The organism is Azospirillum aestuarii (assembly GCF_016632405.1).
GTDB classification, from domain to species: Bacteria; Pseudomonadota; Alphaproteobacteria; order Azospirillales; family Azospirillaceae; genus Azospirillum; species Azospirillum aestuarii.
The window spans coordinates 56,305-113,975 of sequence record NZ_JAEPIV010000016.1 but is presented as its reverse complement, the minus strand read 5'-3'; the positions used below and the strand labels follow the sequence as shown (position 1 = coordinate 113,975).

The window sequence follows — 57,671 nt, the reverse complement described above, 5'->3', positions numbered from 1 at the left end:
GATCTCGTCGAGGTCCTGGATCGTCCAGGCGTTCACCGTGGCGCCAAGGTTGGGCACGAGCTGCAGCAGCCCATCGGCGGACAGCCGGCGCAGCGCCTCGCGCACGGGGGTGCGGCTGACCCCGGTCAGCTCGGCCAGCTCCTGCTCGCGCAGATGGGCGCCCGGCGGCCAGCGGCTGGCCAGGATGCCCTCGCGGATGAAGCGGTAGGCGCGGTCGGCGGCGCGGTTGGAGCCGCCGCTAAAGCCGTTGTCCCATTGGGGCGCCAGAGCCCCGGCGCTGTCCGCCATGCTGACCTCCCTTGCGCTTCTGTCCGGCGCCTGAACTTTTCGGGTTGCGTTGTATACAATGACGCATTATGTTCGTTAGCACAACAAATTAAACGCCCGTTTCCGGTGCGCTCTGTTGGAAGCCACCGGCTGAAGCGGCGACAAGGGAGGGATACAACCGGTGACGACACCCGCACAACGCCTGAAAACGTTGCTGGAGGCTCCCGGCCTTCACCTGATGCCCTGCTGTTTTGACGCGCTGTCGGCGCGGCTGATCGAGCAGGCCGGTTTCCGCGTCAGCCTGATGAGCGGCTTCGCCGTCTCGGCCACCCGGCTGGGGATGCCCGACACCGGGCTGATCTCTTTCGCCGAGATGCTGGACCAGCTCCGCAACGTCTGTCAGGCGGCCCCCGGCCTGCTGGTGATCGGCGACGGCGACACCGGCTACGGCAACGCCATGAACGTACAGCGCACCGTGCGCGACTACGCCCGCGCCGGGGCCGCCGCCGTCCTGATCGAGGATCAGGTCAGCCCCAAGCGCTGCGGCCATACCAAGGGCAAGCAGGTCGTCGGGCGGGCCGAGGCGCGCATGAAGATCCGCGCCGCCGTCGATGCCGCGCGGTCGGGGTCCGATGACATCCTGATCCTGGCGCGGACGGACGCCCGCGCCGTGCACGGCTTCGACGCGGCGCTGGAACGCTGTCAGGATTTCGTGGAGGAGGGCGCCGACATCATCTTCATGGAGGCCCCGCACAATGAGATGGAGATGGCCGCCTTTTGCGCGGGCATCGACCGGCCGGCCATGGCGAACATGGTGCGCGGCGGCCAGACGCCGATGCTGCCGCCGCAGGAACTGGAGGCGCTGGGGTTCAAGCTCGCCGCCTATCCGCTGACCCTGATGTCGGCGGCCATCGACGCCATGCGCACCGCCCTGACCGCGGTGGCGGACGGGCAGGAAAGCCGGGTGGCCCAGGCCGATTTCGAGGCGCTGAAGGACCTTGTCGGCTTCCCCGACTACTACGAGCGCGAACAGGCCTACCGGGCTGCAGAGTGAGGGGAGGCAACGCCATGAACACGCCGCGTTCCATCATCGACAAGATCTGGGATCAGCACGTCGTCGCCGATCTGGGCGACGGGCGGGTGCTGCTCCACATCGACCGCCACATGCTGCACGAGGTCACCAGCCCGCAGGCCTACGCCGGGCTGGCCGCCGCCGGGCGCCGGCTGCGCCGCCCCGACCTGACCTTCGCGACGGCGGACCACATCGTCTCGACCGAGAATGGCCGCACCGACGACACGGTGCCGGGCGGGCCGGAGATGATCCGCGCCCTGCGCGCCAACGCCGAGGCCACCGGCGTCGCGCTGTTCGACCTGGGCGACGTGCGCCAGGGCATCGTGCATGTGATCGCGCCGGAGCTGGGGATCGCCCTGCCGGGCGCCACCCTGGTCTGCGGCGACAGCCACACCAGCACGGTCGGCGCGCTGGGCGCCATGGCCTGGGGCATCGGCACGTCGGAGGTCGAGCATGTCATGGCGACGCAGACGGCCATCCTGCGCCGCCCGCCGACCATGCGCATCACCTTCAGCGGAACCCGTCCGGCGGGTGTGTCGGCCAAGGACATGGTGCTGAAGCTGATCGCCACCATCGGCACAGCGGGGGCGACGGGCTACGGCGTCGAATACGCCGGCCCGGCCATCCGCGCGCTCTCCATGGAAGAGCGGATGACCGTCTGCAACATGTCGGTGGAACTGGGCGCGCGCTTCGGTCTGATCGCCCCCGACGAGGTGACCTTCGCCTATCTCCAGGGGCGGCCCTTCGCCCCGGCGGGCGACCTGTGGGAGCCGGCGGTGGCGGCGTGGCGCGCCCTGGCGAGCGATCCCGGCGCCCGCTTCGACGCCGAGATCGAACTGGACGTCTCCAGCCTCACCCCGCAGGTGTCCTGGGGCACCAGCCCGCAGGATTGCATCGGCGTCGGCGAGACCGTGCCCGATCCGGAGCGCGAGGCCGATCCCAAGCGCCGGCAGGCGATGCGCCGGGCGCTCGACTACATCGGGCTGGAGCCGGGGACGCCGATGCGCGACCTGCCGGTGGACATGGTCTTCATCGGCTCCTGCACCAACAGCCGCATCGAGGATCTGCGGGCCGCCGCCGCCGTGCTGAAGGGACGGCGGGTCGCCGCCGGCCTGCGCGCTCTGGTCGTGCCGGGCTCCGGCCAGGTGCGCCGGCAGGCCGAGGCGGAGGGGCTGGACCGCGTGTTCACCGCCGCCGGCTTCGAATGGCGGGAGCCGGGCTGTTCGATGTGCGCCGGGATGAACGCCGACCGGGTGCCGCCGGGCAAGCGCTGCGTCGCCACCTCGAACCGCAATTTCGAAGGCCGCCAGGGGCCGGGCGCGCGCACCCACCTCGCCAGCCCCGCCACCGCGGCCGCGGCGGCCGTGGCCGGGCGCATCGTCGATGTCCGCAGTCTGGAAGGGGGTGTCTGACATGCCGGAACCCATCAACCGCATCACCGGGATCGCCGCACCACTGCCGCAACCCAACGTGGACACCGACGCGATCATCCCCAAGGCGCATCTGCTGACGATCCACCGCAGCGGGCTGGGCGCCGGACTCTTCTCCGAATGGCGGTTTGACGAAGACGACAAGGAACGGCCGGACTTCGTCTTGAACCAAGCCCCCTGGCGGGAGGCGACGATCCTGTTGGCCGGCGAAAATTTCGGCTGCGGCTCGTCGCGCGAACACGCGGTGTGGAGCCTGATGGACTTCGGCATCCGCTGCGTGATCGCGCCGAGCTTCGCCAGCATCTTCCACGAGAACTGCCAGAAGAACGGTCTGGCCGCGGTGACTCTGGACGAGGCCGCGCTTGCCCATCTCGTCGCCTGTGCCCAGGCAACGCCGGCCGCCGCCATGACGGTGGACATCGATGCCTGCCGCGTCACAGCGTCGGACGGGCGGGAGTTTCCCTTCACGATGGAGACGGCGCGGCGGCAGGCGCTTCTGGAGGGGCTCGACGAGATCGGGGCCAGCCTGCGCCACGACGCCGCCATGGCGGCGTTCGAGGCGCGCGACCGGGCGCAGCGCCCGTGGATTCACGCCCTGCCCACCGCCTGACGGGTCCGGGTCAACGCGCATGGCCGGAAAGGCCAGCGGCACATTGGGAGGAACAGCGATGTCGTTCATAACCACGATGAAGCGCAAGGCGGTCCTGGGAGCGGCGGCCATGGGAGTGGCGCTCGCCACCCTGGTCCCGGCCGTCCCGGCGCAGGCCGAGGAGATCACGGTCACCCACTGGGGCGTTCTGATGTACGGCGCTCCCTACGCCGTCGCCATGGAGAAGGGCTATTACAAGGAGCAGGGGCTGGACATCACCGGCGTCCTGACCTCCAAGGGCGGCGGCACGACCATGCGCAACGTCATGGCGGCGCCGATGCCCTACGGCGAGGTCGCCCTGTCGGCGGCGGTGGCCGCCATCAACCAAGGTCTGGACGTGAAGATCATCCACACCGGCGTCCGCACGGCGGGCGAGATCCTGTGGGTGACCAAGCCGGACTCGCCGGTGAAGACCGCCAAGGACCTGGACGGCAAGAAGGTCGCCTTCACCAGCCCGAAGTCGGTCACCGACATGCTGCTGACCATGGTGAAGGACAAGCACGGCATCACGGTGGACGGCGTGTCGGCGGGCGGCGTCGGCGGCGGCCTGACCATGCTGGAGCAGGGCGGGGTGGCCGCCGCCCCGGTGATGGACCCGATCTGGGCGCGCGTGCAGAACAAGTACCACATGGTCTTCGCGGTCGAGACGGAACTGCCGACCATGGTGCAGACGGTGGGCGTCACCACGTCGGAATTCGCCGCGAAGAACGGCGACAAGCTGAGGAAGCTGATCGAGGCGCGGCGCAAGGGGGTGGACTTCGTCTATGCCAATCCCGAAGAGACCGCCAAGATCATGACCAAATACTACGACATCGACGAGGCGATCGCGCTGCAGGCGCTGAAGAATCTGGCGAGCATCAAATATTGGAGCGCCGGTGATTTCGAGTATGACGGGATGAACAACCTGATCAAGGGGCTGCAGATCATCGGCGAGGTCAAGGGCGAGGTCGACTGGTCGAAGCACGCCGACGCCTCGTTCCTGAAATAACCGCCTTAAAGAAAATCCGCCTGAAGACATCCGATGACCGGGAGGAAGCCCCCGATGAAAGCCAACGTCGTCGCCAAGCGCGACCCGCAAGAGGAGGCGGGGGCTTTCCCCGCCCAGGCCGTCCACGCCGAACTGAAGGGGGTGAGCCGCATCTACGGCGTTCCCGGCCATGGCGGGGTGCACGCGCTGGGTCCCGTCGACCTGACCCTGCGGCAGGGGGAGTTCTTCTCCGTCGTCGGGCCGTCGGGCTGCGGCAAGTCCACCCTGCTCGACGTGCTGTCCGGCCTGTCCGTGCCGACCGAAGGGACGGTGACCTTCGAAGGCAAGCCGGTGGCCGGCAAGGTCCCGGACGGCGTCGGGGTGGTGTTCCAGGAGGACGCCACCTTCCCCTGGCTGACCGTCTGGGACAACATCGCCTTCGGCCTGCGCCGGGCGGGCGTCGATCCGGCGGAGATCGAACGGCGGGTCAACTACGCCGTCGGCTTCGTCGGGCTGAAGGATTTCGCCAAGGCCTATCCCGTGCAGTTGTCGGGCGGCATGCGCCAGCGCGTCTGCATCGCCCGCACGCTGGTGATGCGGCCGCGCCTGATCCTGCTGGACGAGCCGTTCGGTGCGCTCGACGCGCAGACCCGCCTGATCATGGGCGACGAGCTGCTGAAGCTGTGGCGCGAAACCGGGGCCACGGTGATGCTGATCACCCACGCGCTGGACGAGGCGGCCATGCTGTCGGACCGCATCGGCGTGATGTCGGCCCGGCCCGGACGGATCATCGAGGAGATCGAGACGGGCTGGTCGCGCGAGCGCGATTCCCGCATCGCCAGCGAGGACGGTTTCGGCCAGATCACCGCCCGGCTGTGGCGCCTGCTGCGCGAGGAGAGCCTGAAGGCGGCGGGCCTCGCCGGGGGTGGGCCGTGAGCTGGGCGGGCTGGCTCCGCCTGATCGTGGTGAGCGGCGCCGTCCTGCTGCTGGAGGTTCTGTGCCGGGCCGGCGTCATCGCCAAGACGGTCCTGCCGGCGCCCAGCGTCATGGCCGGCGACCTCTACCGCCTTCTCGCCTCTGGCGCGGCCAGCGCCGACATCGGCGAGACGCTGGGCAACGTCGCGATGGCGGTGATCGCCTCGATCCTGCTCGGCTTCGTCGGCGGCGTGGCGATCCACGCGGTGCCGCGGGTGCGCCGTGCGCTCGATCCCTTCCTGGCGACCTACTACGCGGTGCCCTTCTTCATCTTCTACCCGGTGCTGATCGTCATCTTCGGGCTGGGGGCGGCGCCCATCGTGGTGATCGGCACGCTGTTCGGCGTGGTGGCGATGCTGATCAACACGCTGAACGGGCTGGACCGGATTCCGCGCGTCCTGCTGAAGACCGCGCGCGTCCACGGCATGGACCCGGTCCGCACGGCTCTGATGGTCAAGCTGCCCAGCGCGGCGCCCTACCTGTTCACCGGGGCGAAGCTGGCCATCGCCTACTGCTTCATCGGGGTCATCGCGGCGGAGTTCATCATGTCATCCTCGGGCATCGGCTACAGCATCGCCTATGCCTTCAACAACTTCGACAATTCGCGGATGTACGCGCTGATGCTGTTCATCATCGTCCTGGTGACGGTGCTCAACGCGGTGCTCTTCACCTGGGAGCGCCGGATCATGCAGCGGCGGAGGCGCTGACGGCCATGCACAGAAAGACCGATACGCTTCTCGTCATCGTCGCGCTGGTGGCCCTGTGGCAGGTCCTGCACTGGATCGTCGGCAGCGTCGCCCTGACCTCGCCCGCCGACACGCTGGCCCGCGCCGTCGAGCTGCTGGGCTCCGCCACCTTCTGGCCGCACGTCGCGGAGACCGGGGTGGCGCTGCTCTATTCGCTGCTGCTGGCGGTGTTCGGCGGGCTGACCATCGGCATCGCGCTGGGCATCAACCGGCTGGCCGGGGAGGTGGCGGAGCCGATCCTGGTGTCGCTCTATTCGCTTCCCAAGATCACCCTCTACCCGGTGATCCTGCTCGCCTTCGGGCTGGGCCTGTCGGCCAAGGTGGCCTTCGGGACGATCCACGGCATCATCCCGGTGATCATCTTCACGATGAACGCGGTCCGCACCATCCCGCCGGTGATGCTGCGCAGCGCGCGGGTGATGCGCCTGTCGCCGCCCCAGCTCGTCTCCACCATCATCCTGCCCGCCGCCTTGCCGGAACTGGTGTCCGGCCTGCGGGTGGGCTTCTCGCTGACCCTGCTGGGCGTGCTGATCGGCGAGATGTTCGCCTCGCAGCGCGGCCTCGGCTACCTCGTCATGAACGCCATCGGCGGGCACGACGTGCGCACCATGATGGCCGTGGTGCTGATCCTCGCCACCACCGCCGTGCTCATCAGCGCCGGGCTGCTGCACATCGACCGGCGCATGCACCGGCGGGCCTCGTGAAGACTTCCGGAGATTCCAACGACATGACCGCATCCCTCAAACCCAAATCCCTTAAACAACGCCTGTCGCAGCCGGGCCTGATCTCGGCCCCCGGCGTGTTCGACATGATCTCGGCCAAGGTGGCGGACGGCATGGGGTTCGACGCGCTGTACATGACCGGCTACGGCACCGTCGCCAGCCATCTCGGCCTGCCGGACGCCGGGCTCGCCACCTACAGCGACATGGTCGGCCGGGTGCGGGCCATCGCGCGCGGCACCTCGACGCCGCTGATCGCCGACGGCGACACCGGCTATGGCGGCCTGCTGAACGTCGATTTCACCATCCGCGGCTACGAAGAGGCCGGGGCCGCGGCCATCCAGCTCGAAGACCAGGAATTCCCGAAGAAGTGCGGCCACACGCCGGGCCGCCGGGTCATTCCCATGGCCGACATGGTGCGCAAGATCCGCGTCGCCTGCGAGGCGCGCTCGTCGAGCGACTTCCTGATCATCGCCCGCACCGACGCCCGCACGACGCTCGGCCTCGACGAGGCGCTGCGCCGCGCCGACGCCTACGCCGAGGCCGGCGCCGACATCATCTTCGTGGAAAGCCCGGAGAGCGAGGCGGAGATGGAGCGGATCTGCCGAACCATCGGCAAGCCGCTGATCGCCAACATGGTGGAGGGCGGGCGCACGCCGGTGATGACCGGGGCGCAGCTGGAATCGCTGGGCTACCGCATCGCCATCTTCCCGGCCACCGGCTTCCTGGCGATGGCCGCGGCGCTGCGCAGCGCCTACGGCGAAATCCTCGCCAAGGGGTCGAGCGCCGAGTATCGGGGGGAGCTGTATCCCTTCCCCGACTTCACCCGGCTGATGGGCTTCGAGCGCGTCTGGGAGTTCGAGAAGCGCCACCCCGAGACGGAGTAACCGTCCGCCGTCTCAGCTCTGCGGCGTTTTTCCGGGGGCACGGCAGGGGAACTCGATGGTGAATCGCGTTCCCTCGCCGGGCCGGCTGTCCAGATGGATGGTGCCGCCGAGCTGGCCGGTGATCAGGTTGAAGACGATGTGCAGGCCGAGCCCGGTCGAGCCGGTGCCCCGCCGCGTCGTGAAGAAGGGCTCGAACACCTTGCCGTGGTTCTCCGCGGGGATGCCGCAGCCGTCGTCCTGGTAGACCAGCCGCACCCCTTCGTTCTCCAGCGTCTGCGCCGTGATGGCGATCCGGCCCTTCTCGCCGTCCCGGTAGGCGTGGTTGACCGAGTTGGTGATGAGGTTCGTCACGATCTGGGCGATCACGCCGGGGTAGCTGTCCAGCTCGACGCCCTTGGGGCAATCCAGCCGCACCTCATGACCGGGGCGGTGCCAGGTCGGGCGCAGGCTGACCAGAACCTCCTCCAGATAGCCGCGCAGGTCGAACCGGCGGCGGTCGCTGCGCGTCTGGTCCGAGGCGACCTGCTTGAAGCTCTGCACCAGATCGGCGGCGCGGGTGGCGTTGCTGATCATCAGCGTGGCGGCGTCGTGCGCGGCCTGCATGAAGTCCTGAAAGTCGGCCCGGCGCATCTTGCCGGTGTCCGACAGCGTTTCGAGTGCGCTGATCTTCTCGCCGAGATAGGAGGCGCTGGTCATCACGATGCCGATGGGCGTGTTGATCTCGTGCGCCACCCCGGCGACGAGTTGCCCCAGCGAGGCCATCTTCTCCGCCTGGACGAGCTGTTGCTGGGCGGCCTTGAGCTGGGCATGGGCGGCGTGGAGCTGCTCGTGGGCGTCGCGCAGCTCGCTTTCGCGGCTGCGGTCCACCGTCACGTCGACATAGACCTGCACCATGCCGCCGTCCGGCATGGGATTGCTGCGGACCTGGATGACCCGGCCGTCGGCGAACTCGATCTCGCTGGGGCTGCTCATCAGGGGCGAGGGCACCAGCGCCGTCAGGAGCTGGCCGGAGGCGTTCACCGCGGCGCTCAGCTCCCGATACGGAAGGCCGACCCGGCGCAGCGTGTCCGGCAGGCTGAAGAGGGCCATGGCGCGCTCGTTCCAGACGCGCAGCCGCTCCTCGGCGTCGAAGGCCGCCAGACCGTCGTACATGCTGGCCAGGGTGGCGCGCAGCAGCTGCGACTGCTCGGCCACCTCGCGGGTCCGCTCGGCCACCTGGGCCTCCAGCGTGCGGTTCAGCCGCTCCAACCCGTCATAGAGGCGGGCGTTCTCGATGGAGATGGCGATCTGCACCGACAGGAGGTCGAGCAGCTCCAGCCGCTCCGGGCTGAAGATGTTGGCGGCGAGGTTGTTCTCCAGATAGAGGATGCCGACCATCTGGTTGCGGTTGCGCAGGGGCAGGCACAGCACGGAGCGCGGCTGCACCAGCCGCGTGTAGGAGTCGTATTGGAAATCGCCTTCGTTGGCGGCGTCGGCCAGAACGACCGGCTCCCCGGTCTGGATGACCGCATCGACGATACCGCGCACCAGGACCGGCGCCGCGTCGTCGAGGGGGCGGGACTGCAGGACCTCCGCGGCGTCGCCCTCGCTCGTGGCGTCGGCCTCGATCCGCCACGCGCCGTCGGTCGGCAGCAGCAGGCAGCCCCGCGTCGCCCCGGCGTTGGTGATGACCAGCTTCATCAGCGTCCACAGCAGGTCGCCCAGGCGGATGTCCTGCGCCAGCGCCCGCGAGGTGCGGATCACCGTCTCCACATCCACCATGTGGGAGCTGGACCCGGAGGAGGAGCGCCGCCGCGACGAGGCGGTGACCGGGCGTTGCGGCGGGAAACCGTCGTCGACGGGGCTTTGGTCCGCCGCCGTCTCGCCGAACAGCTCGGCCAGCCGGGCGTCCAGCGTCCTGACCTTCGCCAGCGCGTCCCAGCGCCGGTAGGCGTGGCGGGCCTGGAACAGCATCGCCTTCGCCGTGAAGCGGTCGCCACGCGCCAAGGCGGCCTCGCCGGCCCGCTCGCAGGCGAACGCCTCGTCGTGGATGAAGCCCTGTTCGCGGGCGGACTCGGCGGCGGTCTGGTAGTGACGGTGCGCCTTGTCCAGCCGTCCCGTGGCGCGCAGACGCTCGGCCACCACGAGGGCCAGCAGGTGGCGGAAATTGGTCGGCGCGTGGCGGACCGCTCCGCGGAGCCGGCGCTCCAGGCCGAGCGCCGCGGCCCGCGCCCGCAGCCGCTCGGCGGGGCGGAGGCGGTCCCAGGCGGCGAAGTCGATCAGGGCGGCGACCACCCGCATGCGCAGGTTCATCACCATGCCCATGGAGGCGTCGGCGAAGGGACGGCGCTTCGCGATGCAGCGCCGCGCCTCGTCGATCCGGCCGAACAGCAGGTTCAGATAGGCGAGGTGGCTGTGCATCGTGTCCAGGGCAAGGCGGTTGCCGCTGGCAGCCAGGGCCGGGACGTCGCTCGCTTCCGTGACGTGGGGGCCGGCGAAGGCGGTGGGGTCTTCGGACTCGCCCAGAAGATTGGCGATGAGCTGCTGATGGGGCCGCAGCACGCCCGCCGCGGTCTGCTGGTTCAGGCGCCCGATGGCGGCGGCGTGGTTCGCCGCGGTCTGCTGGAGCTGCCGCAGGGGATGGCCGAGAAACAGTCCCTGCGCGATCGCGTTGTTCAGGCAGTAGGCGGCGTACTCGATGTCGCCGGTCTCCAGGCCGATCCGGTGGGCGTCGAGAAGGCCGGACAGCGCCTTCGCCACCGGCTGGTGCCAGACCTCGATGAACAGCTTGACCACGAACAGCGTCTGGGCGCGGCCCTGGTTGGCGTTCAGCCGGTCCAGCACGCGCAGCGCCACCCGCCCGTACATGGCGCCCGCCGGAACGTCGCCGAGCATCGCGCAATGCAGCAGCCCGTAGGTGGCGTAGGTGATGCCGGAGGCCGGCAGGATACCCTCGGTCGCCGACAGCCGGACCATGCGCAGCAGCAGCACCGTGTAGAGGTTGGTGTCGTGCAGATAGGCGCTCGCCAGCACGCGCGAGACGATGCGCCCGATCGTCAACAGACGCGGGTCGGTGAGGGGCGGGCGGTTGACGAGGTCCTCCTCGCCTTTGCCGCGCAGCGCCAGCTTGGTCGTGGCGAGTTCCTTGAGCACATGCCGGGTGTCCGCCCGCTCGGGGATCGGGCTGCCGAGCTGGCCCAGGGCGGTGCGGCAGGCACCGAGCGCCGCCGGCAGGTTCTGCCGCGACACATGCATCTGGATCTGCGTCTCGTAGGCGAGAGCGCGGTCGAGGACGGTGCGGGCGTTGGCTTCGATGGCGTCGGCCAGCGGCGTCGCCGCGGCGGCGTCGCCGTTGACCGCCGCGATCTCCGCCGCTTCGACGTGCAGGCTGAGCGCCAGGTCGTAAAGGCGCGACCAGCCGTCCTCCGGGAGCAGCCCGACCCCCGTGTTGAGGTAGTCGAAGGCCGGCCCCAGCGCCGCCGAGGCCCGCGCCGCCTGCCCGGCCAGGAGGTTGTAGCGGGCCAGCCGCTCCCTCTGCTCCGGGGACAGCAGGGGCAGGGCGCGGTTCAGCTGGTTGGTGATGGCGAACAGCCGGTCCACGGCCCGATCGCTGGAGGCGTCGCCTCCCTGTTCGAGGACGAGGCCGACGGCGAGGTGGCAGGCCAGGGCATCGGCGTCCGGCAGCATGCCGTAGGCGGCCTGCTGCACCCGGTCGTGGACGAAACGGTAGGTGGCACGGGGCGACACGCTGTCCATGTCGGCGTAGCGGTAGGCGTCGCCCACCGGGACCACCAGCCCGCTGCGCAGCGCCGGCCACAGCGCCGCCGCCGTCGCGGACGAGGTCCGCCGGCTCGCGTCGGCCAGCGTGGCGAGATCGAAGGCGCTGCCGATGCAGGCGGCGGTCTGGACGACGGCCAGCGTCTCGGCGGGCAACTCGCGGATGCGGCGGACCACGAAGGTGACGACGTCGTCGACCATCCGTTCCATCCGCTGGGACTCGATGGCCTCCAGGTTCCAGTTCCACACCCCGGCGAGGCCGTCATAGGCGATCAGCCCGCTCTGCTCCAGCGACTCCAGGAACTGTCCCAGGAAGAACGGGTTGCCCAGCGTGTTGGCGATCAGCCGTTCGGCCAGAGGGCGGACGTCGTCGGGGGCCGCGTGCAGCGTGTCGGACAGCAGGGCCACCACCGCGTCGGCGTCGAGCCCGCCGAGAGCCACGTCGCGGACCGGCACGCCGCGCTCGCCGAAGGTCTGGATCGTGTGGCGCAGCGGGTGGAGGGCATCCACCTCGGTGTCGCGCCACGTGCCGACCAGCAGGAAATGGCCGAGGTCCGGGTCGCCGGCCAGCCCTTCCAGGAGCTTCAGCGTGGCGAGGTCGGCCCATTGCAGGTCGTCCAGGAACAGCACCAGAGGGTGCCCCGCCCCGGCGAAGACGCGGACGAAGTTGCGGAAGACGTAGATGAAGCGCTCGTGCGCCTCCACCGGACCCAGCTCCGGCACCGGCGGCTGGGGACCGATCAGCCGCTCGACGTGCGGAATGACGTCGGTGATGACCCGCCCGTTGGGACCGAGCGCGGCGAGAAGGCGGGCGCGCCAGCGCGCCAGCGACTCCGGGCCGGTGGCGAAGGTCTGCCGCACCAGGGTCTTGAAGGCCTCGATGACCGGGGCGTAGGGAATGTCGCGCTTCAGCGGCTCGAACTTGCCGGTGATGAAGAAGCCGTGGCGGGCGATCACCGGCTTGTGCAGTTCCCGGACCAGCGCCGACTTGCCCACACCCGAATAGCCGGAGATCAGCAGCGCTTCGAACCCGCCCGCGGCGGTGCGCCCGAAGGCGTCGAGAAGGACGCGGAACTGCGCGGTGCGGCCGTACAGCTTCTGCGGGATGCGCAGCACCGGGCGGACGTCCCGGCTGGCCAGCGTGAAGGGTTCGACACGGCCATGGCCGCGCCATTCCGCCAGGCAGCGTTCGAGGTCGGCGCGCAGTCCGAAAGCGCTCTGGTAGCGCTCCTCCGGGTTCTTCGCCATCAGCCGCGCCACGATGGCGGCCAGCGGCTCGGGCACCAGCGGGTTGAGCTTGTGCACCGGGACGGGCGTCCGCGCGATGTGGCAATGCACCAGTTCCAGCGGGTCGCCGGACGGGAAGGGGGGCTGGCCGGTCAGGAATTCGTGGAAGGTCGCGCCCAGCGCGTAGAAATCGGCGCGGTAATCCACCGACCGGTTCATCCGCCCGGTCTGCTCCGGCGCCATATAGGCGAGCGTTCCCTCCATGGCGCCGACGTCGGGGTCGCCCGCCTCTTCCCGCGATAATTCCGACGCGATGCCGAAGTCGATCAGGTTGAACTGGCCGGTCGCCGGGTTCCAGATCAGGTTGCCGGGGCTGATGTCCTTGTGGACGACTCCGGCGTCGTGCACGGCGGCCAGCGCGTCCACCGCCTGGAGCGCCATCCGCAGGAAGACCGCGACATCCTCCGTCCGGACGTCCGGAAGGCTGTCCAGGGCTGCGCCGCCGATGTCGCGGAACACCATCATCAGCCCGTTGCCGTGGGGCATGCAGTCCAGCGCCTCCACGACCCCGGCATGGCGCAGCCGGCGGGTGATCGCGAATTCGCGCAGGAACGCCGCCTTCTCCTCGCCGCCGATGTCCGTGCCGGACAGCAGTTTGCAGATAACGGGGAGGCCGTCGTCGCGCCGGACGGCGCGCAGCACGGTGGAGCGCGCGCCCACATGCAGCGTTTCGACAACGCGGAAGCCCGGTAACGTGGCCAAGGTTGCGGTGGGGAGGGCCCCGATCACGACGCTGCATCCTTATGTCGTGTGGCTGCGCCATCAGTTATAGAAGGTCGCACCACCGTGGAGCAAGCGCAGGGCGTACGAGCCGGGGCTTTGCACGATTTTTGCTTGGCGATCGCACGGGTCATAGACCGGCAGCATCGGCAAAACGGCGTAATAGTTCAATCGCGGTACGGCAATTTATGCTAACCTCACCCGCAATTTCTGACGAGTGCCGCGAAATTCCGCGGCGCCGTCACGGGGATGCCGGATCTGCCGGGGGGAGAGCATGGCGAAGACGAGGGTTGCAATTCTGGGTGGTGGCGTCGGCGCCCTCACCACGGCGCATTTCCTGTCCGACACGGACGAGAAGCGCGCGCGCTTCGACGTCACCATCTATCAGATGGGCTGGCGGCTGGGCGGCAAGGGCGCCACCGGGCGCGACCAGTGGAACCGCATCCAGGAACATGGCCTGCATGTCTGGTTCGGCTTCTACAACAACGCCTTCAAGATGCTCCAGGACGTCTTCGACGTCTGGAAGCGCTCGCCGGACAACACCTTCCAGTCCTGGCGGGACGTGCTGAAGCCGCAGCGCTTCACCCCCATCGGCATGGTGCTGGACGGCGGCAAGCCGGCCTATTGGCCGCTGACCTGGCCGGTGCTGGGCGGCGAGCCGGGCTCGGCCAACGTCATGCCGACCCTGCCGCAGGCCATCGCGTCGCTGGTCGGCGTGGTGCGCGACGTGTTCGAAAATTGGGACGAGTTGAGCGGCCTGATCGTCGACGGCAAGCTGGTCCATATCGACGGCCGCACCGTCGCGCCGATGCCTATCCTGCCACCCGACCAGCAGGTTTTGCCGGCACCGCTCGCCACCCGTTTCGCCGAGGCGATCCGCGGTTGGAAGGACCGCGAGGTCCGCCATCTGGCGCAGGCCGAGGCGCTGGTGAAGGGCGCCGCCGTGACCACCGCAAAGGACGCCGCCATCGCCGCCCACCGGCTGATCCGGGCGCTGGCCGACGGGGCGCAAGATGGGCCGGGGCCGGCGGCTCCGCCGGCCGAGCATTTCCACGACCTGATGAAGCTGCTGCGGCTGATCGAGGCCGCGGCGGCCACCCTGCCCAGCAACCATGTGGCCCGCGACCTGCTGGCCTTCGTGATTCCCTTCGCCGTCGGCATCATCGCCGATTTCGCGATCGAGAAGCGCACCGCCGATTCGCTGGACGATCTGGAATTCACCGACTGGCTGATCCGCCACGGCGGCGACGCCGAGGCGTTGAGGACGTGCTGTTCGCTGCGCACCTGCTACGACACCTTCATGCAGTACAAGGACGGCGACTACCGTCAGCCCAACTGGGGTGCCGGCGTCGCGGCGCTGTCCTGCGTGCGCATGTTCGCCACCTGCCGCGAATCGGTGATGTGGAACATGGAAGCGGGCATGGGCGAGGTCATCATCGCGCCCGTCTACCAGACCCTGCTCCAGAACGGCGTGAAGGTGAAGTTCTTCCGCCGCGTCGAGGACATCGGCCTGTCCGACGACCGCGCGCTGGTCGAGACCGTGCGTCTGGCCCGGCAGGTCGATCTGGCCGACGGCGGCGACGACTACCAGCCGCTGATCACCGTGCCGCTGGAGGACAAAAAGTTCCTGCTGGCCTGGCCGCTGGAGCCGCTGTGGGACCAGATCAAGGACGCCGACAAGGTCCAGGCGGCGCTCGCCACCAACAACTCCTCGCTGGAATCGCACTGGTGCGCGTGGGAGCCGGTCGGGACCGAGACGCTGCAGCGCGGCCGCGACTTCGACGTCGCCGTCCTCGGCATCTCCATGGGCGGCTTCAAGTCGATGAATGACCAGCCAACCCTGGCGGCGGAGTTGCAGGCGGCTTCGCCGGCCTTCAACGCGATGACCAGCAACATCGGCATCATCCCGACGCTGTCCATGCAGCTGTGGTGCGGTCCCGATCTCCAGGGGCTGGGCTGGGAGCCGGGGCAGCCGGCCGCCGTCGCCGGGCCGGAGCCCTGGTCGATCTGGGCGGAGATGGGGCAGACGCTGCCCTACGAGTTTCGCCCCGGCGAGACGGGTGCACCGAAATCGGTGCATTACATCTGCGGCGTCTGGCAGACCGGCCTGGTCGCCCGCCCGACCACCGACCTCGCGGTGCCGAAGGCGGCGCTGGACAACGTCACGGACAGCGCGGCGGAGTGGCTGGACGCCTATATGGGCAATTTCTGGCCGAAGGCGACGGTGTCCGGCCATGGCGGCGTCGGCTTCAACTGGAACGTCCTCTACGACCCGTGGAACGGCACCGGGCGGGAGCGGCTGTCCCACCAGATCATCCGCGCCAACGTCGATCCCACCGAAACGCTGCCGGGCAGCGCCGCCGGCTCCACCAAATTCCGGCTGCGCACCGACGAGAGCGGGTTCTACAACCTGTTCCTGGCCGGCTGCTGGGTCCGCACCGGCTTCAACACCTCCTGCATCGAGGCGACGGTGATGTCCGGCATGCAGGCGGCGCGGGCGATCTCCGGGACACCGCTGTTCATCTCCGGTGAGAACTTCCTGAACGGGGCGCTGCTGTGACCGCCCCCCGCTACGTCTCTTTCGCCGGGCACGGCGAGGTGTCGATCGCCGCGCCCGGCGTCTTCACCGACAGCCTCGCCACCGCCTTCGTCGTGCGCAGCAACCCGGTGAACACCCAAGCGCTGGTCGACACGCTGCTCAACGCGGCGCCCGCCGGGGCGGTGCGCTACACGGTGGCCGGTCCGGTGGCGCTGTGCACCTTCCTGTCGGTGGGGCGCTGCACCAGCCCGACCGAGCCGTTCGGCTGGATTCCCTACCGGGAGGCCTCGCTGTGGCTGCCGCTGATCGAGCATCGGCCCGGCCAGTGGCCGCGGCTGGTGCTGTGGATGCCCTACGTTTTCCCGGATGCGACCATTCCGCTGGTCTGCGGGCGGGAAGGCTGGGGCTTCGCCAAGTCGCTGGGCCGCGTCACACTGCCGGAGGAGGGGGCCGAGACGCCGCGCTTCGTCTGCGAGACGACGCTGTTCCGCAGTTTGTCCTCCGACTGCGAGGGGGTGTTCGCGCCCCTGCTGACGGTGGAGGGCGGGCCGTGGACCCCCGGTTCGGCGTGGCAGAGCCTTGAGGATCTCGCCGCCGACCTCGGCGACGCGCTGAAGGCCCTGCTGAGCCCCGGCGGTCTGGTCGAGGGGGTGGAGATCGCCGTCAAGGCGGTGGAATCGCTGCTGGCCGGCACGGTGCCGGTCATCAACCTGAAGCAGTTCCGCGACGCCCCGGACAGCGAGCTGGCCTGCTATCAGGCGCTGATCGATTGCCCGATGCACGTCGACCGCTTCCGCGGCGCCTGGCCGATGCGGGGCGACTGGACGCTGCGGGTGGCCGACTACGCCAGCCATCAGGTCATTTCGGACTTCGGCTTCGCGGCCGGGCCGGATGGCAGCGCCACCGTTCATGTGGATTTCGCCATGCAGATCCACATGGACTTCCGCGCCAACCCCGGTCGGGTGGTCTGGCAGGCGGAGTGAGGGACAGGGCGCCGGCCTCAGGACATGGCCGGCGCCGTTCTTCAGGTACGAAAGGCCGTCAGAACGAGGCGCTGAGGCTCAGCGCCACGATGTCGGTTCCGTTGCAGAACTTTCCCGGATTGACGGCGGAGCCGTTGGGCGGCGTGCCGTTGCTCACGCACTCCTGGAAGCCGTGGGAATAGGCGGCGTCCAGACGCAGCGTCTCGGAGAAGGCGTAGCCGGCGCCGAAACTGGCGTGCTTGGTGATGACCACCGGGATGACCGAGACGATGTCCTGCGCCGGGGCGGTCTTGTCGGCCCAGCGGAAGCCGGCGCGCAGGGTCAGCGCGTCGGTCACTTGATAGGCGCCGCCGACGGCGAAGATGTTGATGTCGCGGTAGCGCTGCGGCAGCGTCTCCCACACCGTGCCGAGGCCCGGCACGTCGACACGGATGTTGTACTGGCGCAGGGCCTGCGCCCAGAAGGCACGCCGGTAGTCGAAGGCGACGGTCAGGTCGGGCCGCAGCCGATGGCTGACGCCGATGCCGAACTCGGCGGGAAGCTGGAAATTCCCCAACGTGTATTTCGCGGGCTGGGTCAGCCTTGAGCCGTCGGGCGCCAGCACGATCACCGAGCCGTCGCCGGTCAGGTTGTTGAGCGCCGTGCGGAACTGGTAGAAGGCGCCGATGGTGGTCTCGGCCTGCGGCTTCCAGGTCAGGCCGAGCCGGCCGCTCACCCCGTCGCCCTCCACTCCGGCGCGGGTGATGGACGGGTCGAAAATGTCGAAATAGACGCCGCCGCCCATCCCGACCATGGCGCTGGCCGCCGGCAGCATCGGCCCCTGTCCGGTCAGCCGCCCGGTGGCGGCCAGCGCGCCGAGCTGGTCGGCCCCTTGAAGAACGCGGAAGCCCAGCCCCGCCCGCACATAGTCGATGGCGCCCGCCACCGTGACCTTCGGCGTCACGTCCCAGGCGGCGGCCAGCGGGACGCGCATGAACATCGCCTCGCTGCTGGTGCGCAGCCCGCTGTCGACGCCGGACGGCAGGCGGGCCATGAAACTGCCCTCGCCGTAATCGGTGCCGAAACCGCCCTGGGCGTAGGCGCCAAGCCCAAGGGCCAGAGTCTCATGCCGCCAGACGAACCCGCCCTGGGGGATGTAGTAGCCTTGGAAGGGGAAGGTGTCCTTGCCGTGCGCCACCTCGCCGGTCCGCGTCTGCGTGGCGCGCAGCCCGGTCGGGGCGGCGACCACCAGCCCGCCCTCCAGATAGGAGGAGGAGCGCTGCGTCAGGGTCGCCGGGTTGAGGATCATCGCGGCGCCGCCGATGTCGGACGCCGCCCCCGTGCCGCCCATGCCCATGGACACGGGCCCGAACCCTTCGAAGGTGTAGACGTCGGTGGCATGGGAGGGAAACGCGGCGGCCAGGGTGGCCGCCGCGGCAAAAGCTGCGATTACGCGCATCGAATCAGGATTCTCAATCGGACGGGGTGAGGTCGATGGTCTGACGGGCGATGGCCTCGGCGGCCTGCTTTCCGGAAAGGACGGCGATCTCGGCGCTGCCCGCGCTGAACCAGGTCCGCGTCCAGTCACCCGCCAGGAAGGCGTTGACGAAGCCGCTGTCGCCCGGCTTCAGCCGGGTCTCCACCGTTGCCGGGAAGCACTGCACGTAGAGTTCCGACGGGTCGAGGTTGTAGCGGTAGTAGGAGGAATAGACCTGGCTCTGGTCGAACACGCCGTCCTTGACCGTGTTGGGCCACAGCACCCCGATGTTGGCGTTCAGCCACTCCGTGGCATCCCGGCGGACGTCCGCGGCCATCCGCTGCGGCAGGCCGCAGGCGTAGGGCGGGGCGCCGGCCGGCCAGCGGGCGGTGCCGCAGAAATACTCCACGGCCTTGACGGTGCCGGGCGGCCAGGATTCGGCGGGGATCAGGTGGCTCATCTCGCCCCAGCTGTCGAGTTCCTCGACATAGCTGGTCATGGCGGTCGGGCCGGCCTTCCAGCCCATCTCCTCGATGCTCGGCGTCATCCAGAGCTGGACCGCCTGGGTCGGCACCGCCGGGGTGACCTCGACCATCTGCTTGAAGCGCAGATTGGCGTCCATCAACTCGGCCGCCGGGTCGGCCAGCGCGGCGGGCGGCATGGCCAGGACGACGAGGTCGAAATCCTTGCCGACCTCCAGCACCGACTCCCCGGCGGTGCAGTGGCAGAACACCGATTCCAGATTGATGCCGGCGTCGCGGATCTTGTCGCCGTCGACGATCTGGCTCCAGTCCGGCTCGGACGGCCAGCAGTAGAGCCATTTCCCGTCGTCGCCGTAGCCGACCTTGACGAACGGGTCATAGGCGCCGTTGACGAGATCGACCTGCCGGTTCAGGCGCACCCGTTCCACCCAGGCGCCGTTCTCCGAGGTTTCCAGCTTGGTCAGGCGGTGGAACAGCTTGATGTCCACCCCGCGCTGCTTCAGCACGAACCAGGCGGGCGTGAAGACGGTGTCGCCCATGCCGGCGTTCATCTTCCACAGCGGCGCGCCCTTGTAGGCGAAGCCCATCAGCAGAAGGATCTCCGCCGCGGCGCCGGCGGCGAAGCGCGCGTTCTCCGGCCCGTCGGTCGCTTCGCCGTTCTTGTAGGAGAAGCACATGTCGTAGAGCAGGCGCACCGGTGCCGACCACGCGAAGGTGTCGGAGATGCCGTTCTTCTGCAGCCATTCGCGGAAGTCTTCGCCGTTGATGCGGTCGAAGCCGTCCTTGCCGTAGGGCAGCACGTCGGCGAAGCAGCCGATGGCGAAGGCGAGGCCGAAATCGGCGAAGCAGGCGAACTCCCAGCCTTCATCCGACAGCTTCAGCAGCGGTTCCAAAACCGTCTGGAGACCCTTCTGGACGAGCTTGAGCAGATCGACGATCAGCCCGTGGTCGAGGGCGCCGTCGCCCGCCTCCTCGATGTAGGCGCGCGCCCTCTCAAGAGCGTCCAGCCCGAGCTTCGCGGTGAGGTGGCCGGGCAGATGGTCGTGCTTGGCGACCAGATTTTGCAGCGCGCCGATCAGGAAGGCGGCGAAGCCGTTCGGGCCGAGCGAGCGCGGATCGCCGGGCGTGCCGGAACGTTCGGGAAAGTTCAGGTTCCAGGAGTGCCAGCGGGTCTTGCCGAAGCGCGGGATGTCCTGCATCAGCGTCACCTGATACAGCGGGCGGAAGGCGTCCTGCCAGGTCTGGAAGGCGTAGTCGGCGGGCTCGTCCCACTCCGCGTAGGCGCCGCGCACCATCCGGAAGGCGTTGTCGTAGAAGCCCAGGAAGATGTGCAGCCCGTGCTCCTCGATGCGCTGGCCCTGCTTGGCGTTGCGGCCGCTGGCCCCCTTGCCGCCCAGCCGCCAGCCGTGGCTGACCAGCGTCACGTCGAACTTTTCGCGCAACGCCTCGGTCGCCGTGAGAGTCAACGCGGCGGACACGCCCCCAAGCCCGCCGCCGAGCACCAGCACACGTGTCTTTCCCATCGCAGCCACCCCGAGCCCCCGGTTGTTTTGCCGGGAGATTGTGCTTGGCATCGCCGGTTGTCGCAATGGGATTAAGACGAATGCGAACATTCCGTCGCCGCACCGGTGCGGATCGGTTACGGAACGCCGCCCGACAGGGCCGGAGGAGTGGCGGGAGCCGCGCTGTCGAGCAGGATGCCAGACCGCCGCTGGGCGAACATCGCGGTGAGCAGGGCGGCCGCCTGGGCGGCGGCGGCGGCGGGGGGGAGGCCGCCGACTCGGACGTTGGAGATACAGTTCCGCTCGCTGTCCACCCGGCCCGGCCGCGGCTCCCAGGTCAGGTAGAGGCCCAGTGAATCGGCGGCGCTCAGCCCCGGCCGCTCGCCGATCAGGACGACGCTCGCCCGCGCCTGGAGCAGCGCGCCGACCGGGTCGCCCAGCGCCACCCGCGCCTGTTCCGCCACCACCACCGGCCCGACCCGCAGCCCGGCCGCCTGGAGTTTCGGGATCAGGGCCTCCAGCACCGCGACAGCGTTGGCCTGCACGGCGGTGCCGCTCAGCCCGTCGCCGACCACCAGCACCACGTCGGGCGCACGGACCGGCTCCGACAGGCGGCGCCGCGACCCCTCCGACAATTGCCGGCCGAGGTCCGGGCGCTTCAGGTAGGCGGCGCGGTCCGGCGCCGCGCTGCTCACCGGCACCGCCGGCCAGCCGCGCTCCTCCAGCGCCGCCAGCAGCGCCGCGGCGTCGAGCGGCGTGTGCACCGCGTCGCGCGCCTGGGCGTGCGCGGCCTGGAAGGCGAGGTGGGCGGCGGTCGGCAGGCCGCTCCCGGCGTGGCCCAGCGCGATCCGCGCGTCGGTGTAGCGGCGCAGATGCGCCCAGCGGTCGGGTTGGGCCGGGGAGGGGAGGGCCACCGGTTCGGACTCCGTCATGGCTGTTCCTCCGGCAGGGGCAAGGCGGGCGGAAGGCAGGACGCGGCGGGGTCGAAGCGCAGGCGCCCGGTGGAATCGGCGATGCCGGCGGCCTGCTGCCACGCCTCGAACTCCGGCGCCGGGCGGCGGCCCAGCACCTGACGCACATAGAGCGCGTCGTGGAAGGAGGTGCTCTGGTAGTTCAGCATGATGTCGTCGGCCCCCGGCACCCCCATGATGAAGGTGCAGCCGGCCACGCCGAGCAGGGTCAGCAGAGCGTCCATGTCGTCCTGGTCGGCCTCCGCGTGGTTGGTGTAGCAGACGTCGCAGCCCATCGGCAGGCCGAGCAGCTTGGCGCAGAAATGGTCCTCCAGCCCGGCGCGGGTGATCTGCTTGCCGTCGTAGAGGTATTCCGGCCCGATGAAGCCGACCACCGTGTTGACCAGAAGCGGGCGGTAGCGGCGGGCGACGGCGTAGCAGCGCGCCTCCACCGTCTGCTGGTCCACCCCCTCATGCGCGCCGGACGACAGCTCGCTGCCCTGGCCGGTCTCGAAATACATCAGGTTGTCGCCGACCGTGCCGCGGTTCAGCGCCCGTCCGGCCTCCCACGCCTCGTCCAGCAGGGCCAGCGCGACGCCGAAGGCACGGTTGGCGGCCTCCGTCCCGGCGATGGACTGGAAGACCAGATCGACCGGCGCCCCGCGCTCCATGGCCCGCAGCGCCGTGGTCACATGGGCGAGCACGCAGGACTGGATCGGCGCGCCGGTGCGCAGGCGAAGCTCCTCCAGCATCTCCAGGAGCGTGGTCATTGCCTCCACGCTGTCGGTCGCCGGGTTGATGCCGATCACCGCGTCGCCGCTGCCGTACATCAGCCCGTCGAGGACGCTGGCGGCAATACCGCGCGGGTCGTCCACCGGGTGGTTGGGCTGCAGGCGGGTGGAGAGGCGTCCCGGCAGTCCGATGGTGTTGCGGAAGCGCGTGACGACGCGGGTCTTGGCGGCGACGGCGATCAGGTCCTGCAGCCGCATGATCTTCGACACCGCCGCGACCATCTCCGGCGTCAGGCCGGGGGCGAGCGCCGTCAGGGCCGCCGCGTCCGCCGCCTCCGAGAGCAGCCAGTCGCGGAAGCCGCCGACCGTCCGATGGGCGACCGGGGCGAAGGCGGCGCCGTCGTGGCTGTCCACGATCAGCCGGGTCACCTCGTCGGCCTCGTAGGGAACGACCGCCTCCGTCAGGAAATGGCGCAGCGGCAGGTCGGCCAGGGCCATCTGCGCGGCCACCCGCTCCGCCGCGCTGGCGGCGATCAGCCCGGCCAGCGCATCGCCCGAGCGCGGCGGCGAGGCGCGGGCGAGCAGCGTCTTCAGATCGGGAAACCCGTACCGCGTCCCGGCCAGAGTGTGGGCGAATGCCATGGCGTCCCCTCTCCCTCTCCTCGGTTCGTCCGCTCAACCCGCCGCCCGCGCGATGTCCCCGCTGTTGAGTGTGGGGGCGCCGACACGTTCCGTCCAGCGCCCCGTCCGGCATCGGCATGCCGACCACGGAAAGATCGGGCCGCGCCCGGACCCCGCATCCGGGGCAAAGAAAACGCTGGACAAATCAAGGAAAATAATCCTTATTGGCGGGAGTCAGTCCTCGAATTGCGCCCGCCCGGCTCCGCCGCGGCGGGCGTCGTCGTTTTGGCCGTGTTTTCCGCCACCGGTGCGGCCCCGCCCGGCCCCGAACGACGCTTGTTCCCGACCCTCCGCAGGAGCGACCATGACCACCACCCTTCGGGCGGCTCCGCCGTCCGCCGCCCTCGATCTGGCCCGCCATTTCGAGGGTTTGTCGCAAACCGCGTACCGCTGCCCTGCCGGTGTCTGGACCATCGGTTACGGCCACACCCAGGCCGTGACCGCGGGCGACGCCATAACCACCGACCAGGCCGAGCGCCTGCTCGCCGCCGACCTCGCCGAGGCGGCCGCGGTGGTGGACGGCGCGGTGACCGTGCCCCTCACCGACGGGCAGCGGGCCGCGCTGATCGATTTCGTCTTCAACGTCGGGCCGGGCCGGCCCAGGAAGGGCAAGGACCCCGGAAAGGACGGCTTCGTCCGCCTGCGCAGCGGAAAGCCCTCGACCCTGCTGCGCAAGCTGAACGCCGGCGACGGCGCCGGTGCCGCGGCCGAGTTCGCCGCATGGGTCTATGGCGGCGGCCGGGTGCTGCCCGGCCTGGTGCGGCGCCGGCGTGCCGAGGAGCTGCTGTTCCGCGGGGCGGACTGGCGCCGCGCGCTCGACGACGGTCCGATGGCGCAGACGGTCGAGCCGGCGTCCTCCTCCGTGCCGGCCGGCGCCGTCCGGGCCGCCGCAGGGACGCTGGCGATCGGCGGCTCGCTCGGCGTCGTGGCGGAGGTGCTGGCGCCGGTGCTGCAGGTGACCCGGCAGGTGCAGGACCTCGCCGAGCAGGCACAGGACGCGGCGGCCCAGGCACAGGGCGTGACCGACCAGATCCACGGCATCGCCCGGTTGCTCGGATGGGCGCCATCGCCGGCGGTTGCGGTCCTGGCCACCGGCCTGGTGGTGACGCTGGCGCTGTTGTGGCGTGCGCGTCGCGCCCGGGGCTGACCGCGGCTTACGGACATCCATCGCCATCGGCGTTCCATTGACAAGGGCACGGAGCGGATTCCGTCGTCGTGCCCTCTGTCACCGATCACGCAACCGCGGAGCGGCTGCAACACGCCGCTCAAGGACATTTTTAACGCTGGCGGCACAATTCAGTGGAGGAAGCAGGCCGTTCCGAGGATAGCATCCTGTCCTCTGCTCGGAGCCTCCGCATGATGCCAACCTCCCTCGACGATCCGCCTGCCATGGTGCGGGGCCGTTGCTTCCGTCGGGCCGTCGTCGCCATCTCCCGACGCGATGCCCTACCGTCCGACGGCACCGGCGGACCGATCGTCGCAGTCGCGCCGCCGGCCCTGCCGCATTTCCACGGTCCCTGACCCAGCGATATCATGCCGCCCAAACCTCCCTCCCTCCCCGCCGGCGCGATCGTCAATCCCATCGCCGATGCGATCCGGTTCCAACGTTCCGGCCAACCCGATGCGGCGGAGGCGCTGCTGCGCAGCCTGCTGTCCATCGACGGTTCCAACGAGGAGGCATGGCTCCGACTGGGGGGCATCGCGCTCGGGGATGGACGGAACCGCCTCGCCGCCCGCTGTTTCGCCCGCGTCATGCTGTTCGCGCCGGAGCGCGCCCAGGCCATGCACAATCTGGCCGAGTCCCTGCGCATGACCGGGCGGAAGGCGCAGGCGACCGTCGCCTTCACGCGGGCGCTGCGGCTGCGCCCGGCCTATCCCAAGGCGCTGGCCGCCTTCGGGCTGATGATGAAGGACACGGGAAACGGGCGCGCGGCACGGCATCTGGCCGCCCGCGCCCTGATCCTCGACCCGGCCTTCGCCACCGGATGGCGCAATCTGGCGACGATGTTCCAGCCGATCAACCAGCCGGACACGGTGGCCCGGCTGCTGCGCCGGGCGGCACTGTCCGACCCGGGCGATTCCGGCCTCAGGGCCGCCTACGGCATCGCCCTGTGCGAGATCAAGGAAACCCGCCGCGCCCTGGACGTGCTGCGCCAGTCTGTCGCGCTGGACCCGGGCCTTGCCCAGGCGATGAACCATCTCGCCTTCGGCCTGATGCACGACGGCGACCTGGAAGGGGCCTTGCGGACCACGGGGCGGGGCCGCCGCATCGACCCCATGGCGGCGGAGGCGGACGCTCAGGATTCCCTGACCTGGATGATGAAGGGCGAGTTCGCGCGCGGTGCCGCCGCCATCCGGCGCGCCCTGATCCTGGAGCCGGGCAGCTCCGGCATCCTGGTCAACGTCGCCCTGCTCCTGCACGCCCGGAATCAGGGCAAGGAGAGCATCCGCTGGAACAAGCGCGCCCTGCGCCTGGACCCGGACAGCACGGTGGCCCGCTTCAACCTGTCGATGACCCTGTTGCAGCGCGGCGATTTCGCCCGTGGCTGGGCGCTGTACGAGGCGCGCTGGTCGATGTGGGGCGCTGGCTACCCGCGTTATGCCCCGGCCTGGGACGGTGGCCCCCTGAACGGGCGGAGCATCCTGCTGACCGCGGAACAGGGGCATGGCGACACCCTGCATTTCGTCCGCTACGCCACCCTGCTGGCCGAGCGCGGCGGGCGCGTGCACCTGCACGTTCAGCCGCTGTTGAAGCGGTTGCTTGCCAACACACCCGGCGTCATGGCGGTTCACGGAATGGACGAGCCGCCGCCGCCCTGCGATCTGTGCGCGCCGTTGCTCAGCCTTCCCCGGCTGGTCGGGACCCGGCTGGACAGCATTCCCAACGCCATGCCCTATCTGCGCGCCAGCGAGAGCGACCGTCCGGCATGGCGGGAGCGTCTGGCCGGGGAGCGGCGGCTGAAGGTCGGCCTCGTCTGGGCGGGCGAGCCGCGCAAGGGGGATCTCAAGGCCAACTCCGTCGACCGTCGGCGCAGCCTGACGCTGGACGCTCTCGCGCCCCTGGCCGCCATTCCGAACATCGCCTTCTACAGCCTGCAGATCGGGGAGGCGGGCGCCCAGGCCAAGGCGCCGCCCACGGGGATGAAGGTCATCGACTGGACCGGCCACATCCGCGACTTCGCCGACACCGCGGCCTTCATCGACGAACTCGATCTCGTGGTGACGGTCGACACCTCGGTCTGCCATCTGGCGGGCGGGCTGGGCAAGCCGGTCTGGGTGCTGTCGCGATTCGACGCCTGCTGGCGCTGGCTGGGCCACCGGGAGGACAGTCCCTGGTACCCGACCATGCGTCTGTTCCACCAGGAGGAACCCGGCGCTTGGGAGGCCCCGGTCGCGCGGCTGGCCGCCGCCTTGGCCAAGCGGGTTTCCGGCGGCGACGATCCCGGACCGGGCGCCGGGCGGACAACGGATCGGGCGCCCGATCCAGCGGGCGCGCTTCGGGGCGATCCCCTCGGGGCGGGGTTGCAGGCGGCGGTCGCCGCCCACCGCTCCGGACGCCTGACGGAGGCCGCCGCCGGCTACCGCCGGGCACTGACCGCCGATCCGGCGAGGGGCGACGCGCTGCACCTCCTCGGGCTGACGAATCTGGCCGGTGGGGACCAGACCGGGGCGGGGCAGTGGATCGACCGCGCCATGTCCGTCGAGCCGGGTCGCGCCACGTTCCGCAACTCGTTGGGTGAGTGCCGCCGCTCCGCCGATCGTACGGAGACCGCCGTCCTGTGCTTCCGGCAGGCCGTCGCGCTCGACCCCGCCTATGCCGAGCCGTGGGTCAACCTCGCCAAACTGTCGGTGGCCGCCGGCCGGCCGGGCGACGGCGACCGGCAGGCCCGGCGCGCGGTGCATCTGTCGCCCCTGTTGCCGGATGCTTGGCGCACCCTTGGCCATGCGGCGCTGGAACGGGGTGAGGCCGTCCTGGCCGAACGGGCCGGCCGCCGGGGGCTGGCGCTCCTCCCCACCGACGGGGAGGCGCTGGGCCACGCCGCGCGATTGGCCGGGCAGCGCGGCGACCGGGATCTGGCCGAACGGCTGCTCGGGCGCGTCCTCCGCCTCGCCCCGGAGGCGGCTCATGCGTGGCGCGAGCGGGCCGATCTGACGTTGAAGGGCGGCGCGCATGCCAAAGCCCTGCCAATGCTGCAACGGGCGCTCGCGCTCGCACCCGATTTTCCGGAGGCGCTCAACAACCTCGGTGGTGCGCTGCTCGGTCTGCGGTGCCGGGAGGACGCGGGACGCCACTACCGCCGGGCCATCCAACTCCGTCCGGGCTATCCCGACCCCTGGAACAACGCCGGCAGCGCCTTGCAGGAGCGCGGCGACACCGCCCTGGCCCTCGACCATTACCGGCGCGCGGTGGCGCTGTCCCCGGCGCATCCGGTGGCCTATGCCAACATGGGCGAAACCATCCGCTCCTCGGCGGCCGGGCTGCCGGATTTCCGGGTGGCGGAGACGCTGTGCCGCCGTGCCCTGGCTTTGGTGCCGGGCCATGGCGCCGCCCTCAACGCGCTGTCGGTTCTGTGCCTGGACCTGCGGCGCCTGGAGGAGGCGGAGGCCGGGTTCCGCACCCTCGTCGAACGGGACCCGGAGAGCGCCCAGGCCCGCTTCAACCTGTCGCTGGTGCTGCTGACCGGCGGCCGGCTGCGGGAAGGGTGGGAGCATTACGAGGAGCGCTGGCGGATCGGCGAGATTCCCGTTCCCAAGGCGCCAGGCCGACTGTGGACCGGCGAACCGCTGGAGGGCCGCAGCGTCCTGCTGCACGCCGAGCAGGGCCATGGCGACACGCTGCAATTCGTGCGCTACGCCCCGCTGGTGGCGGAGCGGGGCGGCCGGGTCCATCTGGCCGTTCACAGCGGTCTGCGGCGTCTGATGGAGCGCATTCCCGGACTGGAGGGCGTGCACGACCTGTATGGCGGGTTGCCGGCAACGGAGTTCCACTGCCCGCTGCTCAGCCTGCCGCGGGCCTTCGGAACGGAGCTTCACAGTGTTCCCGCGGCGGTTCCCTACCTGTCCGCCGATCGGGCGGAGGTGGAGCGGTGGCGCATGCGCCTGCCCGCGGACGGGAGGCTCAAGGTCGGGCTCGTGTGGTCGGGGGACCCGCGCCCGCACAGCCCGAAGGCCAACGCGGTCGACCGGCGGCGCAGCCTGACGCTGGCCGCTCTGGCCCCGCTGGCCGCCGCCGGGGACGCGCTGTTCGTCAGCCTGCAGAAGGGCACCCCCGCCGCCCAGGCCAAGGACCCGCCGCCCGGCATGGAGCTGATCGACCCGATGGCGGCGGTGACGGATTTCGCGGACACGGCGGCGCTGATGCGCTGCCTGGACCTGGTCGTCACCGTGGACACGTCGGTGGCCCATCTGGCGGGTGGGTTGGGCCTGCCGGTCTGGGTGCTGTCGCGGCATTCCGGCTGCTGGCGCTGGCTCGACCGGCGGACGGACAGCCCCTGGTACCCGACGCTCCGTCTGTTCCACCAGCCCGGCCCCGGCGCTTGGGAGCCGGCCGTCGCCCAACTGGCGGAGGCGCTGGCGGAGCGGGTGCGATCCCATGAGGCCCTTCCGGGGTGACCGGGGGAAGGCGGTTTTCACCCCGCCCCCTTGCCGGAGGGCCTCAGGCTTCGGAAAGCGTCCAGAGCGTGCTGGTGGCGGTCGACCGCGCGGGGTCCTTGACGGCTTCGTCCCGGGGAACGATGTCGCCCCGGCTGTTGATGAAATGCGTCGCGGTTTGGACGAGCTGCTCCGGCGACACGCCGTTGGCATGCAACTCATCCCACATCTTCAGGAACTCGGCCGCCGGTTTGCCGATGTAGCCGTCGGTGATGCGGTCGATCAGCTTCTGCTGATCGGCGGTGACGAAGGGCTGGTAGCCGGCCTCGTTCACCGGCAGTGCGATCTGGATGGCCGGATAGGGCTCCTGCGGGCGGCTTCGCACCTCGGCGTCGCGCGCCGCCTGATAGACGTCACGCTCGTTGCGAAGGCGGGCGGTCTCCTCCGTGTCGGGCCGTGTCGGCGATGCCGCACCGGGCAGAGCCGTCGGGAGTGACGGTGGTTGAGGTGGGGGCAAGGCCCCCGCATCGGACAGCAGGCCAGCAAAACCACCGTCCGGCGCTGCCGTGCGCCCGGCGGTCGGTCCGCGTCCCGAAAGGGACGGGGAGGGTGGGATGATGGGAAACGTCCGGCCCGCAGCCTCGGCGCCCGCCCCGGAAATCCGCTCGATGCTCATACTCTCGCCCCGCAGGTTCAGGTTGTGTCGGCGCAAGCAATTCGCATGCCGCCCTTGCGGGTCGGGTGTGCCGGCGGATTTCCCGGTGCGTGGCATCGGCCGGGGTACGATTTTTCCGTGATTCCCGGCAAATCCTGCAGGGTTGGGGCGGTTGCTGCCGCTTGGCGGGCGCCCGGCCCCCGCCCCATTCCGGGCGGGGAGTCCACCGGTCAGCGGAACCGTCCGCCGCCGTCCATGTCGACCACGGAGCCCGACAGGTAGGCGACGCGCGGCGAACTGAGAAGCGTGACGAGGGAGGCGATCTCGGACGGCTCGGCGAGGCGTCCGAACGGAAGATCGCCAAGGGCCTCGGCCCAGCGTTCCTCGTCGTCGAAGCGCGTCTTGGCGCGCTTGCGGTAGACCGCCGCGACCCGGTCGGTGCGCGTCGCCGACGGGTTCACCCCGAAGACGCGGACGTTCCAATCGGTGCTGCGGGCGCCCACCGCCTGGGTGAAGGCGATCAGGGCGGCGTTGCCCGCCGAGCCGCAGGCGTAGTCCCAGCGCGGCGTCATGCCCATCATGCCGATGACGTTGACGATGGTGCCGCCGCCGCGCTCCCGCATCGCCTCGACGAACAGCTTCGTCATGTGGATGTAGCCGAAGACCTTCAGCTGCCACGCCGCTTCCCATTCGGCCATGCCGAGGTCGAGGACGCTGCCGCCGGGGATCGCCCCGGCGTTGTTGACCAGCACGTCGATGCCGGGAAGCGCCGCGGCGAGGCGTTCGCGGGACTCCCCGTCGGCAAGGTCGGCGGCCATCGTCTCGACTGCCACGCCGTGACGCGCGCGGATGCCCGCCGCCGCCGCCTCCAGCGCCGCCGCGTCGCGGGCGACGAGAACGGGCAGGGCCCCTTCGGCGGCGAAGGCCTCGGCGCAGGCGAGCCCGATGCCTTTTGAGCCCCCGGTGACGAGGACCCGCTTGCCGGACAGATTCAGGTCCATCGTTCAGCCCTCCCCCGATTCCGTTGCCGGTTCCGCCGCCGCGTACCAGTCCGCGATTTCCGGACCGGTTGCGAAGGCGACGTGCGGCGAGGCCTGCAACAGGTCCAGCATGGCTTCCAGCTCGTGCAGGCGGTGCGGCACCGCGATCAGGTGCGGATGCAGACCGATGGCCAGAACGCGCGGGTTCTCCGCGCATTCCCGCTCGAACAGGCGCAGGGTGTGGCCGAGCCGGCTCAGCATCTCGCCCGTCGCGTGCTTCTCGATGGCGTAGACGATGGAGTCGTTGATTTCCAGATTGTAGGGCATGGCGAGCAGCGGGCCGTGCGCGGTGCGCATCCAGCTCGGCAGGTCGTCCACCACCCAGTCGAACACATGGTCGATGCCCTGGCGGCGCAGCAGGTCGGGCGTCTGCACCGTCTCGCGCAGGCCGGGGCTCAGCCAGCCGCGCGGGCGCTTGCCGGTGAAGCGCTGGATGCGGTCCAGCGCCGCCTCGATCAGCGCCTCCTCGCCGTCGCCCGCGTGGTTGATCGCCTTCTGGTGCATGCCGTGGCCGATGAACTCCCAGCCGGCGGCGAGCATGGCCTCGGCGGCCTGCGGATAGGCGTCGATGACGCCGGCGTTGAGGCTGGTCGAGGCGGGCACGCCGCGGTCGCGGAACAGCTTCAGGATGCGCGGCAAGCCGCTGCGCATGCCGTAGTCGGCCCAACTGAAATTCGGCACGTCCGGCACCGTCTCCCGCCCGTGGGGCGGGGTGATGATGGTGCGCGGCATCGCCTCGTCGAAGCGCCAGTTCTCCACGTTGACGACCAGATGGGCGATGATCCGCCGCCCCTGGAAGTCCGGCAGCGTCGGCCGAGCGTCGGACAGGCGGTAGCTGATCCGGGGGTTGGTCATGCGTGTTCCTTCTGCGCTTCGCGCATCTCGGCCATGATGGCGGCCTTGTGCCGGATGAAGGCCGGGTCGGTCAGCTGGTCCACCGAGCGGGGCCGCGGCAGGTCCACGGTGATCTCGCGGGTGATCCGCCCCGGCCGGGCCGACATGATGCAGATGCGGTCGGCGAGCAGGATCGCCTCGTCGATGTCGTGCGTCACGAACAGCACCGTGGTGCCGAGCGACTGCCAGACGTCGAGCAGCAACTGCTGCATGCTCATGCGCGTCTGGGCGTCGAGCGCGCCGAACGGCTCGTCCATCAGCAGCGCCTTCGGGTCCATGACCAGGGCGCGGGCGATGCCGACGCGCTGGCGCATGCCGCCGGAGAGCTGCGAGGGCAGGGAGTCGGCGAAGCGTTCCAGCCCGACGATGCGGAGCAGTTCGCGGATCTTCGGCTCGTACTCGGCGCGCGGCCGCTTCTGGACGCTCGGCCCGAAGGCGATGTTCTGCTCCACCGTCAACCAGGGCAGCAGGGCCGCCTCCTGGAAGACGACGGCGCGTTCCGGGCCGGGGCTGTCGACCGTGCCGCCGTTGAAGGTCAGCGCGCCGGAGGTCATGTCCTCGAAGCCGGCGATGAGGTTGAGCAGGGTGGACTTGCCGCAGCCCGAGGGGCCGAGCAGGGCCACGAACTCGCCCTCGCCGATGTCGAGATTGACGCGGTCGAGCGCGACGACCGGCTCCTTGCCGGGGTAGGTCTTCACGACCTCGCGGAAACGTATGGTGCCCATGTGTGTCTCCGTGCTTTAGCGCGAGGCGGATTGGAGCCGGCGCCAGCGCAGGGCCCAGTGCTCGACGGTGACGATCAGGCGGTCGCTCAGCAGGCCCATGGCCCCGATCGACAGCATGTCGGCGATGACCACGTCCATGCGGCCGACGTAATAGGCGTCCCACAGCACGTAGCCGAGCCCCGACTTGACCGCGACCATCTCGGAGACGATCACCGCCGTCCAGGCGATGCCCAGACCGATGCGCAGCCCCGTGAAGATGGCGGGCAGCGCCGCCGGCAGGACCACGCGCCGCAGCACGTCGAACCGGCTGGCCCCCATCATCTCGGCCGCCCGGATCCAGTTGCGGTCGACGTCGCGGGCGCCGTGCGTCGCGTTCACCACGATCGGGTAGAAGCCGCCCAGCGCAATCAGGAAGATCGCGCCCATGTCCTGGATGCCGAACACGGCGATGGAGAAGGGCAGCCACGCGGTGATGGGGATGGGACGGAGAAGCTGGATCGTCGGGTCCACGGTGCCGGACACGGCCCGGCTCCAGCCGATCATGACCCCCGCCGGGATGCCGATGGCCATGGCGAGCACGAAGCCCTGGGCGACCCGCATCGACGAGAACAGCACGTTGCTCAGCCACGTGCCGCTGTAGGGGTTGAGGCCCATGCCCTGGGGTCCGAAGGCCCAGACGACCCAGGCGTCCCAGACCCGGTCGGGCGTCGGCAGGACCCCGCCGGCCAGCGAGCCGCCCGATCCGGCGAGCTGCCACGCCGCGATCACCAGGAAGGGCAGCAGCGCCGCGCGCAGCGCCGCCCCGGTGCGGCCCGCCGGGAACAGGCCCCGGCTCTTCACCTTCGGAGCCGCCGGCACGGGGGCCGCGTCCAGAGCTCTTGCGGGCGCGTCATTCATCTCTCCAGTCCTCCGCCATTCTTGTCGGCCGCCACGCTGTCGGAAGGCCGCCCGCCGAAGCGGGCGGCGGCGTTCCAAATCACTGCGCCTTCTCGACGAAGGAGGCGTCCCAGTACTTCTCGATGTCGCCCGAAACGTCCTTCGGGATGACGCCCAGCTCGTTGAAGGCCTTGGCCTGACGCTTGATCTGGTCGACGGTGGTGACGGAACCAAGCTCGATCACCTTGGACGCCTCGGCGGCGAGCTTGGTGTCGAGGCCGGTCAGCGACGCATAGGCCTTGGTGAACTCGTCCGGCGAGGCGGCGAGCTTCTTCTGCGCCTGCAGATAGGCCCAGACGAACCGCTCCATGGCGGGGCGCTTCTCGGCCATCGACTTGCGGTTGGCGGCCAGCATGCCGAGTTCCGCGCCGACCGACTTGGACTGGCTGTATTCGAGATTCTTGGCGAAGAAGCCGTAGCCCTCCATCACCGGGATGGATTCGAAGGGCTCCCAGGTGACAATGGCGTCGACCTCGCCGCGCTGCAGGGCCTGATCGAAATTAGCGCCGCCGCCCTGGATGTTCACGGCCTGGAAGCTGTTGTAGGGGATGTTCTTCTCGGTCAGCGTCGCGGCGAACTGGAACCACACCGCCGAACCGGGGGCGATGGCGACCTTCTTGCCCTTCAGGTCGTCCCAGCTGTCGAGTTTGACGCCCTTGCGGCCGATCACGTACTTCGGGGAGCTGCCGACGCCCATGATGCCGACCATGTCGGTGGCGCCCTGGGCCAGCGAGATCGCGAGGTCGGCCGGTCCGACCGTGGCCATGTCGAGGGAGCCGGCGAGCAGCGCGGTGCGCGCGTCGGCGTAGCGGGCGAATTCGACCGTCTTCAGCTCGACCCCGAGCTTCTTGAGGTCGTCGGTGATCATCACCACCGGGGCGAGATGGCCCACCTTCTGATAACCCACCGTCAGCTCGACCGGCTTCGGCAGGGGAGCGGGTTCCGCCGCGCGCGCGGCGGGCGACAATGCCAGACATCCGGCGATGACCGCGCCGATGGTGTTGAGACCCAGATGCTTCCAGTTCATGACTTGTCTCCCTGTTTATGGTTCGCCGCCCCGTGGGGCCGATCCTCCGCTCTACACTCCCTTGAACTCGGGTTCTCGTTTTTGCGCGAAGGCGGCACGCCCCTCCGCGTAGTCGGCGCTGGCGAAGCAACGGGCGACGAGCGCGTCCACCGCTTCGGCGTCGGCCGGACCGTCGGTCCGCAGCGCTTCCAGCATGGCCCGTTTCGCCGCGCGCAGCGTCAGCGGCGCGTTTCCGGCAATCAGGCCGAGATAGTCCTCCACCGCGCCGTCGAAGGCGGACGCGGCGGCCACGCGCTGGACGATGCCGAGGCTCGCCGCCTCGTCCGCCGTCACGATGCGCGCGCTGAACAGCAGGTCGGCGGCGGCGGCGGCGCCCATCCGCTGCACGACGAGGCGCACCAGGGGGAAGCCGTAGCCGAGCCCGAGCCGGGCGCCCGGCATGCGGAAGCGCGCGCCGTCGTCGCTGAGCCGCAGGTCACAGCACAGGGCCAGCTCCAGCCCGCCGCCGAAGCAGATGCCGCGGATGGCGGCCACCGTCGGCACCGGGGCTTCGAGAAGCGCCTCGGTCGCGGCGGAGACCGCCTCCTCGTAGGCGGCGGCCTGGGCGGCGTCGGCGCGGACGGTCCCGAACTCGGAAATGTCGGCCCCGGCGGAGAAGGCGCGCTCCCCGGCGCCGCGGACCAGCAGGACGCGGACCTCGGGATCGGCCACGGCGCGGGCGATGCGCTCGGGCAGGGACCGCCACATCTCCAGCGTCATCGCGTTCAGCCGCCGGGGCTGGTCGAGCGTCAGGCGGGCGATCCCGCCGGACACTTCGAGCCCCACCACACCCCCGACCGCGCCCGGTTCCTGATCGGTCATCAGACGATCCCCTGCGCCTTGAGGGCGGCGACGTCCGCCGCCGACAGGCCGATGGCGCCCAGCACCTCCGCCGTGTGCTCGCCCGCGTCGGGGGCGGGCCGCTCGATGCGGGCGGGCGTGCGCGACAGGCCGACCGGCTGCCCGACGAGGCGCATGGCGCCGCGGGCGGGATGCTCGCAGGGCACGGCGATGCCGAGATGCCCGACCTGCGGGTCGGCGAAGACTTCGTCCATGCGGTAGATCGGTCCCGCCGGAACCCCTTCCTCCTCCAGCCGCGCCAGCCAGTCCGCGGTCTTGCGGGTGCGGAACACCTCCTCCAGCAGCGGCTTGAGCGTGGGACGGTTGCGGAAGCGCTGTTCCTGCGTGGCGAACTCGGGGGCGTCGGCGAGATCCTCGCGCTCGATGGCCCGGCAGAAGGACTGCCACTGCCCGTCGCCGCCGACGCCGATGTTCAGGTGGCCGTCGGCCGTCGCCATCACCCCCATGGGGGTCGAATAGGGATGGTCGTTGCCCGCCGGCTGCGGAACCTCGCCCTCCACCAGATAGCGGGCGGCCTGGAAGTCCATCAGGGCGATCTGGGATTCGAGAAGGGAGGTCTGGACCCATTGCCCCTCGCCGGAGCGTTCGCGTTCCGACAGGGCGACCAGGATGCCGATGGCGGCGTAGAGGCCGGAGGCGCTGTCGGCGACCGCGATGCCCGCCCGGACCGGACCCTGGCCGGGAAGGCCGGTCACGCTCATCAGGCCGCCCATGCCCTGGGCGATCTGGTCGAAGCCGGCGCGGTCGCGGTAGGGGCCGGTCTGGCCGTAGCCGGAGATCGAGGCCAGGATGATCCGCGGATTCACCGCCCGCAGCGCGTCATAGCCGATGCCGAGGCGGTCCTTGACGTCGGGCCGGTAGTTCTCGACCACCACGTCGGCCGTGCGCACCAGCTCCAGGAACAGGTCCCGGCCCTGCGGGGTGCGGAGGTTGAGCGACAGCGACCGCTTGTTGCGGTGCAGGTTCAGCATGTCGTAGCCGTGGCGGGGGCCGCTCATCCCCTCGTTGCGGTCGACGCCCGGCGGCGCCTCGACCTTGACGACGTCGGCCCCGAAGTCGGCGAGCACGCGGCAGCAGGTCGGGCCGGCGCGCACGCGCGTGAGATCCAGGACTCGGATGTGCTCAAGAGCTTTTGCGGGTTCGGATCGGGTCATGAGCCACGCTCTGCAAGAGGGCTGGGAAAATCGGTGATGTCGCTGGGCCGCCGGCGGTGCCAGCCGGTCCGCGCCTGCAGCGCCGCGGCGAGCGCCAGCAGCGGGCCGTCCGTTCCCGGACGGCCAACGATCTGGAGCGCCACCGGCAGCCCGCGGTCGTCGAAGCCGGCCGGGACGGCGACCGCCGGCAGGCCGAGGGCGTTGACGAAACGGGTGTAGGCGCTGAGCTGGTAGAGCGTCGCCGCGCGGAAGTCCGGGGAGGCGGGATCGGCCACGGCGACCGGCGGCGTGCGGATCGGCATGACCGGCAGCAGGATGGCTCCGGCCGCGCCGAACAGGCTGTCGAGGATGGGGGCCGTGGCGGCGGACAGCGCCGCCTTCGCAGCGGCGAGGCGGTCCGGCGTGATGTCCCGGCCCTTGGCGAGCCGCCGGGCGAGGGTCGGGTCCCGCGCGGCGAGCGAGAACCCGCCATGCTGGGCCGCCGCTTCGGCCTGGAGGATGAGGAAGAGGGGGTCGGACAGCGCCTCGATGGCGGGCAGGCCCGGCCGCTCCTCCAGTGAGACGCCGCAGGCGGCGATGGCCTCCACGGCCTCGCGGCAGGCCGCCTCGATCGGCGGCTCCGAGGCAGCCAGCGTGTCGGAGAGGATGGCGACGCGGGCCGGCGGTTCGGATGCGAACTCCATATCCGTCGCCAGAACGGGGGCGATGAGCTGGATGTCGCGCGCGCTGCGGGCGAGAAGCCCAATGGTGTCGAGGCTGGGGGCCAGCGTCATCGCCCCGGCGACCGGGACCGCGCCGTAGGTCGGCTTCCAGGCGGTGACGCCGCAGGCCTGCGCGGGGATGCGCAGCGACCCGGCGGTGTCCGACCCCAGCGCGGCGAACACCGCGCCGGCCGCCACCGCGACCGCCGATCCGGAGGAGGACCCACCCGGCACGAACTCGCGGTTCCAGGGGTTGAGCGCCTTGCCCACGCCGGAAGGCTCGTAGGCCAGAGCCGTCATGGTGGTGAAACCGATCCGCCGCGCCCCGGCCCCGTCGAGCCGTTCGAGCACCGCCGCCGCCCGCTCCGGTGCCGGGGCGGCGGCATCTTCCGCCGCACCGGGAAGGCCGCAGCCGGGCGAACGCCCCACGCTGTCGAACATGTCCTTGGCGGCGTAGGGCAGGCCAGCCAGCGGGCCGGTGGCTTCCGCTTCGGCGGTGCCAAGCGCGACGAAGCAGCCGAAGCGGGCCTGAACCTCCGGCGCCCAGGCCGCGCAGGCCGCGGCGGTGTCCGCGCGGGCGGCCGATGGGAGCCCGCTCCAATCCGCGAAACCGCGCGCGGCTCCGTCTGGGTCGTCAGGAACTTCTGGGTTCTGGATGGTCCAGGACATTCGGCCCACTCCCTCATCGCCGGACCTGATGATGAGGGTCTGCACAGTTGCCTAGAAGAACAATTGCGACACACCTGATTTCGAATTTCTCGAAATCATGGCTTTGGCAGGGCCTGCTCCCGCAGGAAATCCAGGAGCCTCTGGCTCGGCGCGTCCAGAGCGTCCGGGGATCGGACGCAAATCTCGAAACTGCGCTCCGCCCAATCCTCGTCGAGCGCGACCAGTTCCACGCCGAGCGCGTTCGACAGGGGCAGCACGGCGCGCTTCGGCAGGACGCCGACCCCCAGGCCCAGGCTGATCATCTGGCACATCACCTCGAAGCTGCGGACCTGGACGCGCACCTTGATGAAACGGCCCTCCGCCCGCGCCCGCTCGGCGAGCAGGCCGTGCACGGCGGTTCCGCCCTCCAGCGCCACATGCTCCTCGTCCAGAAGCTCGGCGAAGCGCAGGCTGGGCCGGTCGGCCAGCCGGTGCCCGCGCGGCAGCGCCACCCACAGCCGGTCCTTGGCGTAGGGGTAGCGGACGAGCCCTTCCGTTCCACGCCCACCGACGATGACCCCAATGTCGGCCTTCTTGCGGTACAGCGCGTCCAGCGTGTCGGCGCTGGGGCGTTCCTCCAGTTCCAGCTTGATGCCGGGATTTTCGGCGGCGAAGCGCGAGAGGTCCGCGGCGAGGCATTCCACCAGCGCCGAGGAGGAGGCGTAGACCCGCACATGGCCGCGCACGCCGGAGCGGTATTCGGCGAGCATCGCCTCCAGCTGCGCCCCCAGATAGACCATGTCGTGGGCGTAGCGGAGCACGAGCAGCCCGGCCGGGGTCGGCTCGATGCCGTGCGGGCGCCGCTTCAGCAGCGGCATCCCGGCGTCGTGCTCCAGCAGCCGGATGCGCCGGCTGGCCGCCGACACGGCGAGATTCAGGGACTCGCTGGCGCGGCTCAGGCTTTTCAGCTCGCACGCTTTCACGAACAGCCGAAGCGTCGCCAAATCATGGTGAAGCACGGTCCACACACCCCATCCGCAAATCCGCCGTTCCTCCCAGAGTGCCATTACCGGCGCGGGCGGGCGAGCACGATGACATGGTGGCTTGCCGCCGCCCGGGAAGCCGCCGTTGTCGCCCGTTCGCAGGCGGGACTCAACGCAGGCTCAGCGCGCGGACACGAGGCGCGGCACCCAGCGGACGTAGGTGAGCATGGCCACAAGCTCCACCAGGGTCTGGGTGACCACGACCGCCGGCACCAGCGCCCCACCCTCCGGAACGGCGAAGGCCAGCGGCAGGACGACCAGGGAGTTGCGGGTGCCGCCGCTGAAGACGACGGCCCGCGCCGCCCCGGTCTCCAACCGGAACAGGCGCGCCACGGCCCGGCCGGCGTAGGGCATCGCCACCGCGAAGGCGATGTAGAGCGGCACGGCGAGGGCCACGGCCCGCGCCTGTGCGGCCACGTCGGCGGCGACCGCGGCGACGACGAGGAACAGCACCACCGCCATGAGCGGCACCGGCAGCCACGCCATGGCGTTCGCGGCGGCTTGTCCGGCACCGCCGCGCGCCGCCCAGGCCTGCGTCGCTCCGGCCAGCGCCAGCGGCACGGCGATCAGCCAGACGAAGGCGTCGATGAAGGGACCCGGCTGCATGAGCGCGGCCGCGTCCCTCCCGGCGAACAGGCCGAGGTAGATGGGCAGAAGCAGCATCTGGACGAGCAGGAGAACCGGCGTCGCCGCCAGCACCAACCGCGCATCGCCGCGTCCGAGATGGGTGAAGACGACGACATAGTCGATGCAGGGCGCCAGCAGCACCAGCAGAACGCCGAGACGCACCGCCGACTGGTCCGCGGGCAGAATAGAAGCCAGCCCGAAGACGATGCAGGGCACCACCGCGAAATTGACCAGCAGCAGGGCCGACAGAAAGCGGGTGTTGGTGACGCTCCGCCGCAGGTCGCCCAGCGGGACCTGAAGAAAGGTGACATAGGTCAGCGCGGCGAGGGACGGGTTGATCCCCGCTCCCCAGGCGTCGCCCGGCACGACGGCGGCGGCGAGCAGCCCGGCGGCGACCGCCGCGAAATAAACGGAAACCTGATGGTTTTCCAGATCCGTGCGGGTGATGGCGGCCATGCCTCGGCTCCCGGTCATGGATTGTTTTCTGGCTTACGGGACCCGACGGATCACGGGCAGCAGCGGCCGTCCTCGTGATGGGGCGACAGCGCCTCGATGATGCGGCACTCCGCGATCCGGCCGCCGCGCCGGCACTGGTGGGCCAGCCGATCCAGCTCCTCGCGCAGGCGCTCCAGATCGGCGATCTTCCGCTCCACCTCGTGAAGCTGTTCGAGCACCAGGGCGTCGACCTCTCCGCAAGGGCGGTCCGGCTGGTCCGCCAGGTCCAGCATCGCCCGGACGGTCTCCAGCGGAAAGCCGAGATCGCGCACCCGCCGGACGAAGGTCAGCCGCCGCACATGGTCGTGGCCGTAGCTGCGGTAGTTCCCCGCCGTGCGGGCCGGGGCCGGCAGGATGCCGATCTTCTCATAGAAGCGGATGGTCTCGACCTTGGTGCCGGTCAGCTTGCCGAGCGCGCCGATGGACAGATCCTGCTGCACCATCACAAAACCCCTTTTGACCCTGTAGTCACTCCAGGGTTCATGATAGCGCAAGACGGGCGGGCGCGCATCCGTCGCCGAACGGGACCTCATCCTTCCGCCGCAACGGCGCGCTTCAGGACCTCGAAAACGCGCGGATCGTTCATCTGGGCGACGTTGAACCGCAGACAGCCGGCGGCCGATTGGTTCACGCTGAAGACGTTGCCCGGCGCGAGGACCACCCCCTCGTCCAGCGCCGCCCGTGCCGCGTCCGCCGCGTCCCGGCCGTCCGGCAAGCTGCACCAGAGATAGAAGCCGCCGCGCGGCATCAGCCAGGGGTGAAGGCCGATGGCCGCCAGCCGGTCCGCCGTCTCGCGCCGCGCCCGAGTCAGCCGGCGGCGGAGCCCGTCGAGATGCTTGCGATAACCGGCGTCGCCGAGGGTCGCGAAGACGAGTTCGGCGGCGACCGGGCTCGGGCCGCCGAAGTTCGTCGCGACCTGCAGATCGACCAGCGCCTCCACCCAGTCCGGCCGCGCCGCGAGGTAACCGCAGCGGACCGAGGCGGAGAGCGTTTTCGAGAAGCTGCCGATCCGGATGACCTGGGTCAGCCCGTCCAGGACGGCGAGGCGCGGCGAGGGGTCCGGTTCGAATCCGGCGAAGATGTCGTCCTCGACGATGGTGACGTCATGGGCGGCGGCGGCTTTGAGCAGCCGGTGCGCCGTCTGCGGCGCCATCGTCGCGCCGGTGGGGTTGTGGAGCGCCGAGTTGGTGATGTAGAGGCGTGGGCGGTGCTCGGCCAGCGCCTCGGCGAAGAGCGCGGTGTCCGGCCCGTGCGGCGTGTAGGGAACGCCGACGATGCGGACCTGATGGGCGCGCAGCAGGGCCTGGAAGTTGAAGTAGCAGGGGTCGTCGACCAGCACCGCGTCGCCGGAGCGCAGCAGGAAGCGGCAGATCAGGTCGATCGCCTGGGTTCCCGAACCGGTCAGGAGGATCTGGTCGGGACCCGCCGCGATCCCCTCTTCCGCGAACTGGCGCGCCAGGAGCCTGCGCAGGGCGAGCGAGCCGCGCGTGCTTCCATAGTCCGCCAGCACCGCGTCGTCGGCGTGCGCGAGGCGGCGGATGGCGCGGCGCAGGGCGGCGTTGGGCATCCAGTCCGCCGGCAGCCATCCGCATCCGGGCTTCAGCATCTCCGCGCCGGCGTCGAGCGACTGGCGCGACACCCAGAAGGGATCGATGGCCCGGTCGCGGCGCGGTTCGGCCTCGGCCAGGGCCAGCGGCGGCAGGGCTCCGGAGACGTAGAAGCCGGAACCGGGCCGCGAGCGGATCACGCCTTCCGCAGCGAGACGGTCGAAGGCCTCCACCACCGTGGACGGCGACACGCCCATGGTGCTGGCGAAGCGGCGGATCGAGGGCAGCCGGTCCCCCGGAGACAGCCGGCGGTCGGCCATCCTCTGGCGGATCGCGTCCATCACCTCCATGGTCCGTGTGCCAATTCTGCTCGTCATCACGCCGCCTCCGGCATCTGTAGCGCTCTCAGTACCAGTACAGTTTGGCAAAATTGTATTGGACTGTCGCTGTCTCCGCCAGCACCCGCCGCGCTAGGTTGGCCCAGCGATGGACACAGGACCGGAAAGGGTTATGGGATGCGGTGGGCGACGGGGGGCTGGGGCAGCGGGTTGCTGGGTGTGCTCATTTTCAGCGGATCGCTGCCGGCGACGCGCGTCGCGGTGGGCAGCTTCACGCCCCTGTTCCTGACGTCGGCGCGGGCTCTGATCGCCGCCGTGCTGGCGGGCGCCCTGCTGGCCCTGCTGCGCCAGGCCCGTCCGCTGCGCCGCGACCTCGCGCCGCTCGCCGTGGTGGCGCTCGGCGTGGTCGTCGGCTTCCCGCTGCTCACCGCGCTGGCGCTTCGGCACATCACCTCCGCGCATTCCATGGTCTTTATCGGCCTCCTGCCGCTCTCCACGGCGCTGTTCGGCGTGCTGCGCGGCCGGGAGCGGCCGAAGCCGGTCTTCTGGCTGTTCTCGGGTCTGGGCAGCCTCGCCGTCGTCGGCTTCGCCCTGGCGCAGGGCGGCGGCGCGTCGCTCACCGGGGCGGGCCTGATGGTGGCGGCCATCCTGCTCTGCGGACTGGGCTACGCCGAGGGCGCGGTGCTGTCGCGCCGCCTCGGTGGCTGGCAGGTCATTTCCTGGGCGCTTGTGCTGACGATGCCGGTGATGGCGGGGACGGCGCTCGCGACGATGCCGGACGCCTGGGCGGGCATCGGGGCTCCGGCCTGGATCGGCCTCGCCTACGTCTCCGTCTTCAGCATGCTGGTCGGCTTCGTCTTCTGGTACCGGGGCCTTGCGCTCGGCGGCATCGCCGGGGTCGGGCAGTTGCAGCTGCTCCAACCGTTTTTCGGGCTGTCGCTGGCGGGACTCCTGCTCAACGAGCCCGTGGCCTGGAGCATGATCGCCGTGACCGGGCTGATCGTGCTGTGCGTCGCCGGAGCGAAACGTTTCGCGTGAGCGGCGACGCCAACGCCCTCGGCCGATCCTTCCCGGTTTGGAACCTTGGCCTATGGCTATTGGTCTAACAAATCGTTTCTCGCCGTGCCCCCCTGATCAGCTTAAAGTGGCGTTCCGCTGTGCACCAATGGTCACGCCCCTGTTGTCGGGGGGAATGAGAACAGGAAGGACGGAACGTCTGCGCATGTCCAACGAGACCGACATCTCCGCCGCTCCCGAATTCCTCGCCAGCGGCGGCGAGATGGGTGCGCAGATGCGCGCGTTCGACTGGGCGTCGACGGCGCTCGGCCCGCCCGAGGACTGGCCACGCAGCCTGAAGACCGCGGTTCGGATCATGCTGACCTCCCGCCAGCCGATCTGGATCGGCTGGGGGCAGGATCTCATCTACCTCTACAACGACCCCTACAAGTCGATCATCGGCGGCAAGCACCCCTGGGCGCTCGGCCGTCCGACGTCGGTCGTCTGGCGGGAGATCTGGCGCGACATCGGCCCGATGCTGGCGACCGCCATGACGGGCGACGAGGGGACCTACGTCGAGGGGCAGCTCCTTCTGATGGAGCGCAACGGCTATCCGGAGGAGACCTACTACACCTTCTCCTACAGCCCGGTGCCCGACGACGACGGCAGCCCCGGCGGCATCATCTGCGCCAACACCGACGACACGCAACGGATCATCGGCGAGCGGCAGCTCACCCTGCTGCGCGATCTGGCCGCCGGCGTCGCCGACGCCCGGACCCTGCCGGAGGTGTGCGAGCGCAGCGCCCAGGCGCTCGCCACCAACCCGCGGGACATGCCCTTCGCGCTGCTCTACGTGGCCGAGCCGGATGGGGCCAGCGCCACCCTCGCCGGGTCCTGCGGCATCGGACGCGGCCATCCGGCGGCTCCGGAAACGCTGGCGGTGGACGGCACGTCGGTGTGGCCCTTCACCCCGACGCTCCATGACCCGGTGCTGGTCGGCGATCTGGCGGCGACGTTCGGCGCCGACCTGCCGCCCGGCGTCTGGCGCCGCCCCCCCACCCAGGCCGCCGCGATCCCGGTCCCGGCCAGCGGCGAGGCGGGCCGGGCGGGTCTTCTCGTCGTCGGCCTGAACCCGTTCCGCCTGTTCGACGACGATTACCGGCGCTTCCTCGGACTGGTGGCGGGGCAGATCGCCGCCGCCATCACCAACGTCCAGACCTATGAGGCCGAGCGCCGGCGGGCCGAGATGCTGGCCGAGATCGACCGCGCCAAGACGGTGTTCTTCTCGAACATCAGCCACGAGTTCCGCACGCCGCTGACCCTGATGCTGGGGCCGCTGGAGGAGGTGTTGCAGGCCGCGCCGGAACGGATGCCGGACCACCGCGAGGATCTGATGGTGGTCCATCGCAACGGGCAGCGCCTGCTCAAACTCGTCAACGCGCTCCTGGATTTCTCGCGCATCGAGGCCGGTCGGACCCAGGCGCGTTACGAGCCGACCGACCTCGCCGTCTTGACCGCCGAACTGGCGAGCGGCTTCCGCTCGGCCTGCGAGAGGGCCGGCCTGCGCCTCACCGTCGATTGCGCGCCGTTGCCCGCGCCGATCCACGTCGACCGGAGCATGTGGGAGACGGTGGTCCTCAACCTGCTGTCGAACGCCTTCAAATTCACCTTCGAAGGCGGGATCGCGGTCTCGCTGAGGCCGGTCGACGGGGGCGCCGAACTGGTGGTGCGCGATTCCGGTACGGGCATCCTGGAATCCGAACTGCCGCGCCTGTTCGAGCGCTTCCACCGGGTGGAGGGCGCGCGGGGGCGCAGCCACGAGGGCACCGGCATCGGCTTGGCGCTCGTCCAGGAACTCATCAAATTGCATGGCGGCACGATCCGGGTCGAGAGCGAAATGGGGCGCGGTTCGGCCTTCATCATCGCCCTTCCGTTCGGCACCGCCCATCTGCCGCAGGAGCGCGTCCTGTCGGAGCCGACCGGCGCCCCGACCGGGGTGCGCACGCAAACCTATGTCGAGGAGGCGTTGCGCTGGCTGCACGGGTCGGCGGCGTCCGAAGGCGAAGCGCCCGCCCCGTTCTTCGGCGCCGGGGAGACGGTGGTGGCGCGGGAGGCGGGCGAGTGTCCGCGTCTCCTGCTGGCCGACGACAACGCCGACATGCGCGATTATGTGAGCCGCCTGCTGAATGGCCGCTACGTCGTCGAGGCCGTGCCCGATGGTCAGGCCGCCCTGGCGGCAATCCGCGCGACCCGTCCGGATCTCGTTCTGACCGACATCATGATGCCCGTTCTGGACGGCTTCGGGCTGCTGCGCGCGATCCGCGAGGATACCGACCTGCGCGACCTGCCGGTCATCCTGCTGTCGGCCCGCGCGGGCGAGGAGGCGAGCGTCGAGGGGTTGTCGGCCGGCGCCGACGATTATCTGGTGAAGCCGTTCTCGGCACGCGAACTGATCGCCCGCGTCGATACCGCCCTGGCGATGGTGCGCATGCGCCGCGAGGCGGACAACGCGCTGCGCGAAAGCGAGGTGCGTTTCCGGAATCTGGCCGACCACGCCCCGGTGATGGTCTGGGTCACCGAACTCGACGCCTCCTGCTCCTATCTCAACAAATCCTGGTACGAGTTCACCGGCCAGACTCCCGAGACGGGGTTGGGCTTCGGCTGGCTGGACGCCATTCATCCCGACGACCGGCAGGTCGCCGCGGACGTGTTCCTGGACGCCAACACCCGGCATGAGCCGTTCCGGATGGAATACCGGCTGCGGCGGTCCGATGGGGTCTACCGCTGGGCGATCGACGCCGCCGCCCCGCGCTTCGCCGCGGACGGCGGGTTCCTCGGCTACATCGGTTCGGTGATCGACATCTCCGAGCGCAGGGAGATCGAGGACGCCCAGCGGCGGCTCAACGACGTGTTGGAGCAGCGCATCGCGTCGGCGATCGCCGAGCGGGAGCAGGTCGAGGCGCAGCTTCGCCAAGCCCAGAAAATGGACGCGGTCGGCAAGCTGACCGGCGGGGTGGCGCACGACTTCAACAATCTTCTCCAGGTGATTTCCGGCAACCTCCAACTGCTGGCGAAGGACGTCGCGGGAAACGGTCGCGCCGAACAGCGGCTGCAGAACGCGCTGAGCGGCGTCAGCCGGGGGTCGAAGCTGGTCGCCCAGCTTCTCGCCTTCGGCCGCCGCCAGCCCCTGGCCCCCCGCGTGGTCAACCTGGGCCGGCTCGTCCGCGGTCTCGACGAGATGCTGCGCCGCGTGCTTGGCGAGGGCGTCGAGATCGAGACCATGATCACGGGCGGCCTGTGGACCACCTTCGCCGACGAAAGCCAGGTCGAGAACGCGCTGCTCAATCTGGCGATCAACGCCCGCGACGCCATGAACGGCCACGGCCGGCTGACCATCGAGGCCGGCAACGCCTTCCTCGACGATCCCTACGCCGCCCGGCACGCCGAGGTGACGCCCGGCCAGTACGTCATGCTGGCGGTGACGGACACCGGCTGCGGCATTCCGCCCGACGTGATAGACCACGTCTTCGAACCGTTCTTCACGACCAAGCCGGAAGGGCAGGGCACCGGCCTCGGCCTCAGCATGGTCTACGGCTTCGTCAAGCAGTCGGGCGGGCACGTCAAGATCTACAGCGAGTCCGGCCAGGGCACCACGGTCCGCGTGTATCTGCCGCGCGCGCATCAGACCGAGGACGTTGTGACGGTGATCGACGACGGGCCGGAGGCGGGCGGATCGGAAACCGTGCTGGTGGTCGAGGACGACGACGACGTGCGGGCGACCGTGGTCGAGATGATGGCCGATCTCGGTTACCGTGTGCTCAAGGCTCGGGACGCGCAGAGCGCGCTGGCCATCGTGGAAAGCGGCGTGCCGATCGACCTGCTGTTCACCGACGTCGTCATGCCGGGGCCTCTGCGCAGCCCGGACCTGGCGCGCCGCGCGAAGGAGCGTCTGCCGGGGATCGCGGTCCTGTTCACCTCGGGATACACCGAGAACGCGATCGTGCATGGCGGACGGCTCGATCTCGGCGTCGAACTGCTGAGCAAACCCTACACCCGCGAGGCGCTGTCCCGCAAAGTCCGGCATGTCCTGCGCAACCAGCAGCAGAGGTCGCAAGGGACATCCGGAGGTCGGGCTGCACCGAAGCCGTTTGCGGAACCCGCTGCGGCGACGGTGGACAACCATCAGGGCTTGCGCGTGCTTCTGGTGGAGGACGATGCGTTGATCCGCCTCGTCACGGTGGAGATGCTGACCGGCCTCGGGCATTCGGTCGTCGAAGCCGCCAACGCCGAGGAGGCCGTGTCGATCGCCGAGATGCAGCCCGTCGACGTGCTGCTGACGGACATCAGCCTGCCGGGAATGTCGGGAGAGCATCTGGCTGTCGCGCTGCGAAAACGTCACCCGGCTCTGCCGGTCGTGTTCGCGTCGGGAGCCGACCGGGCGCCCGACGGCGGCGTCCATCTGCCGAAGCCCTACGACGACGCAGCCTTGGCCGAGGCGCTGGACAAAGCGGTGAAGCCGCCCCGCTGAGCGGCCTTTCCGTCGCCGGAGATTACAGCCGGGCCGAGCCCCGGCGCACCAGCCGGGGGCGGGGCGGTGCAGGACCGGGCGACCTGCGGCTCGGCGAGGCGGCGTTCCAGCATGCCCATCAGGGTCGCCATGATAATGTCCACAAGGTTGTGAACGGTCGTCAGGGCGAAGCTCGGCCAGGCGGCCATCGGCACGTCGTCGAAGCCGACGATCGAGACATCCTCAGGCACCCGCAGGCCGAGCGCGGTGCGCGCCGCGTCCAGCGCGCCGAAGGCCATGACGATGCCGACGAGGTTGGTGCGCTGGGTCGTCAGGCTGCGCGCGATGGCGTTCGGACGGTAGGCCAGACGCTCCGCCGCCTCCAGGACGCGGGCGCGCATCTGCGGCGAGACGCTGGCCTCGTCGGTGAAGCAGCGCGAGACCGCGGATTGCGACACCCCGGCCAGCTTGGTCACCCCCTGGCTTTGCCCCGCCGTTCGAGACGGGGCGGAGCGTCGTCCGGGCGACCCTATACCCGGACACCTTCCGTCCCGACACTGCGGACTTGAGGAAAGACGTGGTGGCCTCCCGTCATGGCGTCAGGAACAGGGCCGAGGTCCAGACCCGCGACTGGTCACGCTGGCGCGCGGTCAGAAACAGCGGATGCTCGCGGCCCGGCGCGAGGCCGAGGTCGGCGAGGGGGATGCGCCCGGCAAGGTCGCGGGGCAGCGGCGCCTCGGTGATGCGCTCCACCGTCACCTCCAGCTCGGTGCCGGGCAGGGTGTGGGTGACCCGTCCGGCGCCCGCGTCCGCCAGCAGCGCGTCGCCATCGATGTCCAAAATCGCTTCGGGGGCGTGCGGGTTGGGCGGCGGGGTCAGCGGGTTGCCGACCTTCACATAGGTGCCGATGGCGAGCCGCACCTGGATGCGCGCGCCAGCCAGCCGCGACAGCGCCAGCTCCACGCCGTCGCTGTCGCCGTGGGTGACGGTGCGGATGGCGACGGTGGTCGCGTCGCGGCGCCAGCAGCCCTGCTCCGGATGGTCGAAGCCGAAGGGCTCGACCCGCTGCACGGCGGCGCCGGTGACAGTGATCCCGCCGTCCCAATAGGCGCCGCGGTAGCGGTCCTTGATGCGGGCGCCGCCCAGCCGAAGGCGGATCGTCGTTTCCGACAGGCCGAGTTCGCGGTGCAGGTCGCGTTCCCACACCAGCCGGTCGCCGTCGAACAGCCGCAGATTTTCCCATCCCCGGTCGCCGAGCAGGCGGTAGTCCACCTTATCGCCCGCCGTGGCCCGCACCACCTCGCCCATCCAGCGGTCGCCGAGCCGCAGGCTGGCGAAGCTGCGCTCCCCGGTCGTCGCGAAGGTCCGCCGCGCCCGCAGCGCTTGGCCCACCGTCTTGCGGTCCAGCCGGTCGGCGAGGACGCCGGTCAGCCCGCCGCGCGCCCCGAACACCGCGGTCGCCGGGGCCCCGCCGCCGCAGCGCCCTTGATGCTCGTCGCTGCTCGCCGAGGCGCCGAGCCGGTAACCGCGGGCCAGCGCCTCCGCATAGACCCAGTGGAACTGGCCCCAGGCCGAGCCGATCTCGATCAGCCGCTCCAGTTCCGGGTGGTGCCAATCGAGGTTGCAGCGCCGACCGCCGACATGGGGGATCAGCAGATGCCCTTCCGGGTCGTCCTGATAGGCGGCGTAGAGGTCGTCGAGCGGCCAAGCGCCGGGGCGCAGCGCGCCGCGGGTCGACTCGTTCCACTCGAAGGAGCGCACCGGCTGCCCCCGCGCGTCCGCCGGGAAGAGCGGCGGACCGTCGCGCAGGAAGATCACGTTGTGGTCGCCGCCCGCCGCGGAGTTGCCGCACCATTCCGTGCCGGGGTAGCAGACGAAGCGGCCCGGCTCGTTGCAACGGTCGATCAGGCCAACCGCCTCGGTCCAAGCGCGCTCCGTCACGTTGAAGTCGTTGGCGGTGTAGCCCAGCACGTCCAGACCGGCCACGTCGCGCCCGTAGGACAGGTTGTAGGCGGTGTCGTTGGTGCCCACCGTGTCGTTGGAATGGACGTGCAGGTCGGCGTAGACGGCGCGCGGCGCCCCGTCCTCCGCGGTGATGAAGGCTTCGGCGGAAGCGAGGCCCGGCGCCGTCGCGGCGATCCGCCATTCCCCGGCGCCGAGATCGAGCGCCTCGCGCCGGACCAGCCAGCCATTCGCCTGCGGATCGGGGGCCAGCGCGACCGTCCGCGTGCTCTCGCCGTCCGGTCCGGTCATGCTGAGCACAGCGTCCAGCGTGGCGTCGAGGCAGCAGTTGCCCCAGGCATCGTCGGCGCGCAGCAGCAGCGACGCCGGGCCGGGGGCGATCAGGCGCGGCGCGACCAGCCGCAGGGCGGCGGGAGCGCCCGGCACGATGTCGATCACGCAGTCGCCCGGCACCTCGGCGTATTTCTGGCTGCCCAGCGGGTCGATGAAGACGCGGAAGCGGAAGCCCTGCTCGACGAAGGTCTGCACCCGCGTGCCCGGCCCGCCCTGGCGCCGGTCGCCCAGCCGGATCGCGATGCGGTCACCGGGATTCAGATAGCCGTCGATCACGTCGATGATAATGGCCTTCTGGTAGGGCCGCTCGTGCCCCTTCTGGTCGAAGCGCACCTTCAGCGCCTGCACGGTCGCCGGGCTCTGCCCCGGCACCAGCGGTCCCGCCTCATACTCGGCGGAGACGAAGTTGGCCGCCGTGGGGTCGCTGGTCTGGAACAGCGCCCAGTCCGAATAGAACTTCATCGCCAGCTTGATCCCCGCCCCGTCGGCGAGACCCGACCCGCCGACCTCGTAGACCAGCGTCACCTCGGTCCACTCGCCGGCCACCAGCCGCCGGTGGGAGCAGGTCGTGGCGCCGAGGAAGGGACGGGCCTTGTTCCGCTCGTAAAGGCCGGCGGGGGCGATGTGGCCGGCGGGGACGGGATCGCTCATGGGACGGGACCTCGGGCAAGGGGGGCGGCGCACCGCGACGGCTAATACATTGCATAACAAGTTCGATGATACAATATAAGACATGCGGGGCGTTCCACCGGATGGCGATACGGTGGGGTGGTGAGTGGGCGCTTGAGCGGCCCGGGCTCCGGTGGCATCAAGGCGCGGAGAGATTCGCCACGGACGGGGAGGGGGCGGTGGCCTCGATGCGGGACAGTTTGGTGCGGGAGAACGCGACGGCCCTCTACCGGCAGATCGCCGACCGCCTGCGCGAGGAGATCGCCGCGGGCCGGTTCGAGCCGTCGGGCCGCCTGCCGAGCGAGAGCGAGATCGGCATCCGCTTCGCCGTCAGCCGGGTCACGGTCCGCCTCGCGCTCGACCGGCTGGAGACGGAAGGGCTGATCGAGCGGCGGAAGGGCAAGGGCACCTTCACGGCGGGCAAGCGGGTCCGCCATCCGCTGGACCGGCTGCGCAGCTTCCACGAATCCCTGCGCCTCCAGGGGCTGAACGCCGGCATGCGTCATCTGTCGGCCGGAATGACGGCCACGCCGCCGGACCTGACGGACCAGTTCGGCCCGCGCTGCCTGGAGGTGGCCCGCCTGCATCTGGTGGACGGGGAGCCGGTGGCGCTGGGGCGCAGCCTGCTGTCTGCGGAACTGGCGGGGGTCGATTGGGCGGCGGTTGGGCAGAAGCCGGTCTACGCCATCCTCAGGGAGGTCACCGGCAAGCCGGTGGTCGGTGCCGACGTCGAGGTCAAGGCCGAGGCTGCCGGTGCGTCCATCGCCGAACCGCTCGGCGGGACGGTGGGGATGCCGGTGCTGGTGATGATCCGGCGGTCATTCTTCGCGGACGGCGCCTGCGCCGACCATGCCGTCTTCCACGTCCGTCCGGAGCGCTACAGCTTCGTTCTGTCCCACCGCTGGGAGGGGTGAGGCGCTACGGCCGAGGCGCGGCCGGGGCCGGTCAGCGCAGCGCCTCGGCGCAGCCGTCGAGGCCGAGCCCGCGGCACAGCGCTTGGGCCAGCAGGCGACCGTCGGGATTGTCCGGCCCAAGCGTGCCGGGCGGACGCCCCAGCAGCGGGTAGAGCATCATGCCGCCCTGCGGGTCCTGCGCGACGTTCCGGGCGAGTTGCTCCGCCAGCGGCACCGTGTAGGTCGGCCCGCCGAGCTGGCTCGGCGGAACCTGGACGCCGAGGGCGAGCGGCCCCTTCCAGACCTGCCGGTACGCCTGCCAGGCCTGCCAGGGATCGAAGGTCGGGCCGCCCTCGTAGGCCATGATGGAGACGAGGTCGATCGCCGCCGCCTGCGGGGAGCGCAGCAGGTTGAGCATCGACCCGGTGTGTGGGCCGCGCGGCGGGGCGTCCCGGAACGCCCCCTCGCCATAGGCCCCGATGCTCCAGCCCGGCACGGTCAGCAGCAGGGGGCGCGGGAAGGCGCTGCGGAAACGCGCCACCAGATCCTGCCACGCCGCGTCGGACAGGCAGCGCACCCGCCCCGGCGGCCGGACGGAGCAGCCGGGCATCTCCGGCTCGTAATCCAGATCCACACCGTCGACGCCCAGATCCCCAACCAGCCGAACCAGGGCGCCGAGGTTCAGCGCATCCCAGTTTGCGTAGTTGGCCCCGCCGACGGCGAGCAGCACGCGGGTGCCCGGCTGGCGCTGTTTCAGAAGCGCGATGGCGTCCCTCAGCACCGTGCCGGAAAAGCCGTACTGCAGGCCGGTCCCCTTGAGGTCGAGGCGGTCGAGATAGACGGCGTCCGGCCGGGCGAAGGACAGGGCGACCACGTTCATGTAGCCGGGGAGAGCCGCCAGCGTCGTCGCGGCCGGTCCGGTGGCCGGGCGCTCGTACCAGCTGTCGTGGTAGACGAGCAGGGGGCGCGTCGGCAACGCCTCCGTCCCCGCATTCGCTGTGCCACCCGCCAGAAGCGCGGCGGCGAGGGCCAGAGCGCCTAGAACACGTCGCGCCCGAACAGGCCGGTGGTCACGGTGCTGATGATGATCTTCGCATCGAGCCATAGCGACCAGTTCTCGATGTAGTGAATGTCCATGTCAACCCCGACGCGCGCCTTCTCGACCGTGTGGATGCCGCCGCGCATGCCGTTGATCTGGGCCCAGCCGGTGATCCCCGGCTTGACGCGGCTGCGCGCCGCATACTCGCGCGCGACCTCGGCGTAGCGCTGGTTGCCGACCCGCATGTTCGGGACGTGGGCGCGCGGGCCGACCACCGACATGTCGCCGGCCAGGACGTTGAAGAGCTGGGGCAACTCGTCGATGCTGGTCCGGCGGAGGAAGCGGCCGACGCGGGTGATCCGCGGGTTGTCGCGGCTGGTGCCGACGGCGCCGTCGTCGCTGTTGTCCACCTTCATCGTGCGGAACTTCAGCATCGTGAAGGGGCGGTTGTTGAAACCCACGCGGGTCTGCCGGAAGATGATCGGTCCCGGCGAGTCCAGGCGGACCGCGATCGCTGCGGCCAGCATGAAGGGCGCGGCGACGAGCAGGCCCAGCCCGGCGACGACGACGTCCTCGATCCGCTTCACGATGATCTGCATGCCGCGCAGCGGCTGCCGCATCACCAGCAGGGCCGGGATGGCGCCGATGTGCCGCAGGTTGGCGAGCCGCAGCCGGATGCTCTCCTCGTCCAGCGGAATCAGGATGTCGAGGGAGATCATCTGAAGCTGCATGCGCAGGCTGTGGATGCGCATCGCCGCCCGCCAGGGCAGGGCGATGACGACCATGTCCACGCGGTTGTCCGGCAGGAAGCGCTTGAAGTCCGTAAGGTCGCCGGACACCGGGAGGCCGGCCAGGGACGCCGGCCGGCGGTCGCTGTCGCGGTCGTCGAACAGGCCGAGGATGCTGTAGTTCGCCCGGTGCTCCGGCAGGTCCAGATGCGCAATCATCCGCTCCGCCACGTCGGTCGCGCCCAGGATGACGACCCGGCGGCGCAGCACCCCGCGCTCCTCCAGAAGGCGCACGCCCCGCGCCGCCAGGACGCGCCCCGCCCCCAGACAGGCGAGCGCCGTCCCGCCCCACAAAGCGAGCATGTCCGACGGGCCGACCTCCGGTAGGAAGGCCCAGACGAGCAGGGACAGGACGGTCCCGGCCGGCAGCAGGCCGCCGACCACGTCGAGCAACGACTTTCCCCAGTGCCGGTAATTCTCGACACGGTAGGCGCCGATGGTGGTCATGGCGCGCAGATAGACGCCGAGCGTGACGGCCGTGAAGATCACCGCCTGGATGAGCAGACGGCCGTCGTCGAGCGACGTCTCGTCCGTCCGGGCGACCCAGGCGGCCCAAGCGGCAAGTCCGGCGAGCGCCAGCAGGACCCCGTCCGCCCCCTTCACCAGCCGGTTGACCAGCCCATGCGTCCAGTGCAGCCAGCCATCCCGCGCACCGGCGAAGTCGTCCGGAGCCGGAACGGCGCTCTTCGGCAACGCGGCAGGGTCCGGAACGGCGCTTCGCTCCTCGGCCGGAAAACAGACCTGCACGTCGTCGCGCATGGCGGTCTCTTACCCCTGCACGAAGCGGCGGATGATCGGCTTCAACGCCTGCCCCAGCGGATGGGAGCGAAGCCGGCGGGTCAGGCCGGTCTGCCGGATGAACTGCATCGGCGTCCGCGGCGTGCGGAACACGGTGACGGGCTGGCCGAACAACTCGGTGTCACGCACGAAATGGCGCGACGGCACCGCGCCGACCAGCATGGCGCGGTAGCGCCCGGCCCAATCCGGGCGGGCCAGGAGCAGCTTGTTGTCGCCGATGGCGAAGGGGGCCAGGGCACCCGGCCGGTCGGCCATGAAGCGGCACATGCCCTCGGACACGGCGGGGAATTCCGGGTTGAAATAGTCGTCGAGGACGATCACGCCACCGTCGCCCAGGCTGTCGTCGGCGATGCCCAGGTCGTGGCGCGTGATGTCGGCGGTATGGCCGCCGTCGATGCTGAACAGGCGGACCGCGGGACCCAGCCGGTCGGCGAGGCCGGTCCAGGACAGAGCCAGGGAGTTGCCCTTGACGACCTCGACCGACGCCGGTTCGATCCCGAAGCGGACGAGGTTGCCGCGGAAGGCCGTCTCGTCGCCTTGCCCCGACTGGTCGACGTTGAATTGCTGGTCGTCGAACAGGTCGATGGCGAAGGCCCGCTCATCCGCTTTGCGCACGAGCGCCAGCAGGATGAACAGCCGCCCATGGTGAACGCCGATCTCGCCGACGCTCCCCGTCACGCCCTCGGCGTTCTGCCAGACGCCGACGCTGGCGATCAGATTGGCATCCAGGCGCGACAGCCACCCGTCCACACGGCGATGGCCACCATGCACATAGCGGTGCAACGGCGACGCAGATGCTATTGAAGGTTGAGGTGACATGATGACCTCTTACTAACACACTATTTAAAATGGCTTAAGCCAGCATTGGCGACGCCGACGCGATAAATTTTGACAAAGAGTCACAACCGGATTTTCCGAATTTGTCGCATTTCGAAGAATTCCGGAGAGGCGGAGCTTGATGATCCTGTTGCGCTCACCTTGCGGCTCCCCAGCCATGCTCATGATGGGGCGGTCCGACCGTGCATGGCGACCACGTTGCAGAAGTCGGCGGGCACCGTGGCGATCGGCACCAGCCGGCCCTGTTCGAGCCGCCAGAAGCGATAGCCCATCGCCTCCAGCCGCTCCCAGCAGCCGTCGGTGCGCTCGCCGCGGCGGTGCAGGATGGCGCTGTTGACTTCGAACAGGATGGTCGGGTGCCAGCGCTCCAGGCTGCGCCGCGCGCCTTCGACCACCATGGGCTCCGCCCCTTCGACGTCCATCTTGATGCAGTCGATGCGCGGCAGATTGAGCTCCTCGACGAGGCTGTCGAGCGTCACCGTCGCCACCTCCTCGCCCTCCTTGGTCGCGCTGTCGCCCAGCAGGGAGAAGGCCTGGAGGTCGCCGCCCGCCGAGACGTGGTGCAGCACCGCCATCCCGTTCCGGTCGGACAGCGCCTTGCGGACCAGACGCACCGTGGCGAAGCGGTTCAGTGCGACGTTGGCCGCCAGCCGGTCGGCGGCGACGGTGCCTGGCTCCACCGCGACGACGATGCCGTCCGGCCCGGCGAGCCGCGCCGCCTTCAGCGTGTAGAGCCCGATGTTGGCGCCGGCGTCGATGAAGACGGCGCCGGGGGCCACGAACTGGTCGAGTTCGCGCAGCTCCGGTTCCGACCAGTCCCGCAGCACGAAGGAGGTGACCGAGGTGTAGCGCAGGTCCGGCGGCACGCGCAGCTGTTCGCCGCCGGAGGTCAGGCTGAAGCGCGGGCTGCGCTTCAGGGCGACGCAGCCGAGCCAGACGGCGGCGCGGGCGAGGACGGGAACCGGCTCGGCGCGGAAGCCCGGATGGGCCAGCAGGCGGCGCAGGCGGCGGAGGAAGGCCGGGGACGTGGAGGAGGTGGCGGTGGTCATGGCCTTCCCATGCTGAAGACGGGGCGTTTCGGGGAGTTGAATGGGCGCTCAGCGCCGGCTTGCCGGCGGGCGGTGCGCCAGAAGAGGGCGAGCGCCATCACGCTGGCGACCTCGCCCGGCGTGAAGACGACGGAATAGATGGTGGAGGTCGCCAGAGCGAACAGGACGTAGTCGCCCAAGGCCTGGGTCATCGGATCGTCGCCTGTGGCGGCCTTGCGGGCGGTGCGCAGCGCCGCGACGTAGAAGGCCGCGATCAGCACCGCGCCGATGACACCATATTCGAAGACGACGCCGATCCAGCCGATGTCGGCGAGATAGAACTGATCACTGCCCAGGATGTCCGCCAGGGTCACGCTGCTGAAACGGGTGACGGCGCCCACCCCGAGCAGCCAGCGCCAGGGCGTCACCTCCAGGAAGTCGAGCGCCAGGACGATGGAGTTCTGCCGGATCGACAGGGAGGCGCCGAGCATCTGCTCGGCCCGGTTGGCGAGATCCACGCTGTAGATGGCGGCCAGGACGACGGTCGCCAGCAGGGCCGCGCCGACCGCCAGGATGCGCCACCAGCCGCGCGCCGAGGTGATCATGGCGAAGCCGACCACCAGCACCACGCCGCCCAGAACCGTGCGCTGCTTGTAGATCAGGACCATCAGCAGCAGCCCGACCAGCAGCAGGGGGATGGTCCACCATTCCCGATAGGCGCAGAACCGCCGGGACAGGTAGAAGAGGAACAGCACGCCGAAGAACATCGGCATGAAGATGCGATAGCCGCGCTCGAAGTCGTACATCAGCAGCTTGCTCTTCAGCGGGTCGGTGGCGTAGGCCTCCGGCGGGACGACCAGCCACAGAGCGAGCATGACGACGAAGGTGCCGGCGCCGAGCGCGATCAGCGCCCCGCGCACCTGCGGCAGGGTCGGGCGCAGCAGGGTCAGCAGGGCCGCGAGCGAGAAACAATAGGCGAAGGGCCAGACCTTGACCGTGGTCGCCATCGCGTCGGTCAGCCCGTTGCCGAGCTGGACCATGGACACCGCCGGGGTGATCGCCACGAGGTAGGCGAGCAGGGCGATGCACAGCGATTTGAACGGCAGCTCGATCTGCGCCATCGCGTAGACGGCGAGCGGGATGGTCAGGACCGGCCAGCTTTTCGACAGGGCGTAGAGCGGAGGAACATCGACCAGATAATGGAAGCTCTGCCCGAACAGGGGTAGCACCGCCAGCAGGATCATCACCGTCAGGGAGCGGGGCAGGGCACGGCGGGGCGCCGCCGCCCGGACGGGCGACAGGATGCGTCCGCGCTGCCGGGCCCCCAGCTCGACGATCATGGGCGCGCCGCCGGCTTCGGCCGCGTGCGGTCCCGCTGTTCCGCCCACCAGGCTGACAGGGCGATGCCGAGCAGCGGCAGGGATTCCACGAAGACCCGCCGGGCGTGGCCGCGCGGATTCTGGGCCAGCCGGTACAGCCATTCCAGGGCGAGGCGGCGGAACAGGGGAGGGGCGCGCTCGACAAGCCCGGTGACGAACAGCAGCGAGCTGCCGACGCACAGCCCGACGCCGGTGGCCTGCCCGGTGTTCCGGATGGCCAGCGCCAGGCATTCCGACTGTGGCGCGCCGACCGCCAGGAAGACGAAGCGGGCCGGGTGGTCCAGCACGAAGCGGACGCAGCGCTCGACCTCCCGCGGGTCGGCCGAAAAGCCCATCGGCGGCTCGTGCCGGGCCAGCCGGGTCAGCCCGAAGCGGCCGCGCAGGCGGCGCTCCAACTCGTCGTTGCCACCGATCACCGTGATGGAATCGTCCGGCGTGATGACATGCGCGAACAGATGGGCGGTCAGGTCGCTGCCGCTGGCGCTGGGCAACGGCTTGCGGAGCAGCCGGCGGGACAGATGCCGCATGATCTGGCTGTCGCACAGCCGCAGCCACGCGCCGTTGTAGGCGGCGCGGAAGCGGGTATCGTCGCCGCGGTGGAGCCGCACCACATGCTGCGCGTTCGGAGTCACGGCGTAGGCGAAGGGGGCCTCCGGCGCGCGCGCGGCGATGGTCCGCGCAGCACCGGCCACGTCGAGCCGGGTGATGGCGACCCCGAAGACGGTGTCCGTGGGGGCCTGCGTCGGTTGGGTGTCCGGGATCGTCATGGGAAGGTCGTGATGCCTCCGGTCTGACGGCTGATGGTGTAGTTGAACGTGCGCTCGAACGGGACGACGCGGTTGATGAACTGCTCGACCCACAGGCCGGTCTCGGCGATGGAGCTGCGCGGCACGAACAGGATGTCGCCGGCGGCCAGCGGCACGTCGCCGACCGCCGCTCCCGTCTCCAGGAACCGGCGGGTGTCGATGGTGCGCAGCATCGGCTTGTTCTCGGGGTTGCGGCGGATCAGCACCACCTCCTCGTACCGCGCCTCGCGGTCGAAGCCGCCGGCCAGCATGATCGCCTCCATCACGCCGATGCGGCCGTTCAGCAGGTAGGGGCCGGGACGGGCGACGGCGCCGCCGACATAGGCGCGGTTCGACGGGGTCTCCTTCAGCCCGATGCTGACCTGCGGCGCGCGCATCCAGCGCCGCGCGCGCGTCTCGACCACGGAGGCCAGCTCGCCCGGCGTCAGCCCGGCGGCGTCGACCTGACCGGCCATGCGCAGCCCGGCGGAGCCGTCGGGGCCGATCATCACCTCCTCGTCCATGTCGGGGACGAG

44 protein-coding genes (2 of these 44 only partly in view) are annotated in these 57,671 nt (G+C 70.3%); 16 read left to right on the top strand and 28 right to left on the bottom strand.

Annotated elements, in window-relative coordinates; all coding sequences use genetic code 11:
• A protein-coding gene (locus tag JJL56_RS22825) for a GntR family transcriptional regulator (RefSeq protein ID WP_200486424.1) crosses the window boundary here: on the bottom strand, positions 1-288 show its 5' end (the start). The gene continues 414 nt to the left of window position 1, outside the view; only the first 288 of its 702 coding nucleotides appear in the window; its start codon is at positions 286-288; its stop codon lies beyond the left edge, outside the window.
• Between the two features lie 160 nt (positions 289-448).
• On the opposite strand from JJL56_RS22825, the gene JJL56_RS22820 reads away from it, so the two are divergent.
• Genes JJL56_RS22820 through JJL56_RS22785 form a run of 8 tightly spaced genes read left to right on the top strand, consistent with a single transcriptional unit; the run spans position 449 to position 7,712 of the window.
• Positions 449-1,321: an isocitrate lyase/phosphoenolpyruvate mutase family protein gene (locus JJL56_RS22820; RefSeq protein WP_200486423.1), complete on the top strand. Its 873-nt coding sequence runs from the start codon at positions 449-451 to the stop codon at positions 1,319-1,321.
• Between the two features lie 14 nt (positions 1,322-1,335).
• Entirely contained in the window at positions 1,336-2,751 is a 1,416-nt protein-coding gene (gene leuC, locus JJL56_RS22815; protein ID WP_200486422.1) for a 3-isopropylmalate dehydratase large subunit, read from the top strand.
• A gap of 1 nt (position 2,752) precedes the next feature.
• Entirely contained in the window at positions 2,753-3,379 is a 627-nt protein-coding gene (gene leuD / locus JJL56_RS22810; protein ID WP_200486421.1) for a 3-isopropylmalate dehydratase small subunit, read from the top strand.
• Between the two features lie 58 nt (positions 3,380-3,437).
• Positions 3,438-4,406 (top strand): ABC transporter substrate-binding protein, encoded by a 969-nt coding sequence (locus tag JJL56_RS22805; RefSeq protein WP_200486420.1) that lies wholly within the window; start codon positions 3,438-3,440, stop codon positions 4,404-4,406.
• A gap of 54 nt (positions 4,407-4,460) precedes the next feature.
• The gene (locus JJL56_RS22800) at positions 4,461-5,321 is read left to right on the top strand and encodes an ABC transporter ATP-binding protein (protein WP_200486419.1); all 861 of its coding nucleotides are present in this window, start codon (positions 4,461-4,463) and stop codon (positions 5,319-5,321) included.
• Positions 5,318-6,067, top strand: coding sequence for an ABC transporter permease subunit (locus JJL56_RS22795; RefSeq protein ID WP_200486418.1), 750 nt, complete (start codon positions 5,318-5,320; stop codon positions 6,065-6,067). Before JJL56_RS22800 ends, JJL56_RS22795 begins: the two co-directional genes overlap by 4 nt.
• 5 nt (positions 6,068-6,072) lie before the next feature.
• A complete protein-coding gene (locus tag JJL56_RS22790; RefSeq protein WP_183179355.1) occupies positions 6,073-6,810 on the top strand; it encodes an ABC transporter permease in 738 nt (245 codons plus the stop codon).
• 23 nt (positions 6,811-6,833) lie between these two features.
• On the top strand, positions 6,834-7,712 hold the full coding sequence (locus tag JJL56_RS22785; protein ID WP_211111943.1) for an isocitrate lyase/PEP mutase family protein: 879 nt from the start codon (positions 6,834-6,836) through the stop codon (positions 7,710-7,712).
• Positions 7,713-7,724: 12 nt separating this feature from the next.
• Here JJL56_RS22785 and JJL56_RS22780 read toward each other — a convergent pair whose 3' ends face one another.
• Positions 7,725-13,484 carry a trifunctional serine/threonine-protein kinase/ATP-binding protein/sensor histidine kinase gene (locus tag JJL56_RS22780; protein ID WP_345772624.1) on the bottom strand — a complete coding sequence of 1,920 codons (5,760 nt, stop codon included), beginning with the start codon at positions 13,482-13,484 and terminating at the stop codon, positions 7,725-7,727.
• Between the two features lie 265 nt (positions 13,485-13,749).
• Here JJL56_RS22780 and JJL56_RS22775 point away from each other — a divergent pair, with 265 nt between their 5' ends.
• A complete protein-coding gene (locus JJL56_RS22775; protein ID WP_200486415.1) occupies positions 13,750-16,035 on the top strand; it encodes an NAD(P)-binding protein in 2,286 nt (761 codons plus the stop codon).
• Positions 16,032-16,997 carry an acetoacetate decarboxylase family protein gene (locus JJL56_RS22770; RefSeq protein WP_200486414.1) on the top strand — a complete coding sequence of 322 codons (966 nt, stop codon included), beginning with the start codon at positions 16,032-16,034 and terminating at the stop codon, positions 16,995-16,997. Before JJL56_RS22775 ends, JJL56_RS22770 begins: the two co-directional genes overlap by 4 nt.
• Before the next feature lie 58 nt (positions 16,998-17,055).
• Here JJL56_RS22770 and JJL56_RS22765 read toward each other — a convergent pair whose 3' ends face one another.
• From JJL56_RS22765 to JJL56_RS22750, 4 genes are all read right to left on the bottom strand, one after another.
• Positions 17,056-18,435: an OmpP1/FadL family transporter gene (locus JJL56_RS22765; protein ID WP_200486413.1), complete on the bottom strand. Its 1,380-nt coding sequence runs from the start codon at positions 18,433-18,435 to the stop codon at positions 17,056-17,058.
• Between the two features lie 13 nt (positions 18,436-18,448).
• Positions 18,449-20,458 (bottom strand): NAD(P)-binding protein, encoded by a 2,010-nt coding sequence (locus tag JJL56_RS22760; RefSeq protein WP_211111942.1) that lies wholly within the window; start codon positions 20,456-20,458, stop codon positions 18,449-18,451.
• 116 nt (positions 20,459-20,574) lie between these two features.
• On the bottom strand, positions 20,575-21,369 hold the full coding sequence (gene eutC, locus JJL56_RS22755) for an ethanolamine ammonia-lyase subunit EutC (protein ID WP_200486412.1): 795 nt from the start codon (positions 21,367-21,369) through the stop codon (positions 20,575-20,577).
• Positions 21,366-22,760 carry an ethanolamine ammonia-lyase subunit EutB gene (locus JJL56_RS22750; RefSeq protein ID WP_200486411.1) on the bottom strand — a complete coding sequence of 465 codons (1,395 nt, stop codon included), beginning with the start codon at positions 22,758-22,760 and terminating at the stop codon, positions 21,366-21,368. Before JJL56_RS22750 ends, eutC begins: the two co-directional genes overlap by 4 nt.
• A gap of 343 nt (positions 22,761-23,103) precedes the next feature.
• On the opposite strand from JJL56_RS22750, the gene JJL56_RS33960 reads away from it, so the two are divergent.
• From JJL56_RS33960 to JJL56_RS22735, 3 genes are all read left to right on the top strand, one after another.
• Positions 23,104-23,946 (top strand): glycoside hydrolase family protein, encoded by an 843-nt coding sequence (locus JJL56_RS33960; protein ID WP_200486410.1) that lies wholly within the window; start codon positions 23,104-23,106, stop codon positions 23,944-23,946.
• Positions 23,947-24,155: 209 nt separating this feature from the next.
• Positions 24,156-24,320 carry a hypothetical protein gene (locus JJL56_RS22740; protein ID WP_200486409.1) on the top strand — a complete coding sequence of 55 codons (165 nt, stop codon included), beginning with the start codon at positions 24,156-24,158 and terminating at the stop codon, positions 24,318-24,320.
• Positions 24,321-24,332: 12 nt separating this feature from the next.
• Positions 24,333-28,412 carry a tetratricopeptide repeat protein gene (locus tag JJL56_RS22735; protein WP_200486408.1) on the top strand — a complete coding sequence of 1,360 codons (4,080 nt, stop codon included), beginning with the start codon at positions 24,333-24,335 and terminating at the stop codon, positions 28,410-28,412.
• A 43-nt stretch (positions 28,413-28,455) separates the two neighbouring features.
• Here the strand turns inward: JJL56_RS22735 and JJL56_RS22730 are convergent, their stop codons facing one another.
• The 13 genes from JJL56_RS22730 to JJL56_RS22670 form a co-directional block, all read right to left on the bottom strand.
• The gene (locus JJL56_RS22730; RefSeq protein WP_200486407.1) at positions 28,456-29,067 is read right to left on the bottom strand and encodes a hypothetical protein; all 612 of its coding nucleotides are present in this window, start codon (positions 29,065-29,067) and stop codon (positions 28,456-28,458) included.
• Positions 29,068-29,276: 209 nt separating this feature from the next.
• The gene (locus JJL56_RS22725) at positions 29,277-30,047 is read right to left on the bottom strand and encodes a short-chain dehydrogenase/reductase (protein WP_200486406.1); all 771 of its coding nucleotides are present in this window, start codon (positions 30,045-30,047) and stop codon (positions 29,277-29,279) included.
• A gap of 3 nt (positions 30,048-30,050) precedes the next feature.
• Positions 30,051-30,941 (bottom strand): polysaccharide deacetylase family protein, encoded by an 891-nt coding sequence (locus tag JJL56_RS22720; RefSeq protein WP_200486405.1) that lies wholly within the window; start codon positions 30,939-30,941, stop codon positions 30,051-30,053.
• Entirely contained in the window at positions 30,938-31,705 is a 768-nt protein-coding gene (locus JJL56_RS22715; RefSeq protein ID WP_200486404.1) for an ABC transporter ATP-binding protein, read from the bottom strand. Before JJL56_RS22715 ends, JJL56_RS22720 begins: the two co-directional genes overlap by 4 nt.
• A 15-nt stretch (positions 31,706-31,720) precedes the next feature.
• Positions 31,721-32,602 (bottom strand): ABC transporter permease, encoded by an 882-nt coding sequence (locus JJL56_RS22710; protein WP_211111941.1) that lies wholly within the window; start codon positions 32,600-32,602, stop codon positions 31,721-31,723.
• A gap of 79 nt (positions 32,603-32,681) precedes the next feature.
• The gene (locus JJL56_RS22705; RefSeq protein ID WP_014199145.1) at positions 32,682-33,668 is read right to left on the bottom strand and encodes an ABC transporter substrate-binding protein; all 987 of its coding nucleotides are present in this window, start codon (positions 33,666-33,668) and stop codon (positions 32,682-32,684) included.
• A gap of 51 nt (positions 33,669-33,719) precedes the next feature.
• Positions 33,720-34,529, bottom strand: a complete 810-nt coding sequence (locus JJL56_RS22700; protein WP_200486403.1) for an enoyl-CoA hydratase — start codon at positions 34,527-34,529, stop codon at positions 33,720-33,722.
• Positions 34,529-35,722 (bottom strand): CaiB/BaiF CoA transferase family protein, encoded by a 1,194-nt coding sequence (locus tag JJL56_RS22695; protein ID WP_200486402.1) that lies wholly within the window; start codon positions 35,720-35,722, stop codon positions 34,529-34,531. Before JJL56_RS22695 ends, JJL56_RS22700 begins: the two co-directional genes overlap by 1 nt.
• On the bottom strand, positions 35,719-37,092 hold the full coding sequence (locus JJL56_RS22690) for an amidase family protein (RefSeq protein ID WP_200486401.1): 1,374 nt from the start codon (positions 37,090-37,092) through the stop codon (positions 35,719-35,721). The genes JJL56_RS22695 and JJL56_RS22690 overlap by 4 nt, the downstream gene beginning before the upstream one ends.
• A gap of 95 nt (positions 37,093-37,187) precedes the next feature.
• Positions 37,188-38,090 (bottom strand): LysR substrate-binding domain-containing protein, encoded by a 903-nt coding sequence (locus JJL56_RS22685; RefSeq protein ID WP_200486400.1) that lies wholly within the window; start codon positions 38,088-38,090, stop codon positions 37,188-37,190.
• Positions 38,091-38,234: 144 nt separating this feature from the next.
• Positions 38,235-39,215, bottom strand: coding sequence for an arsenic resistance protein (locus JJL56_RS22680; RefSeq protein WP_247891202.1), 981 nt, complete (start codon positions 39,213-39,215; stop codon positions 38,235-38,237).
• A gap of 32 nt (positions 39,216-39,247) precedes the next feature.
• A complete protein-coding gene (locus JJL56_RS22675) occupies positions 39,248-39,679 on the bottom strand; it encodes a MerR family transcriptional regulator (RefSeq protein ID WP_200486399.1) in 432 nt (143 codons plus the stop codon).
• 86 nt (positions 39,680-39,765) lie between these two features.
• Positions 39,766-41,160 (bottom strand): aminotransferase-like domain-containing protein, encoded by a 1,395-nt coding sequence (locus JJL56_RS22670; protein WP_200486398.1) that lies wholly within the window; start codon positions 41,158-41,160, stop codon positions 39,766-39,768.
• A 138-nt stretch (positions 41,161-41,298) separates the two neighbouring features.
• On the opposite strand from JJL56_RS22670, the gene JJL56_RS22665 reads away from it, so the two are divergent.
• A complete protein-coding gene (locus JJL56_RS22665) occupies positions 41,299-42,159 on the top strand; it encodes a DMT family transporter (protein WP_200486397.1) in 861 nt (286 codons plus the stop codon).
• 184 nt (positions 42,160-42,343) lie between these two features.
• Positions 42,344-46,645: a response regulator gene (locus JJL56_RS22660; protein ID WP_247891201.1), complete on the top strand. Its 4,302-nt coding sequence runs from the start codon at positions 42,344-42,346 to the stop codon at positions 46,643-46,645.
• Here the strand turns inward: JJL56_RS22660 and JJL56_RS22655 are convergent.
• Positions 46,588-47,100 (bottom strand): substrate-binding domain-containing protein, encoded by a 513-nt coding sequence (locus JJL56_RS22655; RefSeq protein WP_345772623.1) that lies wholly within the window; start codon positions 47,098-47,100, stop codon positions 46,588-46,590. The genes JJL56_RS22660 and JJL56_RS22655 overlap by 58 nt on opposite strands.
• 115 nt (positions 47,101-47,215) lie before the next feature.
• Positions 47,216-49,570, bottom strand: coding sequence for a DUF3604 domain-containing protein (locus tag JJL56_RS33270; protein WP_247891200.1), 2,355 nt, complete (start codon positions 49,568-49,570; stop codon positions 47,216-47,218).
• 206 nt (positions 49,571-49,776) lie between these two features.
• On the opposite strand from JJL56_RS33270, the gene JJL56_RS22645 reads away from it, so the two are divergent.
• Positions 49,777-50,502, top strand: coding sequence for a GntR family transcriptional regulator (locus JJL56_RS22645; protein ID WP_247891199.1), 726 nt, complete (start codon positions 49,777-49,779; stop codon positions 50,500-50,502).
• Positions 50,503-50,533: 31 nt separating this feature from the next.
• On the opposite strand, the gene JJL56_RS22640 is transcribed toward JJL56_RS22645, so the two are convergent.
• The 7 genes from JJL56_RS22640 to JJL56_RS22610 form a co-directional block, all read right to left on the bottom strand.
• Complete coding sequence (locus JJL56_RS22640; RefSeq protein ID WP_200486394.1) at positions 50,534-51,457, bottom strand: glycoside hydrolase family 18 protein; 924 nt, start codon at positions 51,455-51,457, stop codon at positions 50,534-50,536.
• A 62-nt stretch (positions 51,458-51,519) separates the two neighbouring features.
• Complete coding sequence (locus JJL56_RS22635) at positions 51,520-53,067, bottom strand: exopolysaccharide biosynthesis polyprenyl glycosylphosphotransferase (RefSeq protein ID WP_200486393.1); 1,548 nt, start codon at positions 53,065-53,067, stop codon at positions 51,520-51,522.
• Positions 53,068-53,076: 9 nt separating this feature from the next.
• Positions 53,077-53,925, bottom strand: coding sequence for a class I SAM-dependent methyltransferase (locus JJL56_RS22630; RefSeq protein WP_247891198.1), 849 nt, complete (start codon positions 53,923-53,925; stop codon positions 53,077-53,079).
• 179 nt (positions 53,926-54,104) lie between these two features.
• A complete protein-coding gene (locus JJL56_RS22625; RefSeq protein WP_247891197.1) occupies positions 54,105-54,992 on the bottom strand; it encodes an FkbM family methyltransferase in 888 nt (295 codons plus the stop codon).
• Positions 54,989-56,311 carry a hypothetical protein gene (locus JJL56_RS22620; protein WP_200486391.1) on the bottom strand — a complete coding sequence of 441 codons (1,323 nt, stop codon included), beginning with the start codon at positions 56,309-56,311 and terminating at the stop codon, positions 54,989-54,991. The genes JJL56_RS22625 and JJL56_RS22620 overlap by 4 nt, the downstream gene beginning before the upstream one ends.
• The gene (locus JJL56_RS22615) at positions 56,308-57,117 is read right to left on the bottom strand and encodes a WecB/TagA/CpsF family glycosyltransferase (RefSeq protein ID WP_200486390.1); all 810 of its coding nucleotides are present in this window, start codon (positions 57,115-57,117) and stop codon (positions 56,308-56,310) included. The genes JJL56_RS22620 and JJL56_RS22615 overlap by 4 nt, the downstream gene beginning before the upstream one ends.
• Positions 57,114-57,671, bottom strand: partial view of a polysaccharide biosynthesis/export family protein gene (locus tag JJL56_RS22610; protein WP_247890312.1) — the 3' portion only. Its footprint extends 183 nt past the window's final position; only the last 558 of its 741 coding nucleotides appear in the window; its start codon lies beyond the right edge, outside the window; the stop codon is at positions 57,114-57,116. The genes JJL56_RS22615 and JJL56_RS22610 overlap by 4 nt, the downstream gene beginning before the upstream one ends.

Coding starts and splice junctions, on each gene's coding strand:
- JJL56_RS22760 (WP_211111942.1), bottom strand. CDS start 20,458: ATGGGAAAGACACGTGTGCTGGTGCTCGGCGGCGGGCTTGGGGGCGTG.
- JJL56_RS22680 (WP_247891202.1), bottom strand. CDS start 39,215: ATGACCGGGAGCCGAGGCATGGCCGCCATCACCCGCACGGATCTGGAA.
- JJL56_RS22675 (WP_200486399.1), bottom strand. CDS start 39,679: ATGGTGCAGCAGGATCTGTCCATCGGCGCGCTCGGCAAGCTGACCGGC.
- JJL56_RS22735 (WP_200486408.1), top strand. CDS start 24,333: ATGCCGCCCAAACCTCCCTCCCTCCCCGCCGGCGCGATCGTCAATCCC.
- JJL56_RS22710 (WP_211111941.1), bottom strand. CDS start 32,602: ATGAATGACGCGCCCGCAAGAGCTCTGGACGCGGCCCCCGTGCCGGCG.
- JJL56_RS22705 (WP_014199145.1), bottom strand. CDS start 33,668: ATGAACTGGAAGCATCTGGGTCTCAACACCATCGGCGCGGTCATCGCC.
- JJL56_RS22620 (WP_200486391.1), bottom strand. CDS start 56,311: ATGATCGTCGAGCTGGGGGCCCGGCAGCGCGGACGCATCCTGTCGCCC.
- JJL56_RS22765 (WP_200486413.1), bottom strand. CDS start 18,435: ATGCGCGTAATCGCAGCTTTTGCCGCGGCGGCCACCCTGGCCGCCGCG.
- JJL56_RS22665 (WP_200486397.1), top strand. CDS start 41,299: ATGCGGTGGGCGACGGGGGGCTGGGGCAGCGGGTTGCTGGGTGTGCTC.
- JJL56_RS33270 (WP_247891200.1), bottom strand. CDS start 49,570: ATGAGCGATCCCGTCCCCGCCGGCCACATCGCCCCCGCCGGCCTTTAC.
- JJL56_RS22660 (WP_247891201.1), top strand. CDS start 42,344: ATGTCCAACGAGACCGACATCTCCGCCGCTCCCGAATTCCTCGCCAGC.
- JJL56_RS22635 (WP_200486393.1), bottom strand. CDS start 53,067: ATGCGCGACGACGTGCAGGTCTGTTTTCCGGCCGAGGAGCGAAGCGCC.
- JJL56_RS22715 (WP_200486404.1), bottom strand. CDS start 31,705: ATGGGCACCATACGTTTCCGCGAGGTCGTGAAGACCTACCCCGGCAAG.
- JJL56_RS22790 (WP_183179355.1), top strand. CDS start 6,073: ATGCACAGAAAGACCGATACGCTTCTCGTCATCGTCGCGCTGGTGGCC.
- JJL56_RS22615 (WP_200486390.1), bottom strand. CDS start 57,117: ATGACGATCCCGGACACCCAACCGACGCAGGCCCCCACGGACACCGTC.
- JJL56_RS22700 (WP_200486403.1), bottom strand. CDS start 34,529: ATGACCGATCAGGAACCGGGCGCGGTCGGGGGTGTGGTGGGGCTCGAA.
- JJL56_RS22690 (WP_200486401.1), bottom strand. CDS start 37,092: ATGTCCTGGACCATCCAGAACCCAGAAGTTCCTGACGACCCAGACGGA.
- JJL56_RS22625 (WP_247891197.1), bottom strand. CDS start 54,992: ATGACCACCGCCACCTCCTCCACGTCCCCGGCCTTCCTCCGCCGCCTG.
- JJL56_RS22730 (WP_200486407.1), bottom strand. CDS start 29,067: ATGAGCATCGAGCGGATTTCCGGGGCGGGCGCCGAGGCTGCGGGCCGG.
- JJL56_RS22740 (WP_200486409.1), top strand. CDS start 24,156: ATGATGCCAACCTCCCTCGACGATCCGCCTGCCATGGTGCGGGGCCGT.
- leuD (WP_200486421.1), top strand. CDS start 2,753: ATGCCGGAACCCATCAACCGCATCACCGGGATCGCCGCACCACTGCCG.
- JJL56_RS22630 (WP_247891198.1), bottom strand. CDS start 53,925: ATGTCACCTCAACCTTCAATAGCATCTGCGTCGCCGTTGCACCGCTAT.
- eutC (WP_200486412.1), bottom strand. CDS start 21,369: ATGACGGAGTCCGAACCGGTGGCCCTCCCCTCCCCGGCCCAACCCGAC.
- JJL56_RS22695 (WP_200486402.1), bottom strand. CDS start 35,722: ATGACCCGATCCGAACCCGCAAAAGCTCTTGAGCACATCCGAGTCCTG.
- JJL56_RS33960 (WP_200486410.1), top strand. CDS start 23,104: ATGACCACCACCCTTCGGGCGGCTCCGCCGTCCGCCGCCCTCGATCTG.
- leuC (WP_200486422.1), top strand. CDS start 1,336: ATGAACACGCCGCGTTCCATCATCGACAAGATCTGGGATCAGCACGTC.
- JJL56_RS22805 (WP_200486420.1), top strand. CDS start 3,438: ATGTCGTTCATAACCACGATGAAGCGCAAGGCGGTCCTGGGAGCGGCG.
- JJL56_RS22670 (WP_200486398.1), bottom strand. CDS start 41,160: ATGACGAGCAGAATTGGCACACGGACCATGGAGGTGATGGACGCGATC.
- JJL56_RS22725 (WP_200486406.1), bottom strand. CDS start 30,047: ATGGACCTGAATCTGTCCGGCAAGCGGGTCCTCGTCACCGGGGGCTCA.
- JJL56_RS22750 (WP_200486411.1), bottom strand. CDS start 22,760: ATGGCATTCGCCCACACTCTGGCCGGGACGCGGTACGGGTTTCCCGAT.
- JJL56_RS22775 (WP_200486415.1), top strand. CDS start 13,750: ATGGCGAAGACGAGGGTTGCAATTCTGGGTGGTGGCGTCGGCGCCCTC.
- JJL56_RS22800 (WP_200486419.1), top strand. CDS start 4,461: ATGAAAGCCAACGTCGTCGCCAAGCGCGACCCGCAAGAGGAGGCGGGG.
- JJL56_RS22720 (WP_200486405.1), bottom strand. CDS start 30,941: ATGACCAACCCCCGGATCAGCTACCGCCTGTCCGACGCTCGGCCGACG.
- JJL56_RS22785 (WP_211111943.1), top strand. CDS start 6,834: ATGACCGCATCCCTCAAACCCAAATCCCTTAAACAACGCCTGTCGCAG.
- JJL56_RS22645 (WP_247891199.1), top strand. CDS start 49,777: ATGCGGGACAGTTTGGTGCGGGAGAACGCGACGGCCCTCTACCGGCAG.